Origin of the sequence: Streptomyces sp. NPDC051963 (assembly GCF_044593495.1) — a bacterium.
GTDB lineage: Bacteria > Actinomycetota > Actinomycetes > Streptomycetales > Streptomycetaceae > Streptomyces.
On the sequence record NZ_JBIUCC010000006.1, the window covers coordinates 282335 to 338624 of the forward strand.

Here is a 56290-nt window from a genome sequence, read left to right on the forward strand (position 1 = left end):
TCAACAGGCCGCCGAGCGGCATCAACCAGAAGATCCAGCGCAGGCCCGCGGCCGGGGCCGCCACCAGCAGTCCCGCGCCCGCGCCGCCGATGGTCAGCGCCAGCAGGGAGCCGATGCCGATCCAGGCGGAGGCGCGGCCCAGATTCCGTTGCGCCACCCGGTCCGGCAGCAGCGCGGCAAGTGGACCGATGACCGCGTTCAGGCCGATCTGCATCGCGATCCAGAGCAGCACCAGCACCGGGAAGCTGTGCGTGAAGGAGAGAGCGCACCCGGCGATCGCGGTGCCCAGACTGCCGCCCAGGATCCACGGGTTGCGCCGGCCCCACCTCGACCGGGTCCGGTCCGAGAGCACGCCGAAACCGATGTTGGCCACCATGGCCGCGACCGCGCCCGAGGTCGTGAGGATCGCGTAGTGACTGAGCTTGGTGTGTTCGTCCCACTGCTCCAGCAGCGCCTGAACCAGGGTGCCGGCGGCGTTGTACGGAAGCAGAAGGCTGAGGTTGGCAGCGCCGAGTACGGGCCCGAGTCGCCCAAGTCCGGCCGGGACGTCCGGGGTTGGGTCTCCGGCGAGGGCCAGCTCTGGGGCCTGGGGAGGAGTGCTCACGGTTGGATCCTTTGCTGGTCCTGCCACGGCGGTGCGGAGCCGATGGCGGCCGAGCGTAGCCCCCAAAACCTTGCACCTCAAGGTTTTGGTCGACATAGAATCCCCGCCATGCGCACACCCCGAGGCCCCTACGCCAAGAGCTCGGCCAAGCGGCAGCAGATCCTGGACGCCGCGCTCGCCGCCTACGCGGAGGCAGGCAGCCGCAAGGTCTCGGTGCGCGACATCGCGCAGCGCGTCGGCATGACCGACGCGGGCGTACTGCACCACTTCGGCAGCCGCGAGGCGCTGCTCACCGCGGTCCTGGAGGCAAGGGACGCGGCAGCGCAGGCAAAGTACGGCGACCCGCACGCCGATCCGAGCGCCGGCCTGCACATCGTGGCCGACAACGCGTCAACACCAGGCCTGGTCAAGCTCTTCGTGGATGTGGCGGCGGCCGCCGCGGAACCCGGCCACCCCGCCCACGACTGGTTCATCGACCGCTACGCCGACTATCGCGGCAGCCTGGCGGACCAGATCTCGGACGGGCTGGCCCACCCACCGGCCGGGGGCGTGGACGGTCCCTCACCGTCCCCCATCGACCCCGAATGGGCGGCACGCATCCTGGTCGCCGCCGTCGACGGGCTCCAGCTCCAGTGGCTCCTTGAGCCCGGCATCGACATGGCGGCAGATCTGGCCGCGCTGCGGGACGTACTGGTCAGTGCCCTGCGAGCGGACGGGCAGCCGGACTGAACTGCGCGGCCCGGCGATGACCCGTCAGCGCGTCCTGGGGCAGACGCTCATGGTCGCTGCCGGAACCTGGAACGCGCCGCGCCGGTGGCAGCTCTGTCGGGACCACCACGGCCGCGCCGGCAGCCACCGGGCCCGACCGTCGGTGTCATAACTCGCCCCCGGGCAACGATCATCGGGGCGGCGCGGCTGCATTGTTCACGGTCTCCCACGCCTCCTCCGTCAGCAGAACACGGAAGTAGGCCTCCAAGGTGGCAGCCATGTCGACCTTCTCGGGGTCCTGCAGCCACTGGGTCTGCAGGCCGTCCATCATGGCCAGCGTTCCGGCCGCGGCGTAGTCCGGATCGACGCCGGGGCGCAGACCGCCGTCATTGCCGATCGCGGCGTACACCCGGACCAGTCCGGTGCGATACCACTCGTAGCGCCGGTGGAAGTACTCATGCGCCGGATGGTCGTCCGCATTCGCCTCAGCCGACAGCACGGTGAATAACTGGACCATGCCGCGACGAGCGGCATGATGCCGCGCCAGGTCGACCAGCGTGGCCAGTGCGCCGATGCCGATGAGTTCGCGGCCCGCCAGGAGTGCGGCGTCCTGCTCGTCGCGCCGAGTCAGGACCGCGGTGAGCAGGGCCTCCTTGTTCTCGAAGTGGTGAAGCACGCCTGCCTGGGTCAGACCGACGATCTCGGCGATCTCCCGGATCGACCCCGCCCGGTAACCGGTGCGCCCGAACACCGCCAATGCGGCGTCGACGATCTCCCCGCGGAGCGCCTTGGTCTTGGCGTAGGGGCCGCGGCGCTTGCCGGCACCCGGCGCGGTCGCCGACTCCGGCCGGTCGGCGGACTCCCGGTATCCGGCTGTCACTCTCGCCGCGATGTCCGCCGGACCCTCCTTCGCGTGCGACTCGTTCTCTGGCATGCGGTTCTCCCTCGATCAAACCCTAGTGCTTATTCGGTTTTCGGTGCTAAGTTCCCGCCCCAGTGCCCCCGGTATCGGGGCCGTGATCGGGTTGTATCTCGACGAGGAGACACCATGGCTCGACGGAACATCAAGGCGATCGCGCTCGGGGCCGCCATGTCCTTCGCCCTGGCCGGCTGCGTGGGCGGTTCGAGCGACACGTCCGCGTCCGGGAAGTCGACGACACTCACGATCGGCATGGCGAACGCGCCGCAGTCCCTCGCCGCGAACTCCACGATCGGGGGCGGGGACCTCACCTACTACACCGCGTTGTACGACTCGCTGCTGTTCCTCAAGCCGGACGGGTCGCCGGCCCCGGGGCTCACCGACAAGTGGGGCTACGACGACGCCCGCACCACGCTCACCCTGCATCTGCGCCCCGGTGTGAAGTTCTCCAACGGCCACGCCTTCGACGCGACCGCGGCCAAGGCGAACCTGGAGCGCAACGCGAAGGCAGGGTTCAATGCGGTGATCGCCTCGAACTTCGCAGGCATCCAGGCCAAGGGCTCGACGACTCTGGTGATCACTCTCAAGCAGCCTGACCCGGCGCTGCTCAGCCAGCTGGCCGGCCCCCTCGCCTACATGCAGGACCCGGCCACGTTCGACGACCCCGACGCCGCCACCAAGCCGGTCGGCACCGGCCCCTACGTCCTGGACTCCACAGGCACCGTCGTGGGCAACAGCTACTCCTACAGCCACAACCCCAACTACTGGAACACCGCGGCCACCGAGTACAAGGACGTGCAGATCAAGGTCTTCACCGACGCCTCGGCGATGACGAACGCGATCAAGTCCGGACAGATAGCCGCCGGACAGCTCTTGAACCCCCAGCAGGAGATGGCTCAGCAGGCCGGCTGGACCGTCGAGACCCAGGAGCTCGACCTCGCGGGCCTGTGGCTGTTGGACCGGGAGGGCGTCATCACGCCGGCCCTCAAGGACGTCCGGGTGCGCCAGGCGATCAACCTCGCGATCAACCGCACCGCTCTGCTGAAGGCCGGCTTTTCAGGAAAGGGCACCGCCACTGCCCAGCTGTTCTCCGCCACCGACGGCAGCCCCCTTGACCCTGCGCTGGACACCGCCTGGGCCTACAACCCGGGCAAGGCCAGGAAGCTGCTGGCCGCCGCGGGGTTCGCCGGTGGCTTCGACCTCACACTTCCGACACTGCTGGACGGCAAGGCAGTGATGGCCGCGGTCAAGCAGCAGCTCGGCGCGATCGGCATACGGGTCCACCTCAAGGACGCCGGCGCGGCGGCGGGTATCGACGTTCTGGCCGGCAAATACGCGGCGTCGTACTTCGGGTTCGAGGGCGGTGACCCGTACATCACCATGCAGCAGAACCTGCTGCCGAACGGAGCGCTGAACCCGTTCCGCGTCGCCGACCCGAAGATGATCAAACTGGTCAAGGCCTACGCCGACGCGAGCGACGCGGACCGTGCCGCCGCGCTGAAGGCCCTCAACGCCTACGAGACCGAGCAGGCGTGGATCGCGCCGTGGTTCCGCGTGCAGGCTCCCTGGGCCACTGACAAGTCCACCAGCCTCCAGCTCACCCGCGGCCGCTCGGCGCCCAACATCCTCAACTTCGCGCCGAAGACCTGACGCCGGGTCGGCCCGCACATCGCTGCCGGCGCTTTACCAGGCGACTCCACAGCCCGCGAAGCATCTCCAGATCCGCAGTCCGAAAGGGACCCCCATGCTGACGTACGTGGTCCGGCGCCTCGGTGCAGGCGTGGTCCTCCTGGCCGCCGTCGCCGCATCCGCGTTCCTGCTGCTCTACCTCGGCTCCAGCGATGTCGGCCGCACGGTCCTGGGTCCCACCGCGACCAAGGACCAGGTCGCCGCCAAGAACCACGAGCTGGGACTGGACCGTCCGGTCGTGGCACGGCTCGTGGACTGGACCGGCCACGCGGTGCACGGGGACTTCGGCCGCTCCTGGTTCACCGGCCAGGACGTCCAGCAGGCGATCTCCGCCCGGCTGCCGGTCACCCTGTCCCTGGTGCTGGGAACCATGCTCGTCACCATCGTCGTCGCGGTGGGCCTCGGCCTGTGGGCGGCGGTGAGGGGCGGCTGGGTGGACGGGCTCCTCCAGGTGTTCTCGGTGGTCGGATCCGCGATCCCCGGGTTCGTGGTCGCACTGTTCCTCGTGACGTTCTTCTCCATCCGGCTCAGGCTCTTCCCGACGACCGGCTACGTCCCACTCGAGAACTCCCCCAGCGGTTGGTTGTCCTCGATCACTCTCCCGGTGGTCGCCCTGTCGATCGCCGCCGTGGTCCACGTGTCGCAGCAGGTGCGGGGCTCGGTCAAAGACGCCTTGGATCTGGACTGGGTCCGCACGCTGCGCAGCCGTGGGCTGTCCAGACGCCGGGTCCTACTGCGCCATGTGCTCCGGCACGCCGGCGGGCCGGCGCTGGTGACGCTCAGCATGCAGCTCATCGGCCTGCTCGGCGGCGCGGTGATCGTTGAACAACTCTTCGCCCTGCCGGGCATCGGGCAGCTCGCCGTCACCGCGACCGGCACCGGCGACCTGCCGCTGATCATGGGCTTGGTCGTCATGACTGCCGTGATCGTGGTGATCGTCAACCTGGCCGTCGACCTGGTGCTGTGCTGGCTCAACCCGAAGGTGAGGCTCACGTGATCGAGATCGCGACCGGGCCCCGGGGGCCACAGGACAGTCCCGGAAGCCCCGATGGTCCCGCGAGCCCGATGGCGCGAAGCGGCATGTGGCGCAAACCGTTGTCCGCCATCTCCCTGGTCATCCTCGGTATCGCCGTCTTCACGGCGCTGTCAGCCCCGTGGATCGCTCCCTACAAACGCGGCCAAGGCGACATCGCCGAGTCCTTGCGGCATCCCAGCGGTAGCCACCTGCTGGGCACCGATCAGGCCGGCATGGACGTGCTCAGCCAGCTGATCTACGCCTGCCGATACAGCATGGCCGGGGCCACGCTGGCCGTGGCCGTGGCCGCGGCCATCGGGATCACCTCAGGCCTGGTGGCCGGCTATTTCAAGGGGTGGTTCGACGCCGTCGCCAGCTGGACCGTCTCGCTGATCATGGCCATGCCCGGGATGATCGTCCTGCTCGCAGCCCGGTCGGTGATCGGCCCCGGCCTGTGGACGTCCATGACGATCGTCGGCGTGCTGATGTCGCCGATGTTCTACCTCATGGTGCGCTCCTCGGTACACGCGGTCAGGGAAGAGCTGTTCGTGGACGCCGCGCGCGTGTCCGGGCTGTCGGACACGCGCATCATCCGCCGTCACGTGCTCACCGTCGTGCGCGCGCCGGTCGTGATCCAGACCGCCATGGTGGCCGGCGCGGCGATCGGCATCCAGGCCGGTCTGGACTTCATCGGGCTGGGCGATCTTACGATCGTGACCTGGGGCTCACTGCTGAACGACGGGTTCCAACTGGTCGGCACCGAGCCACTGTTGTTGCTCTGGCCGAGCCTGGCCGTCGGGCTGGTGTGCGTGGCGTTCACGCTCGTCGCAGTGGGATTGCGCGACGAACTCAGCTCCCGGTCGTCCGGCCAAGATCCTGATGTCGACGCCGGGGCGAGTCCCCCGCTCCCAGCCGTCGTTCACGGCGGCGCGCCCGTGATGTCCGAGGTGGTCCTGGAGGTGTCAGGCCTCCGCGTCGGCTACGGCCAGGCCGACAGAACAATCCGTGACGTCGTCCACGGCGTGGACTTCACCATCCTCCGCGGTGAGGTGCACGGACTGGTCGGCGAGTCCGGTTCCGGAAAGACACAGACCGGTTTCGCCGTGCTGGGACTGCTGCCCGAGGGCGGCCGGGTCACGGCCGGATCCATGCGCTTCGACGGCACGGAACTCGTCGGCTTGCCGGACAAGGACCGCGACGCCTTGCGCGGTGTGCGCATGGGCTACATCCCACAGGAACCGATGAGCAATCTCGACCCCTGCTATTCGGTGGGGTCTCAGCTCATCGAGCCGATGCGTGTACGCCTCGGCCTCTCCCGCGCGCAGGCTCGGGCCAACGCGCTCAGTCTGCTGACGCGCGTCGGCATCCCCGATCCGGAGCGGACCATGAAGGCCTACCCGCACGAACTGTCCGGCGGAATGGCTCAGCGGGTTCTGATAGCCGGAGCCGTCTCCTGCGATCCGGACCTGCTGATCGCCGACGAACCCACCACGGCGCTCGACGTGACAGTCCAGGCCGAAGTGCTCGATCTGCTGCGCGACCTGCGCCAGGAGAAGGGAATGGGAGTGCTGCTCGTGACCCATGACTTCGGCGTCGTCTCCGACGTCTGCGACCGGGTGTCGGTCATGCAGGACGGCCGGATCGTCGAGACCGGACCGGTTGACGTGATCTTCCACGAGGCCCGTCACACGTATACGCAGTCGCTGCTGTCCATGATCCTCGACGAGGCCGAGGGGACGCCGTGACCAGTGCTGTCGTCACGCCGGAACCGGTGCTCCTCGAAGTCAGCGACCTCGAAGTCGCCTACCGCGGCCGACGTTTCCGCAGCCGGCCGTTCCGCGCCCTGCGCGGCGTGTCGATCCGGGTCGCGGCAGGCGAGACCCTCGGCGTCGTCGGGGAATCCGGCTCCGGCAAGACCACGTTGGGCCGGGCGATCCTCGGCCTGGCTCAGATCACCGGCGGGTCGGTCCTCTTCCGCGGCCGCGACATCTCCCACGTCGGGCGAAGGGAGCGCCGCGCGCTGGCCGGCGACCTCCAAGTGGTCTTCCAGGATCCGTACAGCTCGCTCAACCCCTCCCTGACGATCGGCCAGACCCTTGCCGAGCCGCTCACTGCCCGGGGAACGCTCGGCACGTCCGCGGCCAGAGCCCGGGTCCAGGAGCTACTGGACCGGGTCCATCTCCCCTCGAACTCCGCTGAGCGGTACCCCCGGGAGTTCTCCGGCGGCCAGCGCCAGCGCGTGGCCATCGCACGAGCTCTGGCGCTGAATCCCAGGCTGATCGTGTGCGACGAGCCCGTGTCCGCCCTGGACCTGTCGACCCAGGCCCGGATCTTGGACCTGTTCCGGGAGATCCAGGCGGATACCGGCGTCGCCTATGTGTTCATCTCGCACGACCTCGCCGTCGTCCGCCATCTGTCCGACCGAGTAGCCGTGATGCACCAAGGTGAGATCGTCGAGCAGGGCGACGCCAGGCAGGTGACCGCCGACCCGCAGCACCCCTATACCCGACGGCTACTGACGGCATCGCCGCTGCCGGACCCCTACCGCCAGGCCGCGCGGCGCGCCGAGCGACGACTCCTGGCACAGGCTGAATCGGCGAGTGGGCCGACGAAACGGCGATGACCATGCAATGAACGTCCTCATGGGGGCGGACCTGCCCCAAGGCCGCAGAGGAGACGCCGATGAATGCTGCCATACCCGCGCCATCCGCCGGGGAGTCGCCCGAAGGGCTTTGCCCGGTGGGGCGGCCATGGCGTGTCCTGACAGAGAGTCAGGAACTGCAACGGGTGGCTGCGACGGTCCGTGAACTGGTGGCCCCGCACCTGGAGGCGGCTTCAGCCGACGGACGAGCGGTCCCGGCGGGGGTGCTCCGGCTGACGCTTGCCGACGTCGGCCCGGCCCCGTCTGCCCTCGGGGTGCCGCCGAGCGGCGAAGCGCAGCCGGAAGAGGGCTACCGGCTGACGGTGGAATCCGACCGGATCCTCTGTCAGGCCCGCACCCCCGAAGGGGTGTTCCGAGCCGCGGTGTCGGCCCTGCATCTGCTCGTGGCCGCACCGCCGGAGGGGCTGGCGTGCGGATGGAGCGAGGAGTCGCCGCGATACGCGTGGCGGGGTCTGATGGTGGATCCGGCGCGGCACTTCCTGCCTGTCGGGGAGCTACGAAAGATCATCGACCTGGCCGCGCTGTACAAGCTGAACGTGCTGCACCTGCACCTGACCGACAATGAGGGCTGGCGTATTGAGATTCCGGGGCGCCCGGAGCTGACGGCGGGCCGGCCGCACTACACCGTCGCGGAATACCGGGAGCTGCAGGCGTACGCCGCCGAGAGGTTCGTGACGGTGGTGCCGGAGATTGACCTGCCGGGTCACAGTGCGGCGGCGCTTCGCGCCTACCCGATGCTCGGCACGGTGGGCCTGCCTGCGTGGGTGCCGGAAGGGGCGCCGTTCGCACCACCGCTGGATCCGCGTGACGAGGTGACTCGGGCGTTCGTGACCGAGGTGCTGACGGAGGTGGCGCGGGCGACGACGGGCGCCTTCATCCACTTCGGCGGGGACGAGGCCCTGGGCATGGACGGTGAACGGTTCACGGAGGCTGTCGTGTTGGCCCGCGAGCTGATTCGCGCGTGCGGAAAGCAGCCGCTGGGCTGGCAGGAATCCGCCCGGGCGGGTATCGGTCCGGGGGAGATCGCGCAGTGGTGGGTGGACGTGCCGATGATGGAACTGCCGGACAGCGACGAGGAGTTGGCGCTGCGGCCGGAGTTGGTGAAGGCCGGCATGACGATGCCGATCGTACGAGCGCTGGCCGGGGTTTTCGCATCCACCGACGACGACCTCGGCCGGATCGTGGACGGTGGCGCACGGGTGCTGCTGTCCCCCCAGTCTCACCTGTACTTGGACCGCCCCTATGACCTCGCCGTGGTCCCCGCGGATCGCCACGAGGGCGCCGAGCGGCTCGGCTTCGCATACCGGCCGCGGGATCTTCGATATGCCGCGGCCTGGGACCCCACTGCCTACGGCCTTGCGCCGGAGCAGGTCGCCGGGATCGAGGCGACGCTGTTCGGCGAGACGATCAAGAACTTTGACGATCTCACGACGCTGCTGCTGCCCCGGCTCGCGGGAGTGGCCAATGTGGCATGGACTGGTGCGGTTCCGCGGTGGGAGGAGTACCGCGAGCGGCTGGCAGGCCAGGCCCGGCTGTGGCGGGAGAGGGGGGTGACGGCGTTGCTGTCCACGGAGGTGGACTGGCGCTGACCGGGCCTCGTCAGGGGCGGGCCTCCCATGAGTGGGGAGGCCCGCCCCTGGCCGTCATTCAAGGGGACGGTCGGCAGGCCGGTGCGGGCGTTGCATCAGACCGAAGAAGGTGATTGGCCCGGACCGGTTGGAGCCCTGTACATGAAAACTGAATGACTAGTAGGTTTTGGTGACGGAGCCCTGGCTTCCCGTGCTTCCGCCATTGGTCCCACCCACTTTGGAGCCCCCATGACCGCCGACCCGCACGCCGAGATCCCCCTCGAAAACCTGTCACTTGAACAGCTGGCCTCACTCACCTCCGGGCGCAGCACCTGGCAGACCACCGGGATCACCGGTTCGATCAAGCCCCTGACCTTGTCGGACGGCCCACACGGAATCCGCAAGCAGAACCCGCACGCCGAGGACTCGCTCGCACTGGCGACGAGCGTCCCGGCCACCTGTTTCCCCCCGGCCGTCACCTTGGGCTCCTCCTGGGACCCGGAACTGGCCGGCCGGGTCGGCGCGGCCCTGGCCCGCGAGGCCTCAGCGCTCGGCGTGGACGTGATCCTCGGGCCCGGCGTCAACATCAAGCGCTCCCCGCTGTGCGGACGGAACTTCGAGTACTTCTCCGAGGACCCGCACGTCAGCGGCATCATGGGCGCGGCGCTGGTGAACGGCATCCAGTCCCGGGGCATCGGCGCATGCGTCAAGCACTTCGCCGCCAACAACCAGGAAACCGACCGGATGCGGGTGAGCGCCGACGTCGACGAACGGACGCTGCGGGAGATCTACCTTCCTGCGTTCGAGCATGTCGTGAAACAGGCGAAGCCGTACACGGTGATGTGCTCCTACAACAAGCTCAACGGTGTCTACACCAGCCAGAATCACTGGCTGCTCACCGAGGTCCTGCGCGACGAGTGGGGCTTCGACGGCCTGGTGATGTCCGACTGGGGTGCGGTGAACGACCGCGTGGCGGCACTGGCAGCCGGGCTCGACCTGGAGATGCCGCCGACCGGCACCGACGCCGAGATCGTCACTGCGGTCGAGGACGGCCGTCTGGACCGGGCGGTCGTCATGACCGCCGGCCAGCGCTTGGTCGAGCTCGGTCGGCGCGTCGCACGGGCCGAGCGGTACGAGGACTGGGACGTGGACGCGCACCACGAGCTGGCCCGGGAAGCCGCCCGCGCCGGGGTCGTACTGCTGAAGAACGACGGCGACCTGCTGCCGCTGGACCCGGCTGCACGCCAGAAGGTCGCGGTGATCGGGGAGCTCGCACGCACCCCCCGGTACCAGGGCCAGGGCAGTTCCCACGTGGTCCCGACCCGGCTGGACACGGCCTGGGACGCGCTTCATGGTGCTGTCGGCCCCGACACCGAGCTGACCTTCTCGCCGGGCTACCCCCTGCTCAGCACTGACCTGTTGGCCTTCCTCGAACCGGACGAGGACAGGGCAGCCGAGCCGTCGGCCCAGCCGGCCGACAACGCCGACCTCCTGGCGGACGCGGTGACGGCCGCACAGTCGGCCGACGTGGCGGTCCTCTTCCTCGGCCTGCCGGACATTTCCGAGTCCGAGGGCAAGGACCGCACCACCATCGACCTGCCCGCAGAGCAGATTGCGCTGCTGCGCGCGGTCTCCGAAGTCTGCTCGCGGACAGTCGTCGTCCTGGCCAACGGCGGCGTCGTGTCCGTGTCCGAGTGGCAGGACACCGCCGACGCGGTCCTGGAGGGCTGGCTCGGCGGCCAGGCAGGCGGCACGGCGATCGCCGACCTGCTCCTCGGCAGCCACTCCCCGTCGGGGCGCCTCACCGAATCGATCCCCCACCGGCTCGCCGATGTGCCCTCACACCTGTTCTTCCCCGGTACCGACGGCCACGTCGTCCACGGCGAGGGCCGCTACGTCGGCTACCGCCACTATGACACCCTCGGCGCCGACGTCGCCTACCCCTTCGGGCACGGCCTGACCTACTCCCGTTTCGACTACTCGGACCTTGAGGTGGAGAAGACCGGCGAGAACGCGTGGGCGGTCTCCGCGACCATCACCAACTCCGGTCGACTGTTTGCCGAGGAAGTCGCACAGCTGTATGTCGCGTTCGACGAGACGCACCCGACGCGGCCGCGACACGAGCTGCGCGGATTCACCAAAATCGGTCTGGCGCCCGGCGAATCGGGCGTCGTGCGGTTCGCCCTGACAGGCCGTGACCTGGCTTGGTGGTCAGCGTCCAGGCAGGACTGGCGCTTCGACGCAGGCACCTTCACGGTCGAGATCGGCGCGTCCTCCCGGGACATCCGACTGCGCGCCCAACTCGTGACCCCCGGCGACAACGTCGTCGAGCAGCTCGGCCCGATGTCGACGCTCGGTACGTGGCTGACGCATCCGGTCGGCAGCCGACTCATCGCCGACGCCTTGGGCCAGTCGCCGGCCGCCGCACAGCTCACCACCGCGAACCCGCTGATATTGGAGATGGCGCGCGCGATTCCGCTCGCCAAGTTCGAGGGATTCAACATCGGTTTGACCGCTGAAGTGGTGGCGACGCTGGTCGAGGCCGCGCAACAGACCGAATAGGGCACGGCCTGAACGGCAATTGGGGCGGTGTGGGCCCGATGCCCACACCGCCTCAAGGTGTTGATACGCGTTCACGCGTCATCGGACCATCGCGGCAAGGATCTCCTCAGTGACCCGCAGGCCCGACTCGATCGCGCCGTCGATGTACCCGGCCCACCTGGTCGCCGTCTCGGTACCGGCCCAGTGCAGGTGGCCGACCGGACGGCGCAGTTCCGGTCCAAAGCGGGTCAGTGTCATCGGCGTGGCGAACGCGCCGTAGCAGCCGCCGGTGTACTCCTCGGCGGCCCAGTCGCGTTCGATGTATCCGACGGCGTTGCTGGCTTCGGCCCCGAAGTAGGCGGCCAGATTGTCCAGGACGAGGCGGTGACGATCCGCGGGAGAGAGCCGGGCCGCCGTCTGAGCGTGGCGGCCTTCGAAGAAGCCGACGAGCACGCCGGGCGAGCCGGAGGGCGGCGTGTTGTCGAAGACCGTACCCACCGGCCGGGAGGTGCTGTTCGCCTGCCCGGACAGGCCCTGGGCGCGCCAGAAGGGCTCGTCGTAGACGACGTTGACCTTGATGGTCCAGCCCATCGGGAGCCGTTGCAGCAATTGTGAGCGCAGGGCGGGCAGGGCCGGGGCGAAGCGGATGCGGGACACCAGAGGCGGCGGCACTGCGACAACCACGTGTCCGGCACGGAACTCCTTGCCGGCGGCCACGACCGTGACGCCCGGCCCTGTGCCGCTCGCGGACACTTCACCCGCCTCCGAACCCGTCTGCGGATCCCAGCGGATCTCCGAGACCGGCATCCCGGTCAGCACCCGGTCCTTCAGTGCGTCGGCCATCATCGTCGCGATCATCTGCGTCCCGCCGACGACCCGGTCCTGTTGCGCACCGCCACTGGTATTGAGAAGCGAGTCAAGACCGCCACCGGAGTGGATGTAGAACTGGGCCCAGAGCGCCGACATGTCGCCGGGATCGGCAGCCCATACCGCCTCGGTCACGAGCTGGAAGAAGGCGCGGCCGGTCTTGGTGCGGGTCCGGCGGTCCAGCCAGTCGGCAAACGTCCGCTTGTCCAGCTCGCCGGCGTTCGGCGCCTCCCAAGGCTTGTCGAGCGGGATCTGACGCGCGTCCTTGTCCAGGCGGAGCTGCGCCTGCGCGATGTCGACGAGAGCCAGCGGGCTGATCTTCGGTATACGGCTGCTGTACCGGGCCAGCTTGCTGCCGAACTCGGCGACTTTGTCCCCACGGTCATACGTGGGGAACGTCTTCAGTCCGAGCTCAGCGGTCAGGGCCAGCGCGCGGTCCTGGCCCGGCCCGAGCCACTGCCCGCCGACCTCGACCACCTCATCACTACCGGGCAGCCGTTCATTGAGCAGCCGCCCGCCGACGCGGTCCCGCGCTTCCAGGACGAGGACCTCTTTGCCCGCGGCCACGAGTTCCCGTGCGGCGGTGAGCCCGGCAACCCCCGCCCCGACGACGATCACATCGCTCATCACACGACCTCTCCATGCATACTGAATCTCAGATACACCATGTATGTAGTATGTGTGGGTCATGGATGACCACGTCAAGAGCCGCCGCGAGGAATACGCGGACAGCACCCGCGGGGCGCTCATCGATTGCGGCCGCCGCCTGTTCGTCGAGCAGGGCTACGCCCAGACCTCCGCCGCGGAGATCGTGCAGGCGGCGCGGCTGACCCGCGGAGCGCTGTACCACCACTTCGAAGGCAAGCAAGGGCTCTTCGAGGCGATCTTCGAAGACGTCGAACGAGGGCTCGCCGACCGATTCGCCGAAGTCGCCTCCAAGGCCGCGGAGGACGGGGCCGAACCCTGGGAGCAGGTCTTCCGCGCCGTGGACCTGTTCCTCGACGAGTGCACTCAAGAGGCCTACCTCCGGATCGTGTTGCAGGAGGGGCCGATCGCCCTGGGCTGGACCCGCTGGCGCGAGCTCGATGGCCTCTATATGAGCGGCCTGCTGCGCACCGCGATAGAGGCGTTGGTCGAGAGCGGGCTGGCCACGCCCATGTCGGTCGAGATGGCGACACGCGCGGTCTACGGCCTGCTCACCGAGCTCGCCTGGGGCATCGCCGAGGCCGACAACCAGCCGACGGCGCGACGCGATGCCGGGCTCGTCGCCCGGCAAATGATCAGCTCGCTCCAGACTTCGTAGCTCCGGGCATGACGCATCACCCACGAGAAGTTCCGGGGCAGGGCCAGGCCGGCGACGTGGACGGTAGCGATGTCGACCTGGGCCATGGCGGCAATCTCGACGACAGCGAGCGCGGCCCGTCGGCACGTAGAGGATCTGGACCTACGACGGGCTGCGGGCCGCCGAGGGTGGGGCGAAGGGCAGAAAGGGCTGGCGCCGCCCGGTCGTCCCGGCCGGGAAGACCGACGACCGGCGTCGTGCGCGTCAGCTACCTGGAAGGCCGGTCCATCGCCCCCCTCACCCGCGACCATGGCGCCATCCGCACCGCCGTCGCCGACCTCCTGCCCGGGGCGCACCGCCAACTCCTCGACCGCTACCAGCCCTTCGGCGTGAGCCGCTGTACCGAAGTTCCCCGAGGCCGTTCAAGGCCAGCCCTATGACGACGGGCCCCGTACTGGTGCGACCGAGCCGTTTCGCCGGGCCGTTGGTCAGCGGGTGTGGCGGCGGACCGCGTCGAGGAGCTGGTCGATGTCGTCGGCGCTGTGGGAGAAGGCGGTGACGAACCGGACGATCCCCGCCTCCCAGCGGTCGTGGTAGAAGGCGTAGCCCTCCGCGAGGAGTCCTTCGGTGACCTGCTGGGGCAGGCTGCAGAAGAGGATGTTGGCCTGCGGTGCCGCCAGTAGGCCGGTGCCGGGAATGGCCTTGAGGCCGTCGCCGAGCCGGGTGGCCATCGCGTTGGCTTGGCGGGCGTTGCGCAGCCACAGGTCGTCGGTGAGGTATGCGTCGACCTGGGCCGTGTGGAAGCGCATCTTGGAGGCGAGCTGGCCGGCGCGCTTGGTGCGGAAGGCGAGCTCGGAGGCGAGCTCGGGATCGAAGGAGACGATCGCGTCGGCGGTCATCGCGCCGTTCTTGGTGGCACCGAAGGACAGGACGTCGACACCGGCCTTCCAGGTCATCTCGGCCGGGGTGGCGCCGAGATGGACCAGGGCGTTGGCGAAGCGCGCACCATCCATGTGGACGCGCAACCCCGCGTCCTTGGCGATGGCGGACAGGGTCCGGATCTCCTCCAGGGTGTAGACACTGCCGCTCTCGGTGGCCTGGCTGATGCTCACCACGGACGGCTGCACACTGTGCACGTCGCCTGCCCGGCGGCGCACCGCCGCCCGCAAGGCTTCGGGGTCGATCTTGCCGTCCTGGCCCGGGACGCCCACGAGCTTGGCACCGCTGCTGAAGAACTCCGGTGCGCCGCATTCGTCGTGGTTGATGTGGCTGTCGGGGTGGGAGAGGACGCTGCCCCACGGCGGGGCGAGGGCGGCCAGGCTCAGGCCGTTGGCGGCGGACCCGGTGGAGACCGGGAAGACATCGACGTCCCGCTCGAATATCTCGCCGAGCTTACGCCGGGCGCCGACGGTGAAGGGGTCGTTGCCGTAGGGCAGGACCTGTCCGGCGGCCGCGTCGGTGACGGCCCGGGCGATCTCGGGAGATGCCCCGGCCATGTTGTCGCTGATGAAGGCACGGCTGGAGGGGGTGGTGGCGATGGTGGCGCTCATGAGGGTCTTCCTTGTGGGTCAGGTGCTGATGGGAGAGGCGAAGACGACGGTGATGTCCACTTCCTCGGCGCCGGTGCGGTAGAAGTGCGGGGCGTCTCCGGCGAAGGCGAGCATGTCGCCGGGGCCCAGATCCTGCGGGGCGTCGACCGGGCCGGCGGTGACATGCCCGGCGGCGATGAGCAGGTGCTCGATCGTGCCGGTGGCGTGCGGGACGCCGGGCAGTTCCGTCTCGGGCGGAATACGCAGCCGCCAGATCTCCAGGCTGTTGCCGCTGCTGATACGGCGCAGCAATTCCCGGGAGACCTCGCCGGGCTCGCTGTCCGTGGCCGGCCGGAAGACCGGCCCGGTGTCGGCGTCACGTGCCAGTAGGTCGGCGATCGGGATACGCAGGGCGATCGCGATCGCATCCAGCGTGTCGATCGTCGGATTGCCGTTCCCGGCTTCCAGCTGCGACAGCGTGGCCTTGCTCAGCCCTGCACGCCGGGCCATCTCCGCTGCGCTCATGCCGCGCTGTTGGCGGCGCAGGCGGATCTTCGCGCCGACCGCGGCAGCGGTACTGCTCACCGGCTGACGGCCGGACGATGAGGGCGTCATCAGAGGCTCCTGATTGAATGAACCATGCGTTCACTATACCAAACGGCGGAGAATACTGAACCTCGCGTTCGTTTTACTGAACGATCCGTGCCGACCGAAGCAGCGGCGGTCGGCTCAAGGGAGAGAACACCAAGCTCCAGGGAACGGTTCGCCAACCGCATACCCGACTGGGTGCTCGCCCTCGTCATTCAGCGAAGGCATCGCGTGTGGACGCAGGACCATGAGTGAGCCTTCCAAGGTCGCCACCATGGCGAAGGGGAACCGGTCGTCCTCAAGACAGACGCGACGTCATCAGGATGCACTCCTTGACGCACCCCCTCCGCCAACTCGGCGGCGGCGCGCGACTCGGCAGCACGGCGAACGAACTCAGCAGCATCCGCCTCAGCCTCCGCGGCCCTCCGAGCGATGTACGGAGCACACGCCAGATCCTCTTCGGCCTGCCCATCGTCGCCAGTGACCACGAACGTGACACTGTCACTCCCCCGCGTCCGCAGGACGCCAATCCGCACATGGGATCACCCGCACACGGCCTCTACGGACACAAGCCACACCCTGGCTGAGGGATACCCCGCAACTGATCTCGGAATGAAGGTTGGTCTTGCTATCGTGCGCCGATGTCAGCGATCAAGAAGTTCCAAGTCACCTTTGACTGCGCAGATCCTGAGCGCGTCGCTCGGTTCTGGTGCGAGGTGTTGGGGTACGTGACACCGCCTCCACCGGAGGGGTTTGCCACCTGGGACGATTTCAACCGCACCCTGCCTCCTGCGGAGCAGGGTTCATGGTTCGCCTGCAGTGATCCCTCAGGCGAGGGCCCGCGCCTGTACTTCCAGCGCGTCCCCGAAGGCAAGGTCGTCAAGAACCGGGTGCATCTCGACGTCCGGGTCGGCACCGGGCTCGTGGGGGACGAGCGCCTCGCCACGCTCGAAGCCGAGTGCGCACGACTGGTCGCGCTCGGCGCCACCCACGTGCAAACGCTGTATGCCGATGAGGAAAACGAGTCGTGCATCCCGATGCTGGACATCGAGGGCAACGAATTCTGTATCGACTGAGCATTGTCCGAGCCGGGGAGGCGGAGAGCCGCCTCCCCTGAGCCTCTCTGGCCGTCACGAAGGATCTTCCATGCCTTCATCCGTCGTTCCACGCCGGCAGTGCGGCCTGGCCACGTTCACGGCGGCGCGGGATGAGCAACCCGGCGCCCCGATACCCGCCGTCCGCGATGACCGTGGCCCGGAGCGAAGGAAGATCACTACTCTGCATGGGTGCTCTCATACGACGAGTTGACTTCACCGGAGCGTGAGCTGTGGGACGCGTTCCCCGAGGGACGCCACGTGGACCTGCGCACGGTTGCATCCGGGGACGACTGGGTCGCCGAGGGTGGACACAGGGGCCCGGGGCGGACGGTTCGGGCCGCCGTGATCGTGGCGCTTCTCCAGAGCGCGAACGCCGCGCAGCCGGGCGCCGTCGCGTGTCTGAGGCTCGCGGGTGCACAGATATCCGGGCACCTCAACCTGGCCGGCGCGCAGATCGCTCACGCGCTCTGGCTAGAGGACTGCTGGTTCGAGGAGGGTGTGAACCTCTCCGGAGCATCGACCCAGTCGATTGCCATCGTGGGCAGCCGAGTGCCGGGCGTGGAAGCCGGCATGATCCGTATCGAGGGACGCCTCGACCTGCGGCGCTCCCGCCTGGAACGGGGCTCCGCCTCGCCCTTCCACCGCAGGGTCACCGCCTTGTCGCTCATCAACGCCCACGTGAGCGGCGCCGTGAACCTCAACGGCGCCGAGATCACCGCACCTGGGGAATGGGCGGTGTCCGCTGGTGGGCTCGTCGCGGAGGGCGGACTCTACTGCCAGGACGGATTCGTCACACATGGTGAAGTCCGTCTCATGGGGGCACAGTTGCCAGGTGGACTGCACATGCGAGGTGCACAACTGGAACGCCCCAGCCAGCGCGGAGTGGCGCTCGCCCTGGACAACGCCGTGGCCTCGACACTCAACTTCTCCGACGGGTTCATCGCGAAGGGGACCGTACGGCTGCGGGGTACTCGGATCTCGGACAACCTGACCTTTGAGGGAGCCGTCCTGAAAGGGCCTCCCGACGGCAACGGCCCGTCCTTGGCCGCACTGCTGATGCAGGCCGTCGACTTCGATTTCACGCTCGCCCGGACACCGTCCGGCGCCGTGGACCTGCGTGGCGCGCAGGTGGCGTACCTCCACGACAACGAGCACAGCTGGCCGGAGGTGGTGGAGCTGGACGGCTTCGTCTACGGCTCCATCAAGGCGGACGAGGCAGGCGGGCGGCGGGAGGCAGTGGGGCGGCAGGACTCTGTGGCCCACCGTGTGGCGTGGATTCGACGCAGCCCGGGTTACAACCCCCAGCCCTATGAGCAGTTGGCGAGCTGGTACCGAAAGGCCGGCCACGACGACGACGCCCGCCGCGTACTCCTGGCCAAGCAGCGCCATCGGCGTCAAACTCTGCCCCCGGCCGGACGCGTGTGGGGACACCTGCTCGACGTGACCGTCGGCTATGGCTACCGCCCCTGGCTGGCCGGCATCTGGCTCCTCCTGCTGACCTTGCTGGGCACCTTGTCCTTCGACTCCCACTCCCCCAAAGCGACCAAACCAGGCGAAGGCTTCCCGTTCCAGCCCCTTGTCTACACGCTGGACCTCTTGATCCCCATCGGTGGCCTAGGTCAACGCACGGCCTGGTATTGGTCGAACGACGCCCTCCAGGGGCTGGCCTACCTAATGATCGCCTTCGGCTGGGTGCTGACGACTGCCGTCATCGCAGGTGTGACCCGCGTCCTGCAGAAAAGCTAGCGGGCGACAACTGAGTTCATGGGGCGCTGAGCGCGCGTTCGCCCACCTGCACTCGCTCGGAGCCATCCACGCTGCATCACTGCACGGCGTCAGGCGCTTCGACGGTGAACGTCACGATGTCGACTTCGGCATCGGAAGGCAGGTCGGGATAGTGGCCTCGGAGGTTGGCCTTGAACTGGTCGATTCCCTCGCCGCCGTCGAGCCGGGCCTGTGCGGCGGTGAGGCGATCGAACCGGTGACGTTCGACGCCGGTGACAGTGCCGTTCAACGTGCGGTGGGCTTCGTCGTCCTCGAAGAGGAAGATTGCGGGACCCGGCGCGATCGGATCGTCGTAGCGAACGGTGGAGGTCTTCCGCCCGGTGACGATGTCCTCGTAGTAGCGCTGATGGAATCGAACGATTCGACGCGCATCCGCATCCGGGAAGAAGTAGGCGTCCGGCAGAAGCTCCCGAATCGGGCGCATGGCCGGGCCGTCATCGGTCGGTACGGCGACCATGACGTCGGGATGGATATCGAGAAGCGCTTGGAGGCAGCGGCCGCACGGCGGGATGAGGCCCCGACTCCTGTCTCCCGCGGCGGCGATCGTGACGAGCGGGCCGGCTCCCGCTGCTGCGGCGGCACCGAGTACGACGAGCTCGGCACACGGTCCACCGGTGAAGTGGTAGACGTTGACCGCCTCGTGGATCCTGCCGGACGTGTCCATCGCCGCTGCGGCTACGGTGTGGTTCGGGTCGTCCCCGAGGCCAGCAGCGAGTCGTTCCGCAGCCTTGATGACGCGGAGTTCGGAGTCGAGGAGATTCATGGAGATCATGGCGCCGACCCTAGATCGGCCCAGCCGGAGTCCGCGACACAATTTGTTGCAATGGGCCTCACCCCCAGCGAGGCCGGTGACTTGACGTCGAGACCCGCCCACTTGGTCCCGACGCCTATTCTGAACCACGAATTGATCGCCGCTGCGTGGGGTTCATACGGGCTGTGCCCGGCTCCATGAGTCAGATGGCGTTGATTGCCACGGGGGCTCGCTCGGCCCGGGTCAACGCTCTCAGCAACGCGGCTTGGCCGTGCCGACGGGCGGCGAGTCGGACCAACAGCACGAGCACGGGGTCGAATGCGGCGGCCGGGAGCTCTTGTGAGGGAGTTCCCACGCTGACGGCGAGGTCGTCCATGTGGACGGCGAGCTCCAACATCCGCGTGATGAGAAAGTCGTCGAGAGTCAGCGCCCACCCTGTCTGTGGCATGAATACGACTTCGTCGCCTGAACGCCCCACAAGTCTGGTCTGCTGCTCAGCGAGAGCGGTTCGAGCACGCTCAGCCAACGACAGCGCCCCCTCGGACGCGATGCCCTCGCTCTTGACCCGAATGCCGGCGTTGACCTCCCCGTCGAGCGGTGCATCGATCCAGGCAGCTCGCGCGTAATGCTCGAGCAGCGGAATCGGCGTGTCTTGGGACTCGGGCTCGTCGAGGGCGGAGCTGACACTGAAGATCTGATAGGCAAGGTGGCCGGCCAGGCCGCCGACCGTCATCTCGGCCAACGCGCTGGGCTGCTCCCATGCCGCTGCAACTTCGGGCCGCCGTAACTGTGTTACTGCCTGGCTTGCGGCGCTCTGGTAGGCGTCTATGGCACTCATGGGTTCCTCCGTGATCCGAAATCCCCGACAGACGGTGCAGCGCTAACCCTCTACGCGCTTGAGGCCGCGCACGGCCGGGATTGCCAGCAGCAGGGCGCAGGCGACGAGCGCCATGGAGGCGGACACGTACAGCAGCGGCGCCGTCCCCGCGACGATCGCGAGCGGCCCCGCCACCGCCTGTCCGACGGGCTTCATCACCAGGGAGCCGGCCGCGTCGTACGCGTGCACCCTGCCGAGGACGTCCTGCGGGATGTGCGTCTGCACGCTCGTGTGGAACATGACGATCCAGAACGCCATACCCACGCCGCTCACTCCGTAGCACACGGCGATGAGCGGCGCGGGAAGGCCGAGAGCGACCCCCAGCGGCATGAACGCCCAGAGAATCATGGAGAGGGCGCCGGCCCGGAGCGGATGCTGCGGGCGGAGCCTGATCGCGACGATCCCGCCCAGCACACTTCCCACCCCGAGGGACGACATGACCAGGCCGAACGTCGATGCTCCGTAGTCGGTGACGAGCGTGCTGTTGCCGAGGGTCATGGTGGGTCCGGCGCCGGCCAGCTGCCAGAGCATGAAGACGACGATGACGCTCCACAGCCAGGTCCTGGCCCGGAACTCCCGCCAGCCCTCGACGAGATCGGCCCGGAACGAGGTTTCGCCGTCCCGCGCGGCCGGGCCCATCGGGACCGAGCGGAGCAGGAGTAGGCAGGCACCGCTGACCCCATAGGTCAAGGCGTCGAGGGCAACCACCGTTGCCGGTGAAGAGACCGTCAGCAGCAGGCCGGCCAGCGACGGGCCGATCACGACGGTGATGGACTCCGAGATGCGGAGGGTGGCGTTGGCCTTCTGTACGTCCTTGGCGATGCGCGGGGTGATGCTGGCGACTCCGGGCTGGAAAATTGCGCTCCCCGCCCCGATCAGGGCCAACAGCACCAGGATCTGCCACAGTTGTGGCGTACCCAGCAGGAACAGCAGCGCGAGCACTGCCTGAGAGCACAGTCGAGATGTGTCCGAGACGACCATCAGCCGCCGGGCGCCGAAGCGGTCGGACAGCACCCCGCCAAAGATGATCAGTGCTGCGAACGGCGCTACGAGCGCGGCGAGCGCATAGCCCACCCCACTCGCCCCGTATCCCGCCCGGATCACGGCGGCCGTGATCGCGACGGGGAGCATCGCGTCGCCCACCAGAGAGGTGGTGCGGGCGGTGAAGAACAGCCGGAAGTCCGCTGTCCACAGCGGCGGATCGGACGAGGTCTCCGTGAGTTGCAGGTCATGGGCCATGTCCGAGCCAGCCACCCCACACCGTCCCACGTATGCCGTTGATCCCGATCAGGGCGGCAGTCTCGTGCCCGGCCGTTCCTCAGTCAACGGAATATGTTCCACGAGCTCGGCGCGTAAGGGCAGTTGAAGACAACGTCGTACGACGTAACGGTGGCCCTGCTTTCAGCGTGCGTCAGAGATAGGCGAGCGTGCCTTGAACGAGTGCAGGCCGGCTACAGCGAGAGTCTGCTCTGCGCCAAACGCCTCGAAGGTGCCAACGCGCTGGAAACCGAGGCGGGCGGCGAGCTTGAGGGAACGCTCGTTGCCCGTCTGGGTCACCACCAGGACGGGCTGGTCGGGCAGTTCGGCGGCGGCGGCTCGCAAAATACCCGTAGCGGCCTCGAATGCCAGTCCCGCACCCCAACTCTCCCGCCGGAGCAGGTAGGTCAGCTCCAGCTCCGCGCCTTCCTCAGCGACGTGTCCGGGGAGGTCGGCGGAACGGCGGTCGAGTACGAGAGTCCCGATGAACCCGTCGGTTTCCGCGTCGGCGACGATGTAGGTACCGGCCTTGCCTGCAACGGCGCTGATGCCGTTCACGTCGAAGTACTGCTCGACGACGCTGCGGGACCGCGGGCCGCCGAGGTAGGCACGCACTCGCGCATCGGTTTGGAGCTCGATGAGGCCGTCGATGTCGGCGTCGTGCGCTCTTCGCAGCCGGAGGCGATCCGTGGTGATCTCAGTGGCAGACAGCGTGGGCAAGGCGTTCATGAGATCCATTGTCCCTAGGGTCGATGTCGGTGGGGTCTGGCACCTTCCTGTCGGACTCTCGCAGCGCTACATGCGGCACGATGACGTGTGCCTCGTACGGCCCGGTGCCGCGTGGTCTCAGCTCGCTCGCTGGTCGGCCGGTTCGCGGTCTTCCTCGGGGAACTCCTCGAGGTCGTACTGGTCCGACTCGATCACGGGCAGCACGATCGGCGGCAGGCCGATCAAGAAGAGCTCCAGGGGCTTCGTGCCGGCGGCCAGGTCGAGGGTCTCTCCCGCGTCGGCCTGGATCGCCGACAGGTAGGAGATCCGCTCGCCGTCGCACTCGCCGTCGCCGCCCAGGACGGTGACGATCCGTCGGGCCCTGGGGTCGGTGGAGGACCAGTCGGCCCCGGGCTGGAGCCGTACCATCTCCACCCATACCCCCCGCTCGGAGAACGCGCCGAGGTATTTGTGCTCCACGCCCGGCCCGGCGCCTTCCACGAGGAGCCAGCTGAAGCGCTTGGGATCGGCGACGATCGGAAAGCCGTAGCGTGGACGGGGATATTTCAGGCTCTCGCCGAACACGTACTGCCAGATGGTGGTCAGGCCCCACTGCCGCTTGCCGTCCGGACCGATGTAGAAGGGTCCGTCGAAGTGGCCGCCGGCCTCGGTCAGCTCGCGGATGGCCTGGCGGCGCTGCTCGATGCTCATGAATCCGTAGCCGGACGAGCCCCCGAACTGCAATGTCAGGCCGAGCGGTTCGCCCGGGCTCATGCCGTTCATCGGGGATTCCTGTGGGCCGTAGGACAGGCCCTCGGGGAAGTAGCCGATCTGGCCCTCCTTCAGGACCAGTCCGCGGCCGTAGGTGGTGTTCTCCCCCACCAGCGGCAGGCGTATCTGGTCGAAGTTGTGCCGATGGCGCGGCATCGACCACTCGGCCTGCTGCTTGGCCAGCACGTACATGAAGTTGTCCGGCGAGCCGGGCTCGCCCTTGAACAGATGCTGGAAGTGCAGCGTGCCGCTGGGGTGGTCCTTGAACCAGTTGTCCTCGTCGAAGTGGGCGATCTTCATCGTGCGGGTCCTTTCAGTGGTTGTCGGCGGGCACTCCAGGGCCTCAGCGAGAGCAAGTCCTGGGGAGAGGCAGCGGCGAGTGGGCTGCCTCCATTCCTCCTGGTCCGCGCCCGGCATCTCCTAGTTCGCGGCAGCGTCTGCGCGAGTCGAATGGATCAGTCGTGTGAGTGGGCTGGGGTCCAGCGGACGGATCTCCACGGTGTCCGCGATCACGGTGAGTTGGGGGTTTGTGGTCTTGCAACGTGGCCAGGCCTCTCCGTCAGGAGTGCGGGGTGTGCCGGTGCGGGCGAACTCCACCCAGGCATGCTGCATGGCGTCGCGGATGGCGGTGTCCGCGGTGTCGTAGTCAGCTTCCGGTCTGTCGCAGGCGGCCATATGGCCGAACACGTACGGCAGTTCGGACATGTGATAGGCCAGCATCTGCGAGCGCCGGTTCCCCGGGGACACCCGGGCGAAGCGGTAGTGGTACGCGGTGCGGCCCAGCGCGGCGAAGCGCTGGTGGGTCGCAAGGGCCGGCTCGTGGAAGACCGCGGCGGTGGTCAGCTCTGTCAGGGCCTCGTAGGCGGACAGTCCGCGGTCGCGGAACTGGGCGAGGACGTCGTCGGCGCGACGGGGCACCAGGGTCTGGGCCATCACGGTGAGTGTCGCGGGGGTGTAGGCCCGTTCGGCGCTCACAGGAGGGCCGCCGACCGGGCCGCCCGGCCGGTGGAAGTAGCGCGCCTCGTCCTGCGTCGTGCCGAACATCACCGGCATGTCGTCCGCCCAGGCCGCGAAGCCGTCGGTGACGACATCACCGTCGACTGCGGGAAACCACACCAGGTCGGCAGGGGTGTGCAGGCGGCCGGGAGTGCTGGCGCCGACAGGTCTCGTCAGCGAGGCCTTGACCACCGTGTCCTGTGGCAGGCTGCGCAGCGCGTCGAGGTCGGTGGTGCCGACGCGTTCGAACAGCATGTTGCTGAGCTGGACGATGGAGTCGACGGTGTAGTCGGCCGAGACGGGGTGCTCGAAGCCTGCGCTCTGGATGATCCCCCGATGGAAAAGGCCGCGGGCACTGGGCGTGGACAGCAGAGCGCGTACGGCAGCTGCGCCGGAAGACTGCCCGAAGACGGTGACGTTGCCGGGGTCGCCGCCGAAGGCGGAGATGTTCTGCTGCACCCAGCTCAGGGCGGCAACCCAGTCCAGAACGGCGAAGTTGGTGCCCGTCTTGGGATGGGAGAGGAATCCGAAGACCCCGAGCCGGTAGTTGAACGACACCACGATCGCACCGCGTTGGGCCAGTGCGGCACCGTCGTACAACGCCTCGGACGCTGCGCCGTAGAGGAAGCCGCCGCCGTGGACCCACACCATGACCGGGAGATTCGCCCCGGGGTCGACGGTGGGCGTCCACACATTGAGGTACAGGCAGTCCTCGCTCTGCGCGGCGCGCAGGTCGCTGCCGCCGGGCAGGATCTGGATGCCGGCGTTACCGAACGCGGTTGCCTCGCGTACGCCGTCCCACGGCTCGGCGGGCGTCGGCGGGGCGAAGCGCAGCCCGCCGACCGGCGGGGCCGCGTAGGGCAGGCCCAGGAAGGCGGAGACGCCGTTGTCGTGATCGCTGCCGCTGACCTGGCCCTGTTCTGTACGAATGGGGTGCATGACGAACTCCTCGGTCGTGCCGCAAGGGGGCCGCAGGGAGGCGGCGATGCCATCGGAGGCCGCTTCGATGGGGCAGGCGGCCTCCAAGCCCAAAGAAAAACGATCGTTCCCGTATGGGTGTCTTCACCCTAGAGTCAAGGCTCTCAAAACGCAAACGATCGTTTCTGCTTATGATGGGCCCATGCCCCGACTCAGCGAAGAGACACGCGCGAAGCGACGCGACCATGTCCTGACGAGCGCGTGGACCTGCTTCGCCGAAAAGGGTTTCCACGCCACGTCCATGGACGACGTGATCGCCGCAACCGGCATGTCCTCCAGCGCCGTCTACCGGCACTTCCGCAGCAAGGACGAGCTGATCAGGGCCAGCGCCGAAAGCGGGCTCGGCCTGGTGCACGACACCTTCGTGCGACTGCTCGCCGTACGCCCCACTCCCAGCCCCGCCCAGACGCTCGCCACCTTGGTGGACGAACTGCGCGCCCGCACCGAGCACCCCCGCTACGACATGACCCGGCTCGCCGTCCAGGCCTGGGCCGAAGCCCTCGGCAACCCGCAGGTACGGGAACTCGCGCGCGAGCAGTACACGCAGGCCCGCCAGCGACTGACCGAACTCGCCGAACGCTGGAAGGCCGAGGGCCACTTGCAGCCCGATGCGGACCCGGCGGCAGCGGCAGCGGCGCTCTTCGCCCTCATACCGGGCCTGATCATCAGCCACCACCTGATCACCGACGTCACGCTGAAGGAGCTGACCAACGGCCTCGCCGGGCTCGGCACCGCACTCAGGGACGTGGAGTGACAGCCTGCCGCCGCCCCACGGCTCCGCTTACCCCCTCCCTGTTGGGCGTCAGTCGCCGTCGCCGATGCCTTCGCGCACGTGGAGGTCACCGGTCAGGTAGTGCTGGATGACAGGCGAGACCGCGTCGACGAGGGTGGCTCGTCCGTCGACGGTCGGCAACGGCAACTCGACGATCTGACGTGCCATCACCAGGCCGAAGAGGTGGGCTCCGATCAGCGTGGCGCGCAACTCGGGCTCCTCGGCATCGAGGCCGGCGGCGAGTGGGGTGAGGATCTGGCGAGTGATGCGTTCGCGGATCTGCTGGGCGGCGGCGTCCTCGGCGGCGGCCGCACGGATCAGAGCCGTCATGCGGGTGCGGGACTCCGGCTCTTCGAGCACCTCCATCACCCACTCCGTCAGGCGGCGCCCGGTGCTACCACGGGGCCCGTCGAGCAGGCGGTGCAGGGCTGCGGCCGGATCGAAGGGAAGCTCCGTCACCTCTGCCAACAACTGCTGCTTGCTGCCGAAGTAGTGGAAGATCAGTGCGGCGTCGACTCCGGCGCGAGCGGCGACACCCCGCACGGTGGTGCGGTCGTGGCCGAGCTCGGCGAAACACTGCCGAGCGGCCTTGAGGATGCAGTCGCGAGTGCCACTGCCGGCAGGCCGACGTCCCGGCCCCGCCTTCGCATGCGTCGCCACAGGGTGCTCCTCCGCGGGCAAGTCATTGAGGTACGGGAATCTCCGTGACGTTGATTGTGCCGGGACTTGCCTACTTCACAAGGGTTTGGTCTTGGCGGCGACCCGGTGCGGGCGCGAGGTTCCTGAGGATCGTGGTCTCGCCGCACAGTGGGACTGGGTCGCCGAGCAGACTCGTACGTATCTGGCCTCGGGTGGCACCGAGGGACACGAGTCGAACGGCGTCTACACGCTTGTGCTCGCCACGACCGGACGCAGGAACGGCATTCCGCGCCGCACATGCGTGATCTACGGCACCGCAGGCGAGGACTTCGTCGTCGCGTCCGAAGGTGGTGCCGACGAGAAAAGGATCTTGAGGGCAAATCCTCACCGGGTGCCCCCGAGTCAGTCCTGCACGGCTTCGCTTTCGGTTTCGGTTTCGGTGAACTCCGGTGGTGCCTGGAGGTCATGGGCGCGGAACAGGACGGCGTGCTCGACGCCCCGGTCGCGCGGTGGTCGGCCTGGTCGAAGCCGTAGGGCGTCTCGATCTCGTAGCCGGTGCCGAGTACGACGTCGGGCTTGAACCGGCGGATCTCCCGGCAGATGTCCCGGCGCAGGTCGAGACCGTAGACGAGCACGCCGTCCGGATGTTCGAGAACGGTCAGGTGCTTGACGCCGACGACGGCGCAGGCGGCCTGCTGCTCGGCGACGCGCAGGCGTGCCGTCTCCTCGGGAGGGTTCGGCATGCCGGCCTCGCCGCGGGTGAGCAGGAGGTAACCGACCTCGATGCCACCCGTCGGACAACTCGCCTCGAAAAAGCGCGAGGCCACTTGACCCGATCGGCCGTCAGCTCTTCTTCAGCTCCTCTGCGAGCATCACAAGGATGCCGCTGGGACCGCGGACGTACGTCAGCTTGTAGACGTCCTCATAGGTCGCCACACCACGAAGCGGATGGCATCCGTGCTTTGCGGCTACCTCAAGGGCTTCATCGATGTCGTCCACTGAGAAGGCGACGCGATGCATCCCGATATCGTTCGGACGAGTGGGCTCCGACTCGATCGCTTCGGGGTGGATGTACTCGAAGAGCTCAAGGCGACCGTGACCGTCCGGCGTCTGGAGCATCGCGATTTTGGCGTGATTGCCATCAAGGCCGACGGCAGTGTCGGTCCACTCACCACTGACCGTGTCACGCCCGACGACCTTGAGGCCGAGGTCGGTGAAAAAGGAGATCGTTGCTTCGAGGTCGCGAACGGCGATGCCGACGTTTTCGAGTTTGATGGCCATGCGTTGCATGCTACTGAGCCCTGCCGATCACGTACTGCTGGCAAGTCCAGTGGGCGGAGCCGCGAGATGGGCAAGGCAACGATCAAGCTGTACACCGAGATCAAAAGTGTGTCGATGTGTCTGGCCCAGGCTGCGCCGCCGCCTACTGGTCGTCAGGCGCGCATCGCCTCAAGGACCTTGGCCGTGTCCACGAACTGCTCGAAGCGGACGATAAGGCCGCCGCGGACGATGAAATGGTGGGCGACGCGGACGTTCAGGTCCTTGCCGCTGGCCCTGTTGGTCCCGGTGTAGCGAGCCAGGACCACGACGTTCTCTCCATCGACGACATAGGTGTCGTCATGGACGACGAGGCCGTCCCATTCCTTGACCAACTGTTCCATTACCCCGGAGATGACGCCGTCCGGAGTGCGGTAGGTGCCGGCCAGCGGGAAGCCCGCCATCTCGGTCCATTCCACGTCATCGGCCAAAGTGGCCCGCAGGGCTTCGAGATCACCGTGCACAGAGGCGAGGTACTGACGTCGCACCACGTCGGCGGGGGCGGTGGAGGCATGGAAGCCGGTCGTCTCGTTCAAGGTGCATTCCTTCGTGGTCGGGAAGTCGTGGTCGGAAATTCGTGGCCGGAAACTCGTGGTCGGTGGCACCCACAGTCGGGATTTCGTCACGGCCGCGACGGATCTTTCACTCAACGGGTGTTGATACGCGGGCCGTTGTACTGGTCGTCGGTGACCAGCTCCAGCCACTCCATTTCAGGGGTGCTGTCACCGCGGCCCTCGAACATGGCGATGTGCTCCATGAACCGGTCGGGGGCGGCGCCGTGCCAGTGCTCCTCGCCGGCCGGGCAGGTGACCGTCTCGCCGGGGTGGGTCTCGATGACGGTGCCATCACGGGTACCGATCAGTGCAATGCCGGAGACGACGTGCAGGGTCTGGCCCAGGACGTGACGGTGCCACTTCGTCCGCGCGCCCGGCGCGAAACGCACCAGGGTGGCGCGCATGCGAGACGGCTCCTCGCCGGCGTAGATGACATCCATCCACACGTCGCCGGTGAACCAGTCGGCTGGACCCTTCGTGGTGGCCTGCTGTTTGAGGAGTTCCATGCTGATTCTCCTGGATGGTGCTGTGTCGGGTGCTTCTTGGAATCGCCCGTGCGGGTCCTAAGGGGTCACCGATTGCGCGAACTTGATGGCCGTGTCGAGCAGCGGGGTGGCATCGTCAGCGCCGGTCCACAGGTGTCCGGCGCCCTCTACCAGGTGGAGGTCCACGGGTACGCCCGCGGAGCGCAGAGCTGTGGTCAGGGCTTGGCTCTGACCACTGGGCACCAGCCGGTCGTCGGCGCCGTGTGCGATGTGGAAGGGAGGAGCAGCCGCGGAGACGTGCGCTACGGGGCTTGCGAGCCTGGCAAGGTGCGGGACCTGCTGTGCCTGGTTCCCCAGGAGGAGCGCCTCCCGCGAGGGTTGCCCTGCTCCTCCGGGCGGCGCGGGAGGCGTATGCCGACTCAGCGCGAGGAGGTCGGTGGGCGCGTACCAGTCGATGACCGCTGTGACGCGGCTGGAGGGCCCGGTGACGCCGACAGTCCCCTCGAGTTCGGCGTGGTCGGGGGTGAGGCCAAGCAGCGCGGCCAGGTGTCCGCCGGCCGATTCACCGAAGGCGACGATGTGCTCGGCGTCGAGGTTCAGTTCACCGTGGCGATGACGCAGCCAGCGGACGGCCGCTTTGACGTCATGCACCTGGGCGGGGAACGGCGCCTCGCCGGACAGCCGGTAGTCGACGGACGCAACGGCGAAACCGGCCCGCGTGAGGGTCGTCCACGGATCGGGCGTGAGCCCGTCGAAGGCAGGTCCGAACTCGCGACGGCTGCCCAGCCGCCACCCGCCTCCGTGAAGGTAGACGATCACCGGAAACGGCCCTTTCCCCACGGGCGTGTACAGGTCCAAGGCCAGCGGGCGATATCCGGGGACCACGGCGTAGACGGCGTCGGAGATGATCCTGGTGGCATCGTCTCGAGTCCGGGGTTCCGGCAGGGAAGCAGTTGCCGGGTCAGGAAGTTGAGGTGTGCTGACCATCACGACCTCAGGTCAACGTCGGGACGTTGCGTGTTCCTGAAACGCCTGCTGGCCTCCATGAGCTGGTCGGTGGATGGGAAGAACGGCTCGGGCGGGATGCCTCCGCGCTGGTCGGTCGGCAGGCCGACGGCGTGGAAGAAGCGCTCGAAGCCTCCGGTGGCAGTCCCTAGCGCCTTCACCCGCTCGGACAGGATCTGATAGTTGTGCACCAAGCCCGCCGGCACGAAGGCGAAGTCGCCGGGACCCAGGATCTTCTTGACGCGCCTGCCCTTCATGTCGTCGAGCCGCAGCTCAAGCTCGCCCTCGATGACGTAGAAGGTCTCGTGGACGTCCTCGTGGACATGGGCCGGGAGCCAGTCCCCGGTCTTGCCCTCCATTACGAAAGATCCGAACTGTCCATCGGTCTCATCGCCGCTGATCAGGACCGTGAACAGCTCCGGCCCCACGACTGACCGCTCACCGTCGCCGGCGTCGAGAAAATACGGTTCGGGGCCGGCGGGCAGTTTGGGCCAGGACGGGTGCGGCGTGTGGAGTGCGCGGAGCTCATTCATCGTCATGGTCGACTCGCATTCGAATTGATTGGATGCCTTCGATCCTGTACCTGCACATACCGCTGGTCCAGTTGGATTTGGCGCCCCGATTGTTAGGCTTGTCCACATGGACCAGCTGGGCCTCGACGTATCGATCACGACGCTGCGCTACTTCGTCACGGTGGCGGAAGAGCTGCATTTCGGCCGCGCCGCCAAGCGGCTGCACATCACCGTGCCGTCGCTGAGCCAGCAGATCAGCCGTCTTGAGCGGCGGCTCGGCGTATCCCTGCTGGTGCGCACCTCACGCCAGGTTTCCCTCACCGATGAAGGACAGTCCCTGCTGGGACCCGCCCGGCGCTGCGTCGCCACGCACGAGGAGGTGCTGCAATGGGCCCGGCAACTGCATGACACACAGCGTTTGACCGTGGGGCTGATCGCCGCCGGCGCCGGTCCGTGGACCACACCGATCCTGACCACCCTGGTACACCGCGTCCCCGGACTGCGGCTGGAACTGCGCCGACTGGGCTTGGCGGACACCGTTCCCGCACTGCGGGAACGGCGTGTGGACGCCGCGTTCGTCCCCTTCCATCCGGACCTGCTCGCATCGGACGTACACGCGATCGGCATCTGGAGCGAGCCTCGGGTTCTCGTCATCGCCGACAGCCATCCCTTGGCACAGCGCGAGGCGATCGGCATCAACGAGACGAACGACCTGGAGTTCATCCATCCCGCAGCCGAGCCATCCGACCGGGGGCACGCCTGGTGGACCGTCGATCCGCGCCCCGACGGCAGCCGGGTGAAGCACGCTCCCCCCGCCGAGGATCTGGAGGAGATTCTGGCGCTGTGCGCCACCGGCGCCGGGGTGAACATCGCGGGCGCCTCCGCCGCCGAGTACTTCCCCCGGCCCGGCCTGGCTTTCGTACCCATCACCGACATCGAGCCGCTGACGGTGTCCCTGTGCTACCTGGCCGACTCCGCCAACCCCGCCCTGGCCATGCTGGAGCAGGTCGCCACCACCATCGCCGGGCAGTCGCCCAGCAGGCTGGGCTCCGCAACGGCATTCCCGGATGCCTCGTCCACATGAGAGCGCAGTGGATCAGATTGCAGCGCTCCGGAATCGGTAGAGGCTCATGCGCCTCAAACACGAGGGTCTCGGGTCCTTTCCAGCGCAGGTTGCGCGAGCTACGACTTCCAAGCTGACGATGGGTCAACTGGCTTCGCGTTCGGCCCACTTGGCTCGTCACGGAAGGCCGTCCACGTGACGCACGTTCGGGGTCCCGTCGTGCGTGCGCTCGCGGTCAAGGCTCCGTACGGTGACCGGATGGACAGTTCTGTCGTCTTCAACGTCGTGACCGCGGTCATCGCTGTCGTCGCAGTGGTGACCTCAATCGTGTTCAGCGCGCGGCAGGCCCGCATCGCGCACCATTCCAACCACATATCGGTGATGGTCGATCTGCTCGCGGAGTTCCGCTCCGTCGAGTTTCACGAGCAGCACGACTACGTGTGCATGCGCCTGGGCGTCGAACACGATCCGGAGGGCGGGGTGCGCGGGTTGCCGGATGAGGCCAAGGCGGCCTTCTACAGCGTCGTGTACTACTACCAGTCCTTCGCCAATCTCGCCGTCTTCGGGCTGCTCGACGAAACCCTGCTGGTCACGGTCCTTCGGACCCGGATCGTTTCGGTCTGGCAGGCTGTCCGGCCGTTCGTGGAGCGGGAGCGGGAATTGCGGGGCGAGGGCAGCGGCGGAACGTACCTGTCGATCTTCGAGGAACTGGCCAGACATGCGGCAGCGCTGCCGCCTGAGAACGTCCGGCAACGGATGAGCGAAGCCCAGCGCCGCCTGACACGCTTAGGGCTGACGCGCTGAATCGGACGGTCACAGCTGGGGTGCTGCCGGATGCAGACATCTTCGAAGACGGCGGTCAGTTCTCGGGTTTGATCTTCGAGGACAGGAAGAACAGTCCTGCCGTCGCCGCGATGAGACCTCCGGCCAGTTCTTCGTAGCCCTGGAAGTAGGCGATGAGGATGGCGATGGCGGACGCTGTTCCGACCAGGTCGATGACCCGCCCGATGAACCGCCGGAGTCTGCTCGGCGGTGGAGGGTGGTGAGGGTTCGGCGGGTTTCCCCAGTAGGGAAAGGGGCCCCGCCTGGGTTTCCAGCCCTCCTCCAGGAGTCGCAGGAACTCCGGGTGGTGGCGGGCATAGCCCAGGCGGTGGGGTGCCAGGCGCCGCCACGGCAGCCGACCACTCCTGATGGCGAGCCAGGAGAGTCCCGGCAGACAGGCAACGGCCGCCCAGATCGCTGCGACCGTCCGTTCAGGGGCCGAAGTCGGCAGAATGCCGAGGAGATGGTCCAGCTGGCCGCTGGCGGCGTAAGCGATCAGCGAGGATATGGAGAGCAACACCGCGGTCTGTTCGATCTGATGTCCCGTATGACAGCGGGCGCAGCGTGGTACATGCACGACTTCGCGGCGCCACGTGGTGCGCAGGACAACGATCCATGGCGTCATGGTCGTTTCGGCGCCTTGGTGCAGCCCCATGACGCGGTCGTGCCACGACGCCGGTGTGGCATTCTCGCAAAACCAGCACTCCCGCACCACGAGTTCGCTCTCCCCCTACGACCAGTCCCGTTGGTTCCGTCCAGCGGGTTGGGCTTGCCGCGCCGCGCCCTTCCGCCCGTCGTGGCTGCTATGGGCTGTTGCGTGGTTCTCGGCGGCATCCTAAAGGTTGTCCCCCGGTCTCGGCGGGTGGCAGTGGTCCGGCCGGCGACCACGGACCGGGCCACCGCCGCCGCGACACCGTGATGCCTTCGCTGTGCAGGTAGCACGTCGACGCCGCGCCTTGGGAGCCAGGGCGCTCAACACCGGTACCTGCCCGATCAGTCGAGCCCGCAGTGCTTCACGCCCGTGTACGTCCTTGATGGTGGCCGGCACCGGTCCGCGAGGTTGCTCAGGCCTCGGGGGTCAGGGCGTTGATCGTCTCGACCTCTTCGGCGGTCAGGTGGATCGCCGCGGCGGCGAGGTTCTCCTGGAGGTGGACGGGGTTGGTAGTGCCGGGGATCGGCAGGGTCGCCGGTGAGTGGTGCAGATGCCAGGCCAGGGCGGTCTGCTGGACCGTGGCGTTGTAACGGCGTGCTATGGGCTCCAGGACCTTGCTGATGCGATCCCCCTGCCCGGTCTCGTTCAGAGTGACCGGATGCCAAGGCGAGAACACCGCGTTGTTGTCCTCTGCGGCTTTCAGTAGACCCGCCCCGGTGCGCACGGCGATGTTGTAGTGCGCCGTCACGGCGGCAATGTCGACGATGGCGCGGGCGGCCTGGAACTGTTCGACTGTGACGTTGGACAGGCCGATGTTGCCGATCACGCCCTGGTCGCGCAGTTCGGCGAGCGTGGCGACCTGCTCCTCGAAGGGGGCGTCAGTGGCCCGGCCGCTGTGCAGGTAGTAGAGGTCGATCTGCTCCACGCCCAGGCGTCGCGCGCTCAGGTGGGCGCTCTGCCGCAGGTAGTTGCGGTTGCCCACCGCATCCAACGTCGAGTAGTCGAAGCCCCCGCGCACGAAGCCGCCCTTGGTCGCGATCACCAGGTGGTCCGGGTAGGGGTAAAGCGCATCGCGGACCAGGGCCTCGTTGGTGTGCGGGCCGTACACGTCGGCGGTGTCGATGAAGCTGACGCCGGAGTCCACCGCCTGCCGCAGCAGGGCGATGCCGCCCTCGCGGTCCGGGTACTCGCCCCAGACCTGCTTGCCGGTCAACTGCATCGCGCCGTAGCCGATGCGGTTCACCGAATGGCTCCCACCGATGCTGACCTTGGCGTTCGCCACGCCGGAGGTGATTTCACTCATGATTGTTTCCAACCTTTCGTTTCTGAGGTGCCTTGGGAGGGTCAGCGGGCGGTGTAGCCGCCGTCGACGGGAAGCGCGATGCCGGTGACGTAGCTGGATCGCTCCGAGCACAGCCACACGACGGCGTCGGCGATCTCCTCCGGTTCCGCTATCCGGCCGAGCGGGTGAGCGGCGACCAGTTCGGCGTGCAGCTCGGGATTGTCGTCGACCATGCCGGCGACGAGCGGGGTGTTGACCAAGCCGGGGCACACGGCGTTGACGCGGATGCCTACGCCGGCGTAGTCGAGCGCGGCACTCTTGGTCAGGCCGATCTCGGCGTGCTTGGAAGCGGAGTAGCCCGCGTACCCGCCGACGCCGACCAGCCCGGCGCCCGAGGATATGTTCACGATGACGCCGCTGGAGTACGGCACCATGCAGGCCAGTTCGTGCTTCAGGGAGAAGAACATCCCGCGTACGTTGGTCGCGAGCATCAGGTCGAGAGTCTCAACGGGGTAGTCGGCCATCGCGGAGGCACTGTTGCCGCCATCGACGCCGGCGCTGTTGACGGCTAGGTGAAGCCGTCCCTCGGGTGACGCGGCGGCCTTCACCACCTGTTCCACGGCGTCCTCGTCGTGGACGTCGGCCACGACGTACCGGGCGGTTCCACCTGCGTCGGTGATGAGCTTGACGGTCCCCTCCAGGGTCGCGGCGGTGCGGCCGGCCACTGTGACGGTGCAGCCCTGCGCGGCCAGCGCCACGGCCGCGGCACGGCCGATTCCACTGCCGCCTCCCGTGACGAGTGCGTACGCCCCGTCGAACTGCCTGTCGGTCTTCGCTGCCATGGTGCTGGTCCTCACGTGAGTGGTCGAATCGGTGCCCGTCACTCGCAGGCACTGCTTCAGCAGACGCCGTTCTGCCTGGTCGGACCGCCTGTCCTGTTTGCGGTCCGCCGAGAATCGGCTGCTTCCTTTTGAGTGAAACACCGCAGGTGGCGGGGGTGGGAGACCCATCCGGTCCGGGGGTCCGACAGACCCCCTTTGGTGCAGCCGCGAGGACACGTCGCCGCTCTACGGTCGGTGGCATCGCCGAGGAACCCAACACCGAACTGCGGGACTTCCTGCGCTCACGCCGCGCCAGGGTCACCCCCGCGAAGGCGGGACTGCGGTCCGGTCCAGGTATCCGCCGCGTGCCGGGCCTGCGACGCGAGGAGGTCGCCCTACTGGCGGGTGTCAGTGTGGACTACTACGTGCGCCTGGAACGCGGCCGCCACCTGCACGTGTCCACCTCCGTGCTCGGCCTGCCGGAACGGCCCCAGCGCCCGCGAGCCGCGCGGCGTGCCGATCAGGCGGCGGTACGCGGCCGGCAGACGGGCGAGGTAGTCCGCGACCTGGCGGGGACATCGTGCGTGGCAACATGGGTGACCGACATGAAGCCTCGTGGTTATGGACGTGATCTTGTGGTGAGACCCGTCCTGTCAGGGGCTTCACGGCAGTTCTGACTCAGGTGCACCACGACGGGGGGCCAACAGTGCAGCAACTCCGTTCCGCAGTCGTGCTCGTCACCGGAATCATGGCGTCAGGGAAGTCCACCGTCGCCCAATTGCTGGCCGAGCGGCTCCCCCGCTCCGTGCACCTGCGCGGCGACGGCTTCCGGCGGATGATCGTGTCCGGTCGCGAGGAGTTCACGCCCCACCCGACCGCCGAGGCAACGGCGCAACTACGACTGCGCTACGAGGCATCCGCGACGGTCGCAGACCTGTACGCGCAAGCGGGATGGACCGTCATCGTCCAAGACGTCGTTCTCGGAGAGCATCTGGACGCCTACCTTGACTCCGTGACGGCGAGGCCCCTGTATCTGATCGTCCTTGCTCCCCGCCCCGAAGCAGTCGCAGCGCGTGAGGCCGGTCGCCACAAGAAGGGCTACGGCGGCCCTTGGACGGTGGACATCCTGGACGACGCGCTGCGCCGGGACACGCCGCCTCGCGGACTCTGGCTGGACACGTCGAACCAGACACCCCACCAAACCGTTGATCAGATCCTCGCTGACCTCGTCACGGCTCGCATCGTCGACCGAGAGAGCACATCAGAAGGTCGCTGAGAAAACCTCACTGAGCACGTTTCGCTGATCCGGGGTTTTCGTGCTTGTGGGCGTTGAAGCGCGCCTTCTTCTGACGATTGCCGCACGTGTTCATTTCGCACCATCTGCGGGTGCGGCTTTGGCTGGTGTCGAAGAAGGCTGCTTGGCAGGTTGGCGATGCGCACAAGGCCAACTTTCCGTCTCGTTCGCCTGCGATGACGCTGATCGCGTCGGCGGCGACAACGCCCAGGGCATCCTCCACGGAGGAAGCCGAGCCAAGTCGCCATTGCCGATTGCCATCGGGCGTCAGGATGGCCGCGGCCCGACCCTGAGTGCTGAAGTCATTGATGGCCCGGACAGCAGACTCAGGGAGAGGGTCTCGGCGCGCGGCCGCTGTCGCGGCGGCGTGAATTGATTCCCTCAGCTCCCAAGCGCGTTCGAGCTGGGCGGTGGTGCAGGACTCCACTGCGAGGCCGCTCACCGACAGCCAGTCGACGAGTCGCTGCGGAGTGGGGATGCGCTCCACAGCGTTGCCACGACGCTCCGACAGGGTCCCCGTGAAGCTGGTCGCCAGCACCTTGCCGAGACGGAAGTCAGGGAACCGATCGCTCATGGAACCACCTTAGCCGGTTGCACGCCGACATCGGGACCTGTTAGAACCGTCTTAGCCGGTTCCGACGGGTCCCGAGTCGGTTCCCCCGATGGCCAGGAGGTCTCATGTCCACGCACTGGTGCGTCACCGACGCTGCAGCCGCCATTGACCGTGGTGTCGCCAGCACGTCAGCTCACCCTGGCAGGGGCATCTCATGAACCCTCGAACCGGCGACGTGCAAGCATTCGAATCCCACGCAACCGATACCGACCTCGACGACCTGCGCGCACGGCTGGCCGCAGCACGGCTGCCGGAGGCTGAGACGGTCCATCGCGCCGCGCCCGACCCGCGCCGATGGGATCAGGGCGTTCCCCTCGCCGACCTCGTCGATGTCGTGAACTACTGGCGCACCGGGTACAACTGGCGGTCGTTCGAAAGCCGCCTCAACCAGATCGGCCAGTTCCGCACGACCATTGACGATCTGGGAATCCACTTCCTGCACCGTCGATCCACCCGCACAGACGCCACCCCGCTGATCTTGACGCACGGCTGGCCAGGCAGCGTTGCCGAGTTCACCCATGTAATAGACGAACTGGCAGATCCGAAAAGCGCAGACGCGCCGGCGTTCCACGTCGTGGCCCCGTCGCTGCCAGGTTTCGGTTACAGCGACAAGCCGGCCACCACCGGGTGGGGAATCGAAAAGATCGCGGCCGCCTGGGTGGAACTGATGGGACGGCTCGGCTATAGCAAGTTCGTGGCCCACGGCGGCGACTGGGGAGGTGTGATCACCACGATCCTCGGCGGCAGGTTCCCGGAGCAGGTTCTCGGTATCCACACAACGACCGCGCAAGCGCCCCCCGGGATGACAATGGACGGGCTGACGGCGGCCGAGCGCCAATGGGCCGAGGAAACCCGCGACTTCTGGGGCGGCCCCCGCGCGGCGTACGCGAAGCAGCAGTCGACCCGACCGCAGACCGTCGGCTACTCCCTCGTCGACTCACCAGTCGGGCTCCTCGCCTGGATCCTTGACAAGTTCGCCGAGTGGACAGATACCCAAGACAGCCCGTTCGAGACGATTCCCCGAGACAGGGTTCTTGACGACGTCACCCTGTATTGGCTGACGCGGACGGGTGCATCGTCGGCCCGTATCTACTACGAAAGCCACAACTCCCTCGACCCCGAACTTCGGGTCGACGTCCCGTCAGCAATCAGTATGTATCCCCGCGACATCGAGAAGTGTCCGCGTGCCTGGGCACAGGAGCGGTACCGGCAGATCGTCCGATGGCGCTCGCCGGAAACCGGGGGGCATTTCCCTTCCCTGGAGGTCCCCGAGTATTTCGTCAAGGATCTGCAAGAGGGCCTCGCGGCCGTGCTTGCCGCCAGCGGTAGTTCGTCATGACGTGTACCCGGAGGTGCCGCCACGTGTCGACCCTGCCCGTCGCACCGCCGCCGCTGTCCATCAACTGCTTGGTATGGTGCGCAGGTTGCATTTGAACCGCTTGGACAGCCACGGCGGCGCTCAAGGGAGAGGATCCAGGCGAGGATGCAGGCGTCAGAGGTCTCGCGTGCGGTAGCCGCGGCCATGTCGATCGCCTCATCACTTGACCTGGCAGTCGACGACGCGATCGTTCTTCATGACTCGAACAAGCTCACTCTGCGTCTACTGCCTTGTGATGTCCTGGCCCGGGTGGCACCTGTAGCGAATCAGGTCGCACAGTTCGAAGTCGACCTTGCTCAGCGGCTCGCCGAATCCGGGTGCCCTGTGGCTGCTCTCGAGCCTCGAGTGGAGCCGCGCGTCCATGAGCGTGATGGCTTCGTGGTCACGCTGTGGACCTACTACGAACCTGTAGCGCTTCAGGAGGTCGCACCGGCCGACTTCGCCAATGCGCTCGAGCGGCTGCATGTCGGTATGCGCAAGCTCGATGTCCCGACGCCGCACTTCACGGATCGAGTCGAGCAGGCTCAACAACTCGTGGCGAACCGGGACCTCACTCCGGCGCTCGCCGACGCGGACCGGGAGTTGCTCGGCGACACGCTACGAAGCCTGAGACGAGCGATCGGCGAGCGCGGCGGTGCCGAGCAACTGCTGCACGGCGAGCCGCATCCCGGCAATGTGCTCTCCACGAAAAACGGGCTGCTGTTCATAGACCTCGAGACATGTTGCCGCGGGCCCGTCGAATTCGACCTCGCCCATGCGCCCGAAGAAGTCAGCGAGCACTATCCGGGTGTCAATCAAGACTTGCTGCGCGAGTGCCGGATCCTCGTGCTGGCGATGATCACGGCATGGCGCTGGGACCGAGGCGACCAACTCCCCAACGGGCGCCGGCTGGCCACAGAGTGGCTCAGCCAGATCCGAGCAGCACTCCATGGCAACGACCTGGATGCCCATGGCTGATCTGGCTCACTCCCGCCCGATTATCTCGGCGCACACGGCCACACCAGCTCAGTGGCGGGCGGACGGTTCGGGCCGTGATGCGTCGGCATCATCACGTTGATGAGCGCCTCTTCCTCTGCTCAGGCACTGGGCGCCCGCGGCTGTCCCCTGTCTGGTTTGGATGTTTCTTCGGACAACCGTGGATGACAGGCTGTTCGACGTGTCCGAAACCCACCGACGGGGCGCAGCAGTCGAAGCCGGATGGAACAATCCGCGGCCAGGGTCCACTCGCCACAGCCGCCAGTGCGGCCGCCGAACCTCTCCGCCGGCGCCGCAAAGGGCCGAAAGGGAGTAGCAGCATGATTGAGTGGGTGTCCCTCAGCAACGGGGCACGTCCGGTACCCGAGCCCGTCGCCACCCCGAAGGTATGGGCTACGGCGTTCGGTGGCGCGCTGCTGATGGTGGCACTCCACAACGCCCTCGTAGGCCCGGGCCGACCCGGACTCGCCCTGGCCGCGCTGTCCTTGCTGTCGATCCTGCTGGGACTGTGCGCACGCTTCACCGCAGCCCCGGGGACGGCCGTGTTGTGCTGGCTGTTCCTTAATGGCTTCGCCATCCCGCCCGCCGGCACCGTCAGCTGGGCCGGGCACCGCGACACCTTCTGGCTGACCTGCCTGTTGACCGCGGCCCTCACCGGCACAGCGGCCGCCCGCCTCGTCAACGCCCGCGCCGCCTACCGCCGCGTGAGCACAGACGCCCGCCCTGCCACGACGGAACCAGGCCAGAGCCCGCAGGACCACTGACCCGCACGGGGCTGCTCCAAGGGGCAAGGCGTGTGCCGACGAGCCACGGAGCGACTACGCGTCGCCTCCGGCGTACCGCCAGTCGGGGCGGCGGGTGGCAGAAGGCGTCCAGCTCGATCGCCTCGGTAGGTCGTATGACGGAACATCCGAGTGCTCGTCGCCGAGCACAGCCGTCTGCACCTGCCGCCGACAAGCTCAACTCCGGGCCAGGTTCCGCTCCATGACGTCGATGTAGTTGAAGATGAAGTGGTCCCTGATGCCGTCGCTGCCCGGGGCGAGGAGGTCGGCCGACAGACCCTTGGCTCGGTCGGTCAGCCCGCTCAGCAGAGGCATGGATTCGCGCAGCTTGCCGGTGGAGTCGATGTAACGCAGGAGTTGGGTGTGGGTGTAGGCGGGCTCGGGTGGCAGGTGGGGCACGATGTCGTTGTTGTTCACGAAGCGGTGGGTGCGCTTGGCGAATGCCTTGTCGCAGGCGGCGGCAAGCACCCGGTCGCACACACGGGGCTGGCCGAAGGTGATGATGCCGTCGGCCAGCAGATTCGGCTCCTCGAAGTGCAGCCGTGCGCCGGCGAGCATGGCGAGGGCGCCCCCGAGGCTGTGCCCGGCGATCCAGACCGTCTGGCCGTTGGTCCGCGTCGCCTCCAGCCCTTTCTTGACTTCGGGAAAGACGGAGTTCAGGGCTTCGCCGAAGCCGTAGTGGACGAACCCCTTGTTTCCCGGTCCTGGCCACGGGGGCGTGGTGATGTCGGAGAGCCAGTCCTTGATGTTCGTCGGCTCGGTCCCCCGAAAGGCGATGACGATCATGTGGTCGCTCGCCATGGTGTACGCCTGCGTGTCCTGGAGGGGGAAGGGCGGCGTAAATGCCGTGTGGTGGTGATGGACCCGATCGAAGCCCCACTGCTCGGCCTGGGCCTCGATGGCGGCCTCATCCTTGTAGGCGAGCTCTGAGGCCCGGCACATCCAGTAGGCGTGCTGAAGGTTGTAGGTCTTCGTCTGGTGATCGATTGCGGGGATGGGCATCGCACTCTCCCGGTGCAGGCGAGACAGGGGCAAGGCCAAGAGATGAGGCCTTGATCGTCATAGCCGCAAACGGCTCGCCTGAGATGCAATCGGAGCAAAGATCACCCGCGTGTGTCACCACCTATGCAATATCTGCTGGAGCGGGCCGCTGGGAGACAGCCGTGGTCTCCTCCCCTGGTGGGAAGTCGGGTTTCGACCGTGGGCGGATGACTGGGAGATCACCACGCTGGAAGCTTCCGGTATGACTTCTCCACGAACATCCGTTGGGGACCCGACGGCCATCAGGGTCGAAGGGCTGACCAAGCGTTATGGCCGTAGAACAGCTGTCGAAGACCTGTCGTTCACGGTCGAGACCGGAAGGGTGACGGGGTTCTTCGGCCCGAATGGGGCAGGGAAGACCACTGCGCTCAAGGCGGTCGTCGGACTGGCGCGGCCGACAGCGGGCCGGGCGTTCGTACGGGGCACGCCGGTCCCGGAGATCAGGCTCGACGCCCGGCTGCTCGGCGTGCACATCGAGTCGTGCGGGGCCCATCCCGGCCGTACCGGTCGGGCGCACCTGCGGTCGCTGGCCGCTCTGGCCGGACTGCCCCGCCGCCGGGTCGGTGAGGTCCTGGAGCTCGTCGGCTTGGAGGAGGCGGCCCGCAGCAGGGTCGGGAAGTATTCGATGGGAATGCGGCAGCGGCTCGGGCTCGCCGCAGCGCTGCTGGGCGATCCGGAGATCCTGGTGCTGGACGAACCGGTGAACGGCCTGGACCCACAGGGCATCCGCTGGTTGCGCACGCTGCTGCGGGATCGGGCCGCGAAGGGTGGCACTATCCTGCTGTCCAGCCACATGCTCAGTGAGGCGGCCCAGACCGTCGACGACGTGATCATGATCGACCGGGGCCGGCTGGTCCACGAAGGCACGATCGGAGACCTCGAACAGTCCGGGGCGAAGGCGGTCTTCGTACGCACCGCCGAGGCCGAGCGCCTGTCGGCGCTGGTGGTTGCGGCCGGTGGCCGCACAAGGCGCGATGACGCAGGCGGGATGCTGATCGAAGGGCTCGACGTCACGGAGGTCGCACGACTGGCCCACCGCGACGGCATCCTGCTGGAGGAGATCGTCCAGCGGACTGCGTCGCTGGAAGATGCGTTCCTCGGCCTCACGGGAGGGGCGGACCGTTGAACCATCTACTGCGAGGCGAACTGATCAAGACCATCACCACCCGGACCGTGCTGGGCTTCGCGGTGGGCGGGGTCGCGTTCGCCGTCCTCAACGTCCTGGCGGTCGCAGTGTGGTCGGGCACGCTGGACGAGGTACCCGAGAAGGAGGAGGCCCTGTCTGCGCTGCCGATCCTGCTTCTGCTCTGGGGATTGGTCGGCACAGCCGGGGAGTATCGGCACCGAACCGCCGCACCGGCGGCTCTGGTGGGCCGCCGTCATCGTGGGCTCGTGCTGTCGGCGAGAATTACCGCTTACGCACTGATGGCGCTCCTGCTCGGTACGCTGACGACCGTGGTATCGGTCGGGCTTGCACTGCCGCTGCTCAGTGACCAGCCTGGTCCCGATCTCACCTCGGGAGATGTCGGTGCCGTCGTGGCGGGCAACCTCGTCGCATTCGTCCTGTCCGCGATCCTGGGTGCCGCCCTCGGTGCCTTGATCCGTAGCCCGGTCCTGGGGGTGGTGGTCCTGCTGATCGTGAACTTCGCCGTGGTCCCGCTGCTGTCCGGGGTCTCGGAGTCGATGGTCAACCTCACGCCGTTGGGCGCGGCCGGCGTGCTGAGCCGGATGACCCACAACACGACCCTGTCGGTCGTCGAGGCCGGATGGGTACTGGCCGCATGGACGGCCGCGGTCGCGCTCGTCGCGGTTGTCGTCGAGCGCCGGCGCGATCTGGCGTGAACCGGTTCCTGCGGCGTGCAAGGGCGTTGTGCGACCCGCTGGTCCCGCACCGCTCGGCGCTGTTCGACCTCGCGCTGGCCATGACCGCGACCGCGGTAGAAGTCGGGGTGCTCTTCGACAGCAACACCGGGGTCGGCGTGCTCCCGGTGGTGGTGACGGTGCTGACCGGCGCCACTCTGCTCGGCCGCCGCCGCGCACCCTTGGCGGTGCTCGCCGCGGCCTGTGCGGGTGCCGCCGTGCTCGTCTGGCTGGGCTACGCGCCGGGCGGAGGGCCCGCCGTGGTCACCCTCGCCTCGCTCGCCGACCTGCGTGACCGCAGGGTCTCGGTGGCGGCGCTCGTCCCAACGATGCTGTACCTGCAGCTGGCGAGCATCTGCTCGCCGCCCGTCTCGATCGGCGGGTGGGCCCTCGGCTCGTACCTGCAGACCCGACGGCGCTACACCCAGGCGCTGGAGGACCGCGCGGCCACCCTGGAACGCGAGCGTGACCAGCTCGACCAGATCGCGGCACAGCGGGAACGCACCTCCATCGCCCGCGAACTCCACGACATCGTCGCCCACTCGGTCACCGTCACCCTGATCGGCGTGCGCGGCGCCCGCGACGTCCTGCCGACCGATCCCCAGGTCTCGGCTGAGACCCTGGAACGGGTCGAGGCCAGCGCGGAACAGAGCCTGGCCGAGCTCCGCCGGATCCTCGGCCTGCTGCGCACACTGGACAGCGGCGCGCAGTGGCGACCGCAGCCCTCGCTCGACCAACTCGCCGAGCTGGTCTCCGGCTATCGGGCCGCCGGTATGCCCGTGCGGCTCGAGGTCACCGGCGAAGCCCGGCCGCTGGCCGACGGCCTCGAACTGTCGGCCTACCGAATCGTCGAGGAGGCGCTGACCAACGTGCTCAAGCACACCGATCCCACCCAGGTCACGGTGACGCTCGACTACGGCCCGACGCGGTTGGACCTCACGGTCGAAGACGACGGCGGCGGTGACCCGGTCTCGTCGGCCGGCGGGCACGGCATACTCGGGATGCGGGAGCGTGCGGCGGTGGCAGGCGGCAGCCTGGACGCCCGCCGGATCGCCGGCGGCTTCCTCGTGACCGCCTGGCTCCCGGTCGGGGACGTGGTATGACCATCCGCGTTCTTATCGTCGACGACCAGGAGCTGATCCGCACCGGCTTCCGGCTGTTCCTGCAGACCCAGCACGACATCGAGGTCGTCGGCGAAGCCGCCGACGGCCACGAGGCACTGACCCAGGCCGCTGCCCTTGGCCCCGACGTGATCCTGATGGACATCCGGATGCCGCGCATGGACGGCGTCGAGGCCACCTCCCGGCTGACCGCCGCCGGAACCGCGCCCCGGGTACTGATCCTGACGACCTATGACCTGGACGAGTACGTCTTCGGCGCACTGCGGGCGGGCGCGTCGGGTTTCCTGCTCAAGGACGCCTCACGCGACCGCCTGCTGGAGGCGATCCGCGTCGTGCACGACGGTGAGGCGCTGCTGTCGCCGTCGATCACCCGCAGGATGATCGAGGACTACGCCGCCCGCGCAGAACCGCTCCGGCCCCCTGCCGAGCTGGTGACCGGTCTCACGCCCCGGGAACGGGAGACCCTCCTCCTGGTGGCCAGGGGCCTGTCGAACCCTGAGATCGCCGCGCGCTTGGTCGTGACCGAGGCAACAGTGAAGAGCCACGTCGGCAGCATGTTCGCCAAGCTCCATCTACGTGACCGCGCCCAAGCTGTGGTATTCGCCTACGAGAACGGCCTCGTCCTCCCAGGCAGCTCAGGCTGAGCCCGGAACTGTTCCGGCAGACGCCTGCGCGTCCGATGCTGTAGACGGCCATGGTGTGGATGCGCTCGCGGAAGTCCATGGAGCCCATGACCTCCCGCATCTTCGCCTCTCCGCGGGCCAGGCGCCGGGCGGCGGTGGTGACGGCGAACTCGTGCTCGGCGGGCGCGAAGCGGGGCACCGCGTCGACCTCCCGCACCAGAGTCGCCGGGTTTCGCAGCGCCCAGTGTCGTTGAGGACCCGCGGGTGTCGTTGTACATCGTGATGAGCACGCCTCGGGCGTACTCCAGCTGGTACGCCTCTAAAGCGTGTTGCTCGACGACTCCGGCGCGGTCGCGTGCGGCGTAGGCGCGCCTCAGGTCGAGCGCCCGCCACGCGGCCTCGTTCATCCGGGGGTCGGTGAGGTCGGCGAAGTCCTCCATCGTGTCTCCGTGCTCGATCGGTCGGCGGCGTCCGCCGGGGTGCGGGGGCGGGGCACCGTGAGCCCCAGGTCGAGGCACTTGTCCATGTCCAGGCGGAACGTGCCGTACGGGTTGACGTTCGACCAGAACAGCGCGGTCAGGCCGCGCCGGTCCTCATCGCTCAGCTTCTTCGCCCAGGCCGGTTCAGCCGGGACCTGCTGCACCAGCAGGGTGTTGACGTGCACGAGCGCGGACTGAAGCAGGTGCCGGGCGAGCATGGAGGTCTCGGCGTGTTCCTTGTCCGGGCCGGTCAGGGCGCCGTCCTTGCCGTAGTGCAGCACGGTGTTCGCGCTGTTCCAGTTCTCCACGACCTGGAGCCCGCCGTGGATCTCCCGACGCAGGCCGGGGCTGGCCAGGTAGTCGCAGGCGAAGATCGTGCGCACGCCCTACCGAGTTCTTCGAGTGCCTGGTAGGTGGGGTGCTTGGGGCCGCCGCGGGTGAAGCGCCGCAGCACCTGCTCGGCCTCCGCCGTTCCGAGCCGGAGCGCGGTCGCGTACTTCACCATCTGGTCGTACTGCTGCTCGATGAGCTCCCAGCGGATCGGCCGCGTCAGCGAGGCACCGAGCGCGGGCCAGCCGGGCGGGGTGTCGTCCGGGCGGTACAGGCGGATGCTGCCGATGTTCTTCAGCCTCGGCAGCAGGCGGAAGTTGAGCAGTTCGGTGAAGGCGAACCCGACCACCGAGGCGCCGTGGGTGTCGACGTAGTTCGACTCGACCTCGGCGTCGGTGCAGTGCCGCAGCAGGCCCTCGATCATCGCGGCGACCTCGGACGACGAGCAGCTTTTGAGCTGGGAGTAGATGCAGACGTTCTTCCGCTCGACGCGCCAGTAGATCATCACGCCGTTGCCGCCTTAGCGGGCGTGGTACTCGGTCATGAAGTTGGAGGACCAGGACCCGAACTTCTTCGAGTCCGACGCGCACGCGGTGCCGCGGCCCCACCATGCGGTGTCGCGGGCGGCGAAGGTGGCGTTCACCAACCTGGTGACGGCGGCCCGGAGGTTGTCGACGGTGATGAAGTGCCGGCGCACGTGCCGCAGCGCTGCCTCGCTCTCGCCGTGTTTCGCCGGTCGCCACGATCGCCCGGATGCCCATGTTCGTGCCCAGTGCGAAGAGGGCCAGCAGCAGCCGGCGCTGGAGGACGTCACGCTCGACGCGCTCGTAGGCGGCCACTGAGGAGAACTCCTCTGTGAAGCCGGTGAGGAAGTCGGCGTTCTTCAGAACGTCCAGGAGGTCCAGGACGCCCCAGCGGCGTGCGACCTCCTCTTTGAGGGCCGCCAGGCCGGTGGGCTCGGCGAGCGGTTCCAGCTTGGGCACGGTGATCCAGGGCTCGCCCTTGCGGGTGGTGAGCTTCACCCCGCCCGCGCTGCCGTCCGTGAGCGCGTCGGACAGTTGGTCCAGACCCGCGGTCATGCGCCACTTCAGGTCCGCGATGAACGCCCTCGGGTTCAGCGACTGCCGGATCGCGGCGTAGTGCACGGCGCGAGTGGCCTCGAAGTCGCCGGGCAGGTCGTCCTCCGGGTTACGCCAGCGCGCGGCGCCCTCGACGTAGCTCTCGCGGCGCCGTGCAGCGTCCCGCAGCGCGACCAGAACGCACAGCTCGTACGGGATGCGCTCGACCCTGCCCTTGTCGTCGACGACCGCTTCGCGCCAGTCCTTGCGCACCACGCCGTCCGGCCGACCAGCATGTACTGCGCGAACTCGGTGGCCGGGACCTTCACCAACTCGGCGACGTACTCCACCGCGGCCGGCGGGACCGCTTCCAGCACATCGGGGAAACGGCCTTCCAGCTCGAAGAACTTCAGCAAGTGGCTGAAGCCGAGCCGGGTCGTCCCGCTCTTGTCCGCCACCAGGTCCCAGTCGCCGTCGACCAGCGTCCAGTTCGCCAACAGCTCCTCTGGCGACCACTCTTGCCGCACGCACGCCCCTTTGGCCTCGATCACTCGATCAGACCAACGATGATGCCCAGGACAGGGAAAGGGGACTCGTCCAGCTACCCGAGACCTACTTTGCGGCTGGTGTCTGAGCTAGGACACCGGGGCCAAGTCCGCAGACGGAAGAAGGACCACCCGTCGCTGCGCGACCTGGAAGCCTCCTCCCACCAGGAAGGGACGATCACCCCGTCGATCACCCAGTCGGTTGTCGTGCAGGCAGTGGTCGAATTCTACAACGAGGCCCAACTCGACGTCCTGCAACGCCTGAACGCATTGCTTTCGGAGGACGACGCTGCCGGGATGTGACGGGCTTCGGGTGCCTGATACCGCATGAGGCACCTACGAGTACCAGAGGTCACCAGGACCCACCGCCACCACCGCCGTCACCGCCACCGACACTCTGGCCACCACCTCCGCCACCTCCGCCACCCCCGCCGCTGGAGGGAGGGGCACCGCTGGACATCGTGGCGGCGGTGATCAGGCCGAGGGCGAAGCCTGGGGCGAACCCGGCCACGAGAGTCGAACGGTGCACGGGAACGGCCGTCGAGTCGGCGATCGCTCCTTCCCACGCGTCGGCCACGTCCAGGGCCACCGCCCACGCGGTGTACAGCTTCAGTCGTATCTCGTCGAGGTGCTCGTCGGGGTGCTCGTCGTGCTGGAGGGAGGAGGGGTCCATGAGGTAGTGCCGGAACGCCTCCGTCCGGAGCCAGAGGGCGGCGCCTCGCGGGGTGCGGATGTGCAGGTCCCCGGAGCGCAGTCGCAGCGCGAAGCCGGCACCGACGGCGATCAGGCCAACCACGAGGACCGGCCAGCCGGCCGCGTTCCGGTGACCGCTGAGCCAGGCCCCGACGGCCGTCGCGACGAAGCCGAGCAGGGTGGCGACGGTGCCGATCGTGCGTCCGATGCGGGCGCGATGCACAGCGGCCGCGTCCCACAGATCGCTGTCGGCCTGCCACTTTGTCAGCCCGCGGTTGAGGCTCTCCCATGCCGACCGGAATTGCGGGTCGCGCAGGCCCAGGGTGACCGAGTTGCGTCCGGAGAAAATGCTGCCGAAGACGACCCTGGCGAGCGGGTCCGCGGGTGCGTCGGCCGGATCGCGGCGCGTGAGGGTGGGATGCCGTTCGGTCCCCTCGATGCCGACGTGTCCGTCGATCGCCGCGCCGAGGAGCCAGGCCACCTGGTGACGGTTCTCGACCCGTTCGTCGAGCAGAATCCCGCCCTGTGCCGGGGTCAATTCCGCTGGGGGCACGGGCGACGGCGTGAGCGAGGCGGCGAGCCGGCCGAGGGCGACGCGCCGCGTCCGGCCGGGCGTGCCGTCGATTCCTACCTCGACGATCCGGTCACGGCCGAGGAAACGCAGCAGCAGGAGCGTCACGGCGGCGCAGAACAGCGTGAAGCCGAACGCGAGCAGACCCACCCGCAGCGGGCTTTCCACGGTCGTGCCGACGGCCTTTCCGGAGGGCGGTGCCGGCAGGGCCAACGTCGCTCCCGTCAGCTTCTGCCCGCGGGAGGCGTAGAGGGTGACGCCCTCTTTCCCCTTCAGCTTGTCGAGGGTGACGTCCAGCCGCCCAGCACCGCTGCCGCGAGCGGTGCAGGCGTCCTCGGAACCGTTGGTGCCCTGCACACAGCGTGCGCCGGTGAGCTCGTACGGGGCCACGACGTGGATCTCCACGTCCGAGCGGTCGACCCGCCAACCGGTGCCGACAGCATCCCAGGCGATCTTGCCCTTCTTCACAACGTCCGTGAGCGTGTACTGAATGCGGTACCGGTGCACGCCGGTGACCGAGCCGGCGGGGTCGCCCACCTTGATCCGAGTGGCTATTTCCCGCTGGCCGTTCGGCCTCTCGTAGTAGTCCCCGTGGGTGAGTTCCCACGGCACCCGGGCGCCGTCCAGGCTGGCGCTGACCTTGGCGTAGTCGTCGTCGTACCTCAGGTCCGGCAGGTCGCGGTAGATACCGTGCCGCGTGCTGTCGCCCTCTCCGAAGTCGTAGTCGATGACCTCGGTGACGCGGATGCTGCCGTCGGCGGCGACCTCGGCGCCCACCCACATCGTGTTGACGCGCTCCACGTTCCCGCCCATCCGGAACAGCACGACGAGACCGCTGAGCACCAGGACGATGAAGAAGATCTTGATCGAGACGCCACCCCTGCGTCTCCGCTTCAGGGCCCTCGCCGCTCTCGGTCTCTTGCCCTTCGCGGATTTCAAGGACATACCCCCGGTTGTCACGGAGGCCTCCCCTGCCCCCATGAAGATCGCAAGACTATCCCTGCGGCGGGCCCACAACAAGGGTCTTCGAATTCAGAGGAGCGCCTCCCGCCGGCCTAGCCGAGTGGTTGCACAGCGTGAGCGCGCCCTGGTCGCCTGCCAGAACCTCGACATCGCACCCGACGCGCGCGGCGCTGCGAGCGGGCTTCGCTGATGGACGTCCTCGTCTCCCGATGACTGCGGCACCTCAACGCACAGGTCCGTTGAGCGGACTGACGGCGTTGCACACCCATTGCTCGAAACGGAGCATGTGGCTTCCCCGCTCGTTCCTGCCTCTCGGGAGGTTCAGTGCGCTCCATGATTCGACGAGAACTCGCGGCTGTCGTGAGTCTGCTCGCCCTGCTGACCATGGCCTTGACCGTGCCTTCGTCCGCGGCTCCCCGCCCCTTGACGGTCTCCACCGACAAGGGCGCGGTCGCGGGAGCCACGGCGGACGGGGTCGATCGGTTCCTCGGCATCCCGTACGCGGCGCCACCGGTCGGTACCCGACGCTGGCAGCCGCCTGCACCCGCGTCGGCCTGGTCGGGCACGCGGTCGGCCACCGCGTACGGCTCTCGCTGCCTCCAGTCACCCACCGGCACCGGCCCGGGCATGAGCGAGAACTGTCTGTCCCTCAACGTCTACACCCCCGAGCAGCGCACCAACCGCCCACTCCCGGTGATGTTCTGGATCCACGGCGGAGGCTTCTCCAGCGGTGCGGGTGACCTCTACGACGGCTCGCAGATCGCGAAGGCCAACAACATCGTGGTCGTCTCGATCAACTACCGGCTGGGCGTGTTCGGTTTCCTCGACGTGCCCGGGCTGAGCAGGCAGGGTGCGGGCAACTACGGACTGCTGGATCAGGAGGCTGCGCTGCGCTGGACGCAGCGCAACATCGGTGCCTTCGGCGGGGACGCGGGCCGCGTGACCATCGCGGGTGAGTCGGCCGGCGGTCACTCGGTCTGCGCTCTGCTGTCCTCGCCGCCGGCGCGCGGCCTGTTCGCCGGTGCGATCATCCAGAGCGGCGGGTGCCCGAGCCTCACGGTCGCCCAGGCGACCGCCAAGGGCGAGGACTTCGCCACGGCCGCCGGCTGTTCCGCTCCGGCGAAGAGCGTGTCCTGTCTGCGGGCCAAGCCGGCGAACGAACTGCTGGCCGCCGGCAGCGGTTTCACCGGCGGCATCCTGAGCGGTCCCCTTCCCGTGTCCGGGGTCCCTGAGTTGCCCCTCGCGCCGAGCACCGCCGTACGAACCGGCCGGATCCACAACGTCCCCCTCCTCATCGGCAGCACCCGCGACGAAGTGCGCCAATGGGCACTGCCGTTCGCCAACGCGACGAAGGAGCAGTACGAGCGGGCGGTCGGGCTGGAGTTCGGCGCCCAGGCCGACGCCATACTCGCCCACTACCCCTACAGCGCCTACGACAGCCCGTACGCGGCGACATACGCCATCAGCGCACTGTGGGACGACAGCAGCGTCTTCTACGGGCTGGGCGGTTGCCAGTACCAGAACCTCACCGCTCAGTTCGCGGCCCGTCAACCGAGGACGTACTTCTACGAGTTCGACGACCCGCACCCGCCCACCCTCGCGACGACTCCGGCCGGTTTCGACTCCGGCGCCCCGCACGCCAGCGAGCTCGGCTACCTGTGGCCCATGGAGACCTCGAAGTTGCTGACCCCGGAGCAACAGCAGCTGTCCACGGCGATGGTGCGCTACTGGGGCGCGTTCGTGAAGCACGCGAACCCCACCACCGGAGGACTCGCGGCCTGGCCGTCGTACCGCAGCGGCACGTACATGTCTCTGCTGCCCGGTGATGACAGCCAGGCCCTGAAGTCCACGGTGTACGCGGACCGACACCAGTGTTCGTTCTGGAACAGCATCAGCTACGACGGGCTCACCACCAACCCTGACCAACTCGCCGCCCAGGCAGGTGTTCCCACGTCCTGAGGCCCGGCGGCCCCCGCCTTGCTCGGCCAGGACCAGGAGCGCGGTGAAGACCAGGGCGAACCACGCCTGGGCCTTCGCCGCGCGCCGCTCGGCCTTGTTCTTCCTCTTGCTCTTGCCCTTCTTGTGAGGCGCGTCGGCGACAGGGGCCTATCCAAGTGGGCTCTAGGTGGACGTCACCGACGCGTACGCAGTGCCTCAGGAGAGAACGTGGGTCCATGAACACATTCATGGACCACGCGGAGATCATGATGCGGGTACGGCGTTCGGACGGACGGTGGTCGGCCAGGCCGGTCTGGGTGGTGGTGCTCGGCGGGGAGGCTTACGTCCGCTCGGCGTTCGGGCGGCGCAGCGCCTGGTACCGCCGGGTCCTGCGGCACGCGGACACGGAGGTGGAGGTGGCCGGGGCCCGGCTGTCCGTCACCCTCCAGCCGGTGGACGACCCCGCACTCGTCCGGCGCGTCTCCGCGGCGTACCGGGCCAAGTACGGGTTGGACTGGCCCGGCCCCGTGGAGTCGATGAACGGGCCCGGGGCCGCGGCCACCACCATGCGGCTAACGGATGTCGGGGAGGTCACGCAGTTGTCTGCGTGAAGTGAGCCCGAGTTTGCGGAAGATGTTGCGCAGGTGCGCGTCGACCGTCCGCGGACTGAGGAACAGCTTCGCCGCCACTTCCTTGGAGGTCGCGCCCTCGGCGACCAGGCGCGCGATGTGCACCTCCTGCATCGTCAGCTGATCCGAGGCCTGCGCCGAGCGGCTGCGGGCATGCTCGCCCGTGGCCCGCAACTCGCCGGCGGCGCGCTCGGCGAAGGCCTCCATGCCGAGGTCGGACAGCGACTCGTGCGCCGGCCGCAACTCCGCGCGGGCATCGCGCCGTCGGCCCTGGCGGCGCAGCCACTCTCCGTACAGCAGACGCGCTCGCGCCCGGTAGACCACCAGGGCGCTGTCGTCGAGGACGTCGATCGCCTCCTGATACGCGGCCTCGTCCTCGGTCACCAGGGCCCGCGCGCAGGCCTCGACACCCAACCCCCAAGCCTGTCTGCCCGCTTGGGCGCGCTCCCGGAGGGACGCGAGGGCCTCGGCGGCGAGTTCGGACTCGCCGCACCGTACGGCCGCTTCGACCAACTCGGGCAGGGCAAGGCTCGCGGTGCCGACGGCTCCGTACTCGACCGCCTGCTTCGCCGCCTCCAGCGCCGCCGGGTAGTCGGCCAGGCCGTTGTTGAGGACGGCCGTCGCCCACTGCACACTGAGGCTCATCCGAGGATCCACCGACGCGAACAGTTCGGCGGCCTCCTTGCGCCGGCCGCGCAGCGCGGCCAGGTGGAGGCGCGGGTACACCAGCGGCGCCGCGCGGGTCGCCTCGGCGATCGCTTCCTCCTCGGAGATCAGCTCCATCGCGGCACCGAAATCGCCCGCGTGGACGGTCGCGGCGGCCTGCATGGCCAGCCCGATGGGCAGCGCATGGAAGGAACCCGCCTCGCGGCCTGCCGCGACGGCGCGGGTGGCGATGCCGTACAGGGCGTCGAAGTCCCACAGCTCGACGGCCACCATGAAGCCCAGTGACGGGCGCCTGGCCCACACCTCGTGGTCGAGGTCGCCGAGGATCGGCCGGAGGATCTCCCCCGCTGCCGCATGCCCGTCGCCGACCAGGCTGATCAGGCCGGTCAGGACCGCGTCGGCGCTGGATGCCGGCCCGTCCGGCGACGGGGCTTTCCCGGCGGCTTCCACCACGTGGTCGAGGCCGCCGATGAGCAGGCCCATCTCGATGGCGTCCAGGTAGCACTCCCGTGACCGGGGCGGATCGGTGGCCGCCAGCCGGGCGGCGGCACGCAGGAGGTGTGCCGTGGGACCTTCGTCGCCTCGGCGGCGGACGAACGACAGCCTGCCGCGGAGCAGGTCGGCCCTGGCGGCCTGGCTCGGATCGTCGGTCGGGACGGTGGTGAGCAGGTCGGCCGCTGCGTCGAAGTCCCCCACCGAGAGCTTGGCCTGGACCGCGGTGAGCGCTCGCTCGACACGGAGGTCCGGGTTGGTCGTGAGTGCGGCCGAGCGTTCGAGGAAGGCCGCCGCGGCCGCGACACCGCCGCGGTCCTGCGCACGGGTGGCGGAGGCTTCGAGTTCGGCGGCCACCTGCTCGTCCGGTCCGGCGCTGGCCTGGGCACGGTGCCAGGCTCGCCGGTCGGGGTCGGCCACCGGGTCGGTGGCGGCGGCCAGTGCCGCATGCGCCCTCCGTCGCTCCTCCGGCGCCGCGGCGCGATAGGCGGCCGAGCGCGCGAGCGGATGGCTGAAGCGGATCCGGGTGCCGAACTCGACCAGCGGCACGGAGTCCGCGGCGGCAGCCGTGTCGATGCCCAGCACTTCGGCCGCACGCCACAACAGACCGGGGTCACCGATCGGGTCGGCGGCGGCGACGGTCACCAGCAGCCGGGCCGGTGCCGGCAGGTTGCCCAGCCGGCAGCCGAAGCTCTGCTCGATCGCGGCGGGCACCGAGGCGGGCTGGTCGAATCCGCCCGCCATCCCGGCGAGTCCGGCGGTCCTGGGGAGCTCCAGCAGAGCGAGGGGGTTGCCGCGCGCCTCGGCCAGGATGCGGTCGCGCACCCGCTCGTCCAGGGGGGCACGGACCGCCGCGGCCAGCAGCGCCCGGGCATCCCTTTCACCAAGACCCTGGAGGGTCAGGCCGGGCAACTCGTCCAGCTCGGGGAGACGGCTCGAATCGCGTACCGCGAACACCACCGCGATCGGTTCGGCCGAGACCCGGCGGGCCAGGAAGGCCAGCGCCTTGGCGGACGCGAGGTCCAGCCACTGCGCGTCGTCGACGACGCACAGGAGCGGGCGTTCCCGCGCGGTCTCCGCCAGCAGGCCCAGCGAGGCCACGCCCACCAGGAACGGATCGGGCATGCCGGTGTCGAGGCCGAAAGCGATCTCCAGTGCCTTGCGGTGCGGCGCAGCCAACGCCGTCAGCCGGCCCGTGACGGGCGCGAGCAACTGATGCAGTGCGGCGAACGGGAGCTCCATCTCGAACTCCGCGCCGGACGCCCGCATGACGAGGAACCCGGTCGCGGCCTCGTCCAGATGACTCAGCAGTGCGCTCTTGCCGATGCCCGGCTCACCGCGCAGGACCAGGGCGCCGCCACGGCCCTCCCGAGCGGCCTCCAGCAGGGCGTCGAGCTGCCGTGCTTCCGTCTGCCGACCGATCAGCGCATCCGCGTTCGTCTCGACCATGCCTGTGAGCTTAGGCAGTCACGCCCGCGCGGAATCCGGGAACGCCCCCGGTCGCCTACGGAGGTCGTATAGGCGATGACCACCGACGCGAACGACGGGCGCCCGCTGCGATCTTCAAGCCATGAGCCGAACCGCACCGCAACGGACCACCACCGGCTGGATACCGCTGGCGGTTCTGGCCACGGCCCAGTTCCTCGTCGTACTGAGCACCTCGATCGTGAACGTCGCCCTCCCCCAGATCCGCACCGGACTCGATCTCTCGGACACCGGCCAGGCGTGGACGGTCAACGCCTATGTGCTGGTCTTCGGCGCCCTGTTGCTGCCGGGCGGGCGCGCCGGCGACGTGTACGGTCTGCGCCGCGTCTTTCTGCTCGGCACCGGCCTGTTCGCCCTTGCCTCCGTGGGCGCGGCCCTGGCTCCCACGGCGATCGTGCTGATCATCTGCAGGGCGCTCCAGGGCATCGGCGCCGCGCTGCTGGCTCCGACGGCGCTGGCCCTGGTGCTGACCCTCTATCCCGGCGGGAAGCGACGTGGCACCGCGCTCGGAGTGTGGGGGGCGGTCTCCGGTGCCGGCGGGGCGGCGGGCGTACTGCTGAGCGGCGTGCTCACCAGCCTGTTCGGCTGGCAGGCGGTGTTCGTCGTGATGGTGCCCCTCGCTGTGGCTGTCCTGGTGGCCACCTGGCTGCTGGTCGGGGCCGACCGGCCGCGCGGCGGAAGCCTGGACGCGCCGGGCGCGGTGACGGTCACGGCGGGACTGGTCGCGCTCACCTACGGCCTGTCCGGCTTCTGGCCGGTCGCGGTGATCGGCGTGGCGCTGCTCGCCCTGTTCGTGGTGCTCCAGCGCCGCGCCGCCGACCCGCTGCTGCCGGGGCGCATGCGCGTGGTGGCGATGCCCAACGTGCTGATGGCTCTGCTGGGCGCGGTCTGGCTCGGCCTGTTCTACTTCCTGCCCCTCTACCAGCAACGCACCCTCGGCTACACGCCGTTGGAGGCCGGGCTGACCCAGCTTCCGCTCGCGCTCATGATCACCGTGGCCTCGTGGGTCACCGGCAAAGTCCCCGGCCGTGCCGTGCTCCCCGCGGGACTGCTGATCCTCGCGACCGGGCTGGCCTGGCTGTCCCGAACTCCGGCCGACGGCAGCTTCCTGCCCGACCTGCTCGGCCCGACGCTCCTCATCGGCATCGGACTGGGGGTGGCCTTCGTACGGCTCACCGCGATGTCCTCCGCGGGCGTCCCGGCGGCCGACAACGGGCTGGCCGGCGGGCTGGTCAACGCCACCCGGCAGATCGGCGGAGCCATCGGCCTGTCCTTCCTGGTCCTGCTCCCCTCCTACGGCGCGGCCTTCCTGGCCTGCGCCACCGTCACCCTGCTCATTTCCGTTCTCTCCCTTTGAAAGGCAAGAGTCATGACCCTGGCCAAGCCCTACCTCAGCGGTCACTTCACCCCCGTCACCGACGAGATCACCGCCCGCGAACTGACCGTACGCGGGACCCTGCCACCCGAGCTGAACGGCCGTTACTTCCGCAACGGCCACAACCCCAAGCCGGGCGTCACCCCCAGCCACTGGTTCCGCGGCGAGGGCATGATCCACGGTGTCCGCCTCACGGGCGGCCGGGCCGAGTGGTACCGCAACCGCTGGGTGAAGACCCCGTACCTGGACGGTGTGCCGTTCAC

The 56290-nt window shown here is 68.4% G+C and carries 52 protein-coding genes and 5 pseudogenes (2 of these 57 cut by a window edge); 27 read left to right on the top strand and 30 right to left on the bottom strand.

Features of this window, described 5'->3' with window-relative positions; genetic code table 11:
* Positions 1-604 carry the start of an MFS transporter gene (locus ACIHFB_RS25800; RefSeq protein ID WP_400128043.1) on the bottom strand. Its footprint begins 656 nt before the window's first position, so the window shows 604 of its 1260 coding nt (coding positions 1-604); the start codon lies at positions 602-604; its stop codon lies off the left edge, out of view.
* Positions 605-712: 108 nt separating this feature from the next.
* On the opposite strand from ACIHFB_RS25800, the gene ACIHFB_RS25805 reads away from it, so the two are divergent.
* A complete protein-coding gene (locus ACIHFB_RS25805; protein WP_365281910.1) occupies positions 713-1333 on the top strand; it encodes a TetR/AcrR family transcriptional regulator in 621 nt (206 codons plus the stop codon).
* Between the two features lie 169 nt (positions 1334-1502).
* Here the strand turns inward: ACIHFB_RS25805 and ACIHFB_RS25810 are convergent, their stop codons facing one another.
* Positions 1503-2246 (bottom strand): TetR/AcrR family transcriptional regulator, encoded by a 744-nt coding sequence (locus tag ACIHFB_RS25810; RefSeq protein ID WP_365281911.1) that lies wholly within the window; start codon positions 2244-2246, stop codon positions 1503-1505.
* A gap of 114 nt (positions 2247-2360) precedes the next feature.
* Between ACIHFB_RS25810 and ACIHFB_RS25815 the strand changes: the two genes are divergently transcribed.
* The 6 genes from ACIHFB_RS25815 to ACIHFB_RS25840 all read left to right on the top strand — a co-directional run bounded on the left by ACIHFB_RS25815 (position 2361) and on the right by ACIHFB_RS25840 (position 11727).
* A complete protein-coding gene (locus ACIHFB_RS25815) occupies positions 2361-3881 on the top strand; it encodes an ABC transporter substrate-binding protein (protein ID WP_365281912.1) in 1521 nt (506 codons plus the stop codon).
* A gap of 94 nt (positions 3882-3975) precedes the next feature.
* On the top strand, positions 3976-4917 hold the full coding sequence (locus tag ACIHFB_RS25820; protein ID WP_365281913.1) for an ABC transporter permease: 942 nt from the start codon (positions 3976-3978) through the stop codon (positions 4915-4917).
* 98 nt (positions 4918-5015) lie between these two features.
* A complete protein-coding gene (locus ACIHFB_RS25825; RefSeq protein ID WP_365281914.1) occupies positions 5016-6680 on the top strand; it encodes a dipeptide/oligopeptide/nickel ABC transporter permease/ATP-binding protein in 1665 nt (554 codons plus the stop codon).
* Positions 6677-7558: an ATP-binding cassette domain-containing protein gene (locus ACIHFB_RS25830; RefSeq protein ID WP_365281915.1), complete on the top strand. Its 882-nt coding sequence runs from the start codon at positions 6677-6679 to the stop codon at positions 7556-7558. The genes ACIHFB_RS25825 and ACIHFB_RS25830 overlap by 4 nt, the downstream gene beginning before the upstream one ends.
* Positions 7559-7617: 59 nt before the next feature.
* The gene (locus ACIHFB_RS25835; RefSeq protein ID WP_400128044.1) at positions 7618-9186 is read left to right on the top strand and encodes a family 20 glycosylhydrolase; all 1569 of its coding nucleotides are present in this window, start codon (positions 7618-7620) and stop codon (positions 9184-9186) included.
* A 228-nt stretch (positions 9187-9414) separates the two neighbouring features.
* Complete coding sequence (locus ACIHFB_RS25840) at positions 9415-11727, top strand: glycoside hydrolase family 3 C-terminal domain-containing protein (RefSeq protein WP_400128045.1); 2313 nt, start codon at positions 9415-9417, stop codon at positions 11725-11727.
* Between the two features lie 78 nt (positions 11728-11805).
* Here the strand turns inward: ACIHFB_RS25840 and ACIHFB_RS25845 are convergent, their stop codons facing one another.
* Positions 11806-13200 (bottom strand): flavin monoamine oxidase family protein, encoded by a 1395-nt coding sequence (locus tag ACIHFB_RS25845; RefSeq protein ID WP_400128046.1) that lies wholly within the window; start codon positions 13198-13200, stop codon positions 11806-11808.
* 61 nt (positions 13201-13261) lie between these two features.
* Between ACIHFB_RS25845 and ACIHFB_RS25850 the strand changes: the two genes are divergently transcribed.
* Positions 13262-13876 carry a TetR/AcrR family transcriptional regulator gene (locus tag ACIHFB_RS25850; RefSeq protein WP_365281919.1) on the top strand — a complete coding sequence of 205 codons (615 nt, stop codon included), beginning with the start codon at positions 13262-13264 and terminating at the stop codon, positions 13874-13876.
* 467 nt (positions 13877-14343) lie between these two features.
* Here ACIHFB_RS25850 and ACIHFB_RS25855 read toward each other — a convergent pair whose 3' ends face one another.
* From ACIHFB_RS25855 to ACIHFB_RS25865, 3 genes and pseudogenes are all read right to left on the bottom strand, one after another.
* Entirely contained in the window at positions 14344-15405 is a 1062-nt protein-coding gene (locus tag ACIHFB_RS25855; protein ID WP_365281920.1) for a low specificity L-threonine aldolase, read from the bottom strand.
* 18 nt (positions 15406-15423) lie between these two features.
* Complete coding sequence (locus tag ACIHFB_RS25860) at positions 15424-15999, bottom strand: XRE family transcriptional regulator (protein ID WP_365281921.1); 576 nt, start codon at positions 15997-15999, stop codon at positions 15424-15426.
* A 114-nt stretch (positions 16000-16113) separates the two neighbouring features.
* Positions 16114-16496, bottom strand: a pseudogene (locus ACIHFB_RS25865) (2-phosphosulfolactate phosphatase); the annotation flags it as partial.
* Positions 16497-16613: 117 nt separating this feature from the next.
* Here ACIHFB_RS25865 and ACIHFB_RS25870 point away from each other — a divergent pair.
* The gene (locus ACIHFB_RS25870; RefSeq protein ID WP_365281922.1) at positions 16614-17048 is read left to right on the top strand and encodes a VOC family protein; all 435 of its coding nucleotides are present in this window, start codon (positions 16614-16616) and stop codon (positions 17046-17048) included.
* Positions 17049-17130: 82 nt separating this feature from the next.
* Here ACIHFB_RS25870 and ACIHFB_RS25875 read toward each other — a convergent pair.
* Positions 17131-17229, bottom strand: a pseudogene (locus ACIHFB_RS25875) (IS5/IS1182 family transposase); the annotation flags it as partial.
* 29 nt (positions 17230-17258) lie between these two features.
* On the opposite strand from ACIHFB_RS25875, the gene ACIHFB_RS25880 reads away from it, so the two are divergent.
* On the top strand, positions 17259-18815 hold the full coding sequence (locus tag ACIHFB_RS25880; RefSeq protein WP_400128047.1) for an oxidoreductase: 1557 nt from the start codon (positions 17259-17261) through the stop codon (positions 18813-18815).
* Positions 18816-18891: 76 nt separating this feature from the next.
* Here ACIHFB_RS25880 and ACIHFB_RS25885 read toward each other — a convergent pair whose 3' ends face one another.
* The 6 genes from ACIHFB_RS25885 to ACIHFB_RS25910 form a co-directional block, all read right to left on the bottom strand.
* Positions 18892-19617: an ASCH domain-containing protein gene (locus ACIHFB_RS25885; RefSeq protein ID WP_400128048.1), complete on the bottom strand. Its 726-nt coding sequence runs from the start codon at positions 19615-19617 to the stop codon at positions 18892-18894.
* 190 nt (positions 19618-19807) lie between these two features.
* Entirely contained in the window at positions 19808-20443 is a 636-nt protein-coding gene (locus ACIHFB_RS25890; RefSeq protein WP_400128049.1) for a maleylpyruvate isomerase N-terminal domain-containing protein, read from the bottom strand.
* 42 nt (positions 20444-20485) lie between these two features.
* Positions 20486-21721: an MFS transporter gene (locus ACIHFB_RS25895; RefSeq protein ID WP_365281926.1), complete on the bottom strand. Its 1236-nt coding sequence runs from the start codon at positions 21719-21721 to the stop codon at positions 20486-20488.
* Positions 21722-21883: 162 nt separating this feature from the next.
* A complete protein-coding gene (locus ACIHFB_RS25900; protein WP_400128050.1) occupies positions 21884-22477 on the bottom strand; it encodes a GNAT family N-acetyltransferase in 594 nt (197 codons plus the stop codon).
* Positions 22478-22585: 108 nt separating this feature from the next.
* Positions 22586-23518 (bottom strand): hypothetical protein, encoded by a 933-nt coding sequence (locus ACIHFB_RS25905; protein WP_400128051.1) that lies wholly within the window; start codon positions 23516-23518, stop codon positions 22586-22588.
* A gap of 120 nt (positions 23519-23638) precedes the next feature.
* Positions 23639-25153, bottom strand: a complete 1515-nt coding sequence (locus tag ACIHFB_RS25910; protein ID WP_400128052.1) for a carboxylesterase/lipase family protein — start codon at positions 25151-25153, stop codon at positions 23639-23641.
* Positions 25154-25334: 181 nt separating this feature from the next.
* On the opposite strand from ACIHFB_RS25910, the gene ACIHFB_RS25915 reads away from it, so the two are divergent.
* Positions 25335-25946, top strand: a complete 612-nt coding sequence (locus tag ACIHFB_RS25915) for a TetR/AcrR family transcriptional regulator (protein ID WP_400128053.1) — start codon at positions 25335-25337, stop codon at positions 25944-25946.
* A gap of 48 nt (positions 25947-25994) precedes the next feature.
* Here ACIHFB_RS25915 and ACIHFB_RS25920 read toward each other — a convergent pair whose 3' ends face one another.
* Positions 25995-26624 carry a TetR family transcriptional regulator gene (locus ACIHFB_RS25920; RefSeq protein ID WP_400128054.1) on the bottom strand — a complete coding sequence of 210 codons (630 nt, stop codon included), beginning with the start codon at positions 26622-26624 and terminating at the stop codon, positions 25995-25997.
* On the opposite strand from ACIHFB_RS25920, the gene ACIHFB_RS25925 reads away from it, so the two are divergent.
* On the top strand, positions 26560-27183 hold the full coding sequence (locus tag ACIHFB_RS25925; protein ID WP_365281932.1) for a nitroreductase/quinone reductase family protein: 624 nt from the start codon (positions 26560-26562) through the stop codon (positions 27181-27183). The two genes, ACIHFB_RS25920 and ACIHFB_RS25925, sit on opposite strands and share 65 nt — an antisense overlap.
* On the opposite strand, the pseudogene ACIHFB_RS25930 reads toward ACIHFB_RS25925, so the two are convergent.
* The 6 genes and pseudogenes from ACIHFB_RS25930 to ACIHFB_RS25955 form a co-directional block, all read right to left on the bottom strand.
* Positions 27110-27430: pseudogene (locus tag ACIHFB_RS25930) on the bottom strand (PIG-L deacetylase family protein); the annotation flags it as partial. The gene ACIHFB_RS25925 and the pseudogene ACIHFB_RS25930 sit on opposite strands and share 74 nt — an antisense overlap.
* A gap of 16 nt (positions 27431-27446) precedes the next feature.
* Entirely contained in the window at positions 27447-27884 is a 438-nt protein-coding gene (locus ACIHFB_RS25935) for a VOC family protein (protein WP_400128055.1), read from the bottom strand.
* 152 nt (positions 27885-28036) lie between these two features.
* Positions 28037-28456 carry a nuclear transport factor 2 family protein gene (locus tag ACIHFB_RS25940; protein ID WP_400128056.1) on the bottom strand — a complete coding sequence of 140 codons (420 nt, stop codon included), beginning with the start codon at positions 28454-28456 and terminating at the stop codon, positions 28037-28039.
* A 110-nt stretch (positions 28457-28566) separates the two neighbouring features.
* The gene (locus ACIHFB_RS25945; protein WP_400128057.1) at positions 28567-28980 is read right to left on the bottom strand and encodes a cupin domain-containing protein; all 414 of its coding nucleotides are present in this window, start codon (positions 28978-28980) and stop codon (positions 28567-28569) included.
* A gap of 57 nt (positions 28981-29037) precedes the next feature.
* Positions 29038-29946 carry an alpha/beta hydrolase fold domain-containing protein gene (locus ACIHFB_RS25950; RefSeq protein WP_400128273.1) on the bottom strand — a complete coding sequence of 303 codons (909 nt, stop codon included), beginning with the start codon at positions 29944-29946 and terminating at the stop codon, positions 29038-29040.
* Positions 29946-30392: a quercetin 2,3-dioxygenase gene (locus ACIHFB_RS25955; RefSeq protein ID WP_400128058.1), complete on the bottom strand. Its 447-nt coding sequence runs from the start codon at positions 30390-30392 to the stop codon at positions 29946-29948. The genes ACIHFB_RS25950 and ACIHFB_RS25955 overlap by 1 nt, the downstream gene beginning before the upstream one ends.
* Positions 30393-30603: 211 nt before the next feature.
* Between ACIHFB_RS25955 and ACIHFB_RS25960 the strand changes: the two genes are divergently transcribed.
* Both ACIHFB_RS25960 and ACIHFB_RS25965 read left to right on the top strand, forming a co-directional pair.
* Positions 30604-31560 (top strand): LysR family transcriptional regulator, encoded by a 957-nt coding sequence (locus ACIHFB_RS25960; protein ID WP_365281938.1) that lies wholly within the window; start codon positions 30604-30606, stop codon positions 31558-31560.
* Positions 31561-31797: 237 nt separating this feature from the next.
* Entirely contained in the window at positions 31798-32343 is a 546-nt protein-coding gene (locus ACIHFB_RS25965; RefSeq protein ID WP_365281939.1) for a hypothetical protein, read from the top strand.
* Positions 32344-32398: 55 nt separating this feature from the next.
* On the opposite strand, the gene ACIHFB_RS25970 is transcribed toward ACIHFB_RS25965, so the two are convergent.
* The 3 genes from ACIHFB_RS25970 to ACIHFB_RS25980 form a co-directional block, all read right to left on the bottom strand.
* Complete coding sequence (locus ACIHFB_RS25970) at positions 32399-32878, bottom strand: hypothetical protein (RefSeq protein WP_400128059.1); 480 nt, start codon at positions 32876-32878, stop codon at positions 32399-32401.
* Between the two features lie 547 nt (positions 32879-33425).
* The gene (locus ACIHFB_RS25975) at positions 33426-34316 is read right to left on the bottom strand and encodes an aldo/keto reductase (protein WP_365281941.1); all 891 of its coding nucleotides are present in this window, start codon (positions 34314-34316) and stop codon (positions 33426-33428) included.
* 41 nt (positions 34317-34357) lie between these two features.
* A complete protein-coding gene (locus tag ACIHFB_RS25980) occupies positions 34358-35137 on the bottom strand; it encodes an SDR family NAD(P)-dependent oxidoreductase (protein WP_400128060.1) in 780 nt (259 codons plus the stop codon).
* 685 nt (positions 35138-35822) lie between these two features.
* Here ACIHFB_RS25980 and ACIHFB_RS25985 point away from each other — a divergent pair.
* A complete protein-coding gene (locus tag ACIHFB_RS25985) occupies positions 35823-36392 on the top strand; it encodes an AAA family ATPase (protein WP_400128061.1) in 570 nt (189 codons plus the stop codon).
* Positions 36393-36399: 7 nt separating this feature from the next.
* Here the strand turns inward: ACIHFB_RS25985 and ACIHFB_RS25990 are convergent, their stop codons facing one another.
* Positions 36400-36984: a CGNR zinc finger domain-containing protein gene (locus ACIHFB_RS25990; RefSeq protein ID WP_400128062.1), complete on the bottom strand. Its 585-nt coding sequence runs from the start codon at positions 36982-36984 to the stop codon at positions 36400-36402.
* Between the two features lie 193 nt (positions 36985-37177).
* On the opposite strand from ACIHFB_RS25990, the gene ACIHFB_RS25995 reads away from it, so the two are divergent.
* The 3 genes from ACIHFB_RS25995 (at position 37178) to ACIHFB_RS26005 (ending at position 40140) form a co-directional block, all read left to right on the top strand.
* Positions 37178-38362, top strand: coding sequence for an epoxide hydrolase family protein (locus ACIHFB_RS25995; RefSeq protein ID WP_400128063.1), 1185 nt, complete (start codon positions 37178-37180; stop codon positions 38360-38362).
* Between the two features lie 144 nt (positions 38363-38506).
* Positions 38507-39358 (top strand): phosphotransferase enzyme family protein, encoded by an 852-nt coding sequence (locus ACIHFB_RS26000; RefSeq protein ID WP_400128064.1) that lies wholly within the window; start codon positions 38507-38509, stop codon positions 39356-39358.
* Between the two features lie 338 nt (positions 39359-39696).
* Positions 39697-40140, top strand: a complete 444-nt coding sequence (locus ACIHFB_RS26005) for a hypothetical protein (RefSeq protein WP_365281946.1) — start codon at positions 39697-39699, stop codon at positions 40138-40140.
* Between the two features lie 195 nt (positions 40141-40335).
* On the opposite strand, the gene ACIHFB_RS26010 is transcribed toward ACIHFB_RS26005, so the two are convergent.
* Positions 40336-41160, bottom strand: coding sequence for a lipase family protein (locus ACIHFB_RS26010; protein ID WP_365281947.1), 825 nt, complete (start codon positions 41158-41160; stop codon positions 40336-40338).
* Between the two features lie 241 nt (positions 41161-41401).
* On the opposite strand from ACIHFB_RS26010, the gene ACIHFB_RS26015 reads away from it, so the two are divergent.
* The 4 genes from ACIHFB_RS26015 to ACIHFB_RS26030 are packed head-to-tail and all read left to right on the top strand — an operon-like array spanning position 41402 to position 44824.
* The gene (locus ACIHFB_RS26015; protein ID WP_400128065.1) at positions 41402-42325 is read left to right on the top strand and encodes an ABC transporter ATP-binding protein; all 924 of its coding nucleotides are present in this window, start codon (positions 41402-41404) and stop codon (positions 42323-42325) included.
* 47 nt (positions 42326-42372) lie between these two features.
* Positions 42373-43041: an ABC transporter permease gene (locus tag ACIHFB_RS26020; protein WP_365281949.1), complete on the top strand. Its 669-nt coding sequence runs from the start codon at positions 42373-42375 to the stop codon at positions 43039-43041.
* On the top strand, positions 43038-44162 hold the full coding sequence (locus tag ACIHFB_RS26025; RefSeq protein WP_400128066.1) for a sensor histidine kinase: 1125 nt from the start codon (positions 43038-43040) through the stop codon (positions 44160-44162). The genes ACIHFB_RS26020 and ACIHFB_RS26025 overlap by 4 nt, the downstream gene beginning before the upstream one ends.
* Complete coding sequence (locus ACIHFB_RS26030; protein WP_365281951.1) at positions 44159-44824, top strand: response regulator transcription factor; 666 nt, start codon at positions 44159-44161, stop codon at positions 44822-44824. The genes ACIHFB_RS26025 and ACIHFB_RS26030 overlap by 4 nt, the downstream gene beginning before the upstream one ends.
* 382 nt (positions 44825-45206) lie before the next feature.
* On the opposite strand, the pseudogene ACIHFB_RS26035 reads toward ACIHFB_RS26030, so the two are convergent.
* The 3 genes and pseudogenes from ACIHFB_RS26035 to ACIHFB_RS26045 all read right to left on the bottom strand — a co-directional run bounded on the left by ACIHFB_RS26035 (position 45207) and on the right by ACIHFB_RS26045 (position 47197).
* Positions 45207-46426 (bottom strand): annotated as a pseudogene (locus tag ACIHFB_RS26035) (transposase).
* Positions 46410-46691 (bottom strand): annotated as a pseudogene (locus tag ACIHFB_RS26040) (hypothetical protein); the annotation flags it as partial. The pseudogenes ACIHFB_RS26040 and ACIHFB_RS26035, both read right to left, overlap by 17 nt.
* A 35-nt stretch (positions 46692-46726) precedes the next feature.
* A complete protein-coding gene (locus ACIHFB_RS26045; RefSeq protein WP_365281952.1) occupies positions 46727-47197 on the bottom strand; it encodes a DUF4158 domain-containing protein in 471 nt (156 codons plus the stop codon).
* 99 nt (positions 47198-47296) lie between these two features.
* Here ACIHFB_RS26045 and ACIHFB_RS26050 point away from each other — a divergent pair, with 99 nt between their 5' ends.
* Entirely contained in the window at positions 47297-47518 is a 222-nt protein-coding gene (locus ACIHFB_RS26050; protein ID WP_400128067.1) for a hypothetical protein, read from the top strand.
* A gap of 49 nt (positions 47519-47567) precedes the next feature.
* Here the strand turns inward: ACIHFB_RS26050 and ACIHFB_RS26055 are convergent, their stop codons facing one another.
* Positions 47568-49424 (bottom strand): DUF2207 domain-containing protein, encoded by a 1857-nt coding sequence (locus tag ACIHFB_RS26055; RefSeq protein ID WP_365281954.1) that lies wholly within the window; start codon positions 49422-49424, stop codon positions 47568-47570.
* A 351-nt stretch (positions 49425-49775) separates the two neighbouring features.
* Here ACIHFB_RS26055 and ACIHFB_RS26060 point away from each other — a divergent pair, with 351 nt between their 5' ends.
* Together ACIHFB_RS26060 and ACIHFB_RS26065 are read left to right on the top strand one after the other, a co-directional pair.
* Entirely contained in the window at positions 49776-51401 is a 1626-nt protein-coding gene (locus ACIHFB_RS26060) for a carboxylesterase/lipase family protein (RefSeq protein ID WP_400128068.1), read from the top strand.
* A gap of 215 nt (positions 51402-51616) precedes the next feature.
* A complete protein-coding gene (locus ACIHFB_RS26065; protein ID WP_365281956.1) occupies positions 51617-51991 on the top strand; it encodes a DUF2255 family protein in 375 nt (124 codons plus the stop codon).
* Here ACIHFB_RS26065 and ACIHFB_RS26070 read toward each other — a convergent pair.
* A complete protein-coding gene (locus ACIHFB_RS26070; protein ID WP_400128069.1) occupies positions 51953-54616 on the bottom strand; it encodes an AAA family ATPase in 2664 nt (887 codons plus the stop codon). The two genes, ACIHFB_RS26065 and ACIHFB_RS26070, sit on opposite strands and share 39 nt — an antisense overlap.
* A gap of 121 nt (positions 54617-54737) precedes the next feature.
* On the opposite strand from ACIHFB_RS26070, the gene ACIHFB_RS26075 reads away from it, so the two are divergent.
* Positions 54738-56009, top strand: a complete 1272-nt coding sequence (locus tag ACIHFB_RS26075; protein ID WP_400128070.1) for an MFS transporter — start codon at positions 54738-54740, stop codon at positions 56007-56009.
* A 12-nt stretch (positions 56010-56021) separates the two neighbouring features.
* A protein-coding gene (locus tag ACIHFB_RS26080; RefSeq protein ID WP_365281959.1) for a carotenoid oxygenase family protein crosses the window boundary here: on the top strand, positions 56022-56290 show its start. 1069 nt of this gene lie beyond the right edge of the window; the window shows 269 of its 1338 coding nt (coding positions 1-269); its start codon is at positions 56022-56024; its stop codon lies off the right edge, out of view.

Coding starts and splice junctions, on each gene's coding strand:
- ACIHFB_RS25805 (WP_365281910.1), top strand. CDS start 713: ATGCGCACACCCCGAGGCCCCTACGCCAAGAGCTCGGCCAAGCGGCAG.
- ACIHFB_RS25810 (WP_365281911.1), bottom strand. CDS start 2,246: ATGCCAGAGAACGAGTCGCACGCGAAGGAGGGTCCGGCGGACATCGCG.
- ACIHFB_RS25815 (WP_365281912.1), top strand. CDS start 2,361: ATGGCTCGACGGAACATCAAGGCGATCGCGCTCGGGGCCGCCATGTCC.
- ACIHFB_RS25820 (WP_365281913.1), top strand. CDS start 3,976: ATGCTGACGTACGTGGTCCGGCGCCTCGGTGCAGGCGTGGTCCTCCTG.
- ACIHFB_RS25835 (WP_400128044.1), top strand. CDS start 7,618: ATGAATGCTGCCATACCCGCGCCATCCGCCGGGGAGTCGCCCGAAGGG.
- ACIHFB_RS25840 (WP_400128045.1), top strand. CDS start 9,415: ATGACCGCCGACCCGCACGCCGAGATCCCCCTCGAAAACCTGTCACTT.
- ACIHFB_RS25845 (WP_400128046.1), bottom strand. CDS start 13,200: ATGAGCGATGTGATCGTCGTCGGGGCGGGGGTTGCCGGGCTCACCGCC.
- ACIHFB_RS25850 (WP_365281919.1), top strand. CDS start 13,262: ATGGATGACCACGTCAAGAGCCGCCGCGAGGAATACGCGGACAGCACC.
- ACIHFB_RS25855 (WP_365281920.1), bottom strand. CDS start 15,405: ATGAGCGCCACCATCGCCACCACCCCCTCCAGCCGTGCCTTCATCAGC.
- ACIHFB_RS25860 (WP_365281921.1), bottom strand. CDS start 15,999: ATGACGCCCTCATCGTCCGGCCGTCAGCCGGTGAGCAGTACCGCTGCC.
- ACIHFB_RS25870 (WP_365281922.1), top strand. CDS start 16,614: ATGTCAGCGATCAAGAAGTTCCAAGTCACCTTTGACTGCGCAGATCCT.
- ACIHFB_RS25885 (WP_400128048.1), bottom strand. CDS start 19,617: ATGAATCTCCTCGACTCCGAACTCCGCGTCATCAAGGCTGCGGAACGA.
- ACIHFB_RS25890 (WP_400128049.1), bottom strand. CDS start 20,443: ATGAGTGCCATAGACGCCTACCAGAGCGCCGCAAGCCAGGCAGTAACA.
- ACIHFB_RS25895 (WP_365281926.1), bottom strand. CDS start 21,721: ATGGCCCATGACCTGCAACTCACGGAGACCTCGTCCGATCCGCCGCTG.
- ACIHFB_RS25900 (WP_400128050.1), bottom strand. CDS start 22,477: ATGGATCTCATGAACGCCTTGCCCACGCTGTCTGCCACTGAGATCACC.
- ACIHFB_RS25905 (WP_400128051.1), bottom strand. CDS start 23,518: ATGAAGATCGCCCACTTCGACGAGGACAACTGGTTCAAGGACCACCCC.
- ACIHFB_RS25910 (WP_400128052.1), bottom strand. CDS start 25,153: ATGCACCCCATTCGTACAGAACAGGGCCAGGTCAGCGGCAGCGATCAC.
- ACIHFB_RS25915 (WP_400128053.1), top strand. CDS start 25,335: ATGCCCCGACTCAGCGAAGAGACACGCGCGAAGCGACGCGACCATGTC.
- ACIHFB_RS25925 (WP_365281932.1), top strand. CDS start 26,560: ATGCAGTCGCGAGTGCCACTGCCGGCAGGCCGACGTCCCGGCCCCGCC.
- ACIHFB_RS25935 (WP_400128055.1), bottom strand. CDS start 27,884: ATGGCCATCAAACTCGAAAACGTCGGCATCGCCGTTCGCGACCTCGAA.
- ACIHFB_RS25945 (WP_400128057.1), bottom strand. CDS start 28,980: ATGGAACTCCTCAAACAGCAGGCCACCACGAAGGGTCCAGCCGACTGG.
- ACIHFB_RS25950 (WP_400128273.1), bottom strand. CDS start 29,946: ATGGTCAGCACACCTCAACTTCCTGACCCGGCAACTGCTTCCCTGCCG.
- ACIHFB_RS25960 (WP_365281938.1), top strand. CDS start 30,604: ATGGACCAGCTGGGCCTCGACGTATCGATCACGACGCTGCGCTACTTC.
- ACIHFB_RS25965 (WP_365281939.1), top strand. CDS start 31,798: ATGGACAGTTCTGTCGTCTTCAACGTCGTGACCGCGGTCATCGCTGTC.
- ACIHFB_RS25975 (WP_365281941.1), bottom strand. CDS start 34,316: ATGAGTGAAATCACCTCCGGCGTGGCGAACGCCAAGGTCAGCATCGGT.
- ACIHFB_RS25980 (WP_400128060.1), bottom strand. CDS start 35,137: ATGGCAGCGAAGACCGACAGGCAGTTCGACGGGGCGTACGCACTCGTC.
- ACIHFB_RS25990 (WP_400128062.1), bottom strand. CDS start 36,984: ATGAGCGATCGGTTCCCTGACTTCCGTCTCGGCAAGGTGCTGGCGACC.
- ACIHFB_RS25995 (WP_400128063.1), top strand. CDS start 37,178: ATGAACCCTCGAACCGGCGACGTGCAAGCATTCGAATCCCACGCAACC.
- ACIHFB_RS26000 (WP_400128064.1), top strand. CDS start 38,507: ATGCAGGCGTCAGAGGTCTCGCGTGCGGTAGCCGCGGCCATGTCGATC.
- ACIHFB_RS26005 (WP_365281946.1), top strand. CDS start 39,697: ATGATTGAGTGGGTGTCCCTCAGCAACGGGGCACGTCCGGTACCCGAG.
- ACIHFB_RS26010 (WP_365281947.1), bottom strand. CDS start 41,160: ATGCCCATCCCCGCAATCGATCACCAGACGAAGACCTACAACCTTCAG.
- ACIHFB_RS26015 (WP_400128065.1), top strand. CDS start 41,402: ATGACTTCTCCACGAACATCCGTTGGGGACCCGACGGCCATCAGGGTC.
- ACIHFB_RS26030 (WP_365281951.1), top strand. CDS start 44,159: ATGACCATCCGCGTTCTTATCGTCGACGACCAGGAGCTGATCCGCACC.
- ACIHFB_RS26055 (WP_365281954.1), bottom strand. CDS start 49,424: ATGTCCTTGAAATCCGCGAAGGGCAAGAGACCGAGAGCGGCGAGGGCC.
- ACIHFB_RS26060 (WP_400128068.1), top strand. CDS start 49,776: ATGATTCGACGAGAACTCGCGGCTGTCGTGAGTCTGCTCGCCCTGCTG.
- ACIHFB_RS26065 (WP_365281956.1), top strand. CDS start 51,617: ATGAACACATTCATGGACCACGCGGAGATCATGATGCGGGTACGGCGT.
- ACIHFB_RS26070 (WP_400128069.1), bottom strand. CDS start 54,616: ATGGTCGAGACGAACGCGGATGCGCTGATCGGTCGGCAGACGGAAGCA.
- ACIHFB_RS26075 (WP_400128070.1), top strand. CDS start 54,738: ATGAGCCGAACCGCACCGCAACGGACCACCACCGGCTGGATACCGCTG.